The following is a 56,722-nucleotide window of genomic DNA, read 5'->3' on the forward strand; positions in this document are numbered from 1 at the left end:
AGCACGTCGACGAAGTCGCCGAGCTGGTCGCCGAGCTGCAGCAACACGCGGTGCGTGCGCCCGATCAGGCGGCGTCGGCAACCCTTTTCGCTACCCGACTGCTCGCAGCCGTCGACGACCGTGCCGAGGCCGAGGAACACGGGCTCCGCCACCGCGATCGGGAAGCCGGCCTTGCGCAGGTTCGCGAGCGTCGCGTCGTTGAGGTCCTGTGCACGATTGGACAGGTAGAACACGGTGACGCCGCGCGCGGCGGCGAGGCGCGTGAACTCGAGCGCGCCGGGCAACGGCTGCGCCGTTTCCTCGCGGCACCACTGCGACCACGTGAACTCGTCGAAGCGCTTGCCGTCACGCACGAGTCGCGCCTGGTACGGCGAGTTGTCGAGCACGGTCTCGTCGATGTCGAGGATCACCGCAGGCGCGAGTCGGCGCGCCTTGCCCGTGCGTTCCTCCCGTGGCAGCGCATCCCAGTCGCGATCCTTCAGCGCGTGCAGCAGCTGTTCGCCGGCATGACGGTACACCTCGCGATAGAGGAGATCGTGCTCGATCGCGGTCTGCGTCCACGCGACCGCGTTGAGGTTGTCGTTAGCCGCGGGACCCGCGACGACCGGCGCTACCGCGGCCGGCGCGTCGGCGTGCGGACGCGTCGCCGCGCAACCGGCGAGCGCGCCGAGCGAGAGCGCGATCAGGAAAGGACGGACGTTCGGCATCGTGGCTCCGGGATTGGAAAGCGCGAGGGCAGCCCCTAGGATCAGGAGAGTGTATGACACGCGCTCGCACGGACGCCCGTCCGACGCTGCCGCTCGCCAGCCATCGCCCGGGACGCCCATGGATCCTTCGATCAGTTCGCGCATCCAGATCGCCTCGTACGTGCTCGCTGGCCTGGCGCTGGTGCTCATCCTCGAACTGCACCTGCTGCCTGCGTTGCTCGCCGGCCTGCTCGTCTACGCGCTCGTCGAGGCGCTCGCGCCGCCGCTGCAGCGGCATCTTCCCGGCGCGCGCGCGCACGGCCTCGTCGTCGCCCTGCTCAGCGTCGTCGTCGTCGGCCTGCTCACGCTCGCGATCATCGGCACGGTGTCGTTCCTGCGACGCGAACTCGGCGAACCGGGCGCGCTGTTCGAAAGCCTGATGCCGCTGATCGATCGCGCGCGTGCGCAGCTGCCGCAGGTCGTGGTCGACCACCTGCCCGACAGCATCGACGACTTCCGCACTGCGGCGGTCGAGTGGCTGCGCGCGCACGCGTCGCAGCTGCAGCTCGCCGGCAAGACCGCCGCGCGCGTCGTCGTGCACCTGCTCATCGGCATGGTGCTCGGCGCGATGGTCGCACTCGCCGACGCGGCGACGCATCCGGACAAGCGCCGCGGCCCGCTGGTCGAGGCGCTCATGCAGCGTTGCCGCAGCCTCGTCGCCGCGTTCCACGACATCGTGTTCGCGCAGGTGAAGATATCGGCCGTCAACACGCTGTTCACCGCGATCTTCCTGCTCGTCGTGCTGCCGCTGTTCGGCACCAGCCTGCCGTTCGCGAAGAGCCTCGTGGTCGCGACGTTCATCGCCGGCCTGTTGCCCGTGGTCGGCAACCTCATCTCCAACACGCTCATTTTCGTGGTCGGCCTGTCGCTGTCGTTCGGCGTGGCGATCTCGGCGCTCGTCTACCTCATCCTTATCCACAAGCTCGAGTACTTCCTCAACGCGCGCATCGTCGGCACGCAGATCCGCGCGCGCGCCTGGGAGCTGCTCATCGCGATGCTGTTCATGGAAGCCGCGTTCGGCGCAGCCGGCCTCGTCGCCGCACCGATCTACTACGCCTACCTCAAGCGCGAGCTGTCGACGCTGAAGCTGATTTGAACCGCGCTCAGGCCGGGGGCGGGATCGCGTCGGGCCGGCGCAGGCTGAGCGCGGTGCCTGCCGCAGCCGCGACGATCGCCGCGATCGCGAGCCATTGCAGCGGGTCGAGGCGCTCGCCGAGGAAGGCCGCACCCGCTGCCGCCGCGAGCGCAGGTTCGAGGCTCAGCAACGTGCTGAACGTGCGCGACGGCAGGTGGGTCAGCGCGATCATCTCGAGCGTATAGGGCAAGGCGGAACTCAGCACCGCGACGCCGAGCGCGAACGGCAACAGCGACGGCGACAGCAGCGCCGAGCCGGCATGCGCGAATCCGATCGGAACCGCGAGCAGTGCGCCGATCGAGGTGCCGAGCGTCGCCGCGTCGGCGCCGTAGGACGCTCCGGCCCGCTTGCCGAGCACGATGTAGAGCACCCAGCCGACGCCGGCCGCGAGCGCCAGCGCGACGCCGAGTGGGTCGAGCGAGCTCGCCTGTTCGCGCAACGGCAGCAGCATCAGCAGCCCGACCACCACCAGCGCGACCCAGACGAAGTCGACCCAGCGGCGCGACCCGAACAACGCGAGCGCGAGCGGACCGGTGAACTCGAGCGCCACCGCGATGCCGAGCGGGATCGTGCGCAGGGACAGGTAGAACACGAGGTTCATCGCGCCGATCGCGAGGCCGTAGCCCCACAGCGCGCGCCAGTCCCTGCCCGCGTGCGAACGGCGCCACGGGCGCCGCCACGCCAGCAGGATGAGCGCGGCGAGGCCGAGCCGGTAGGCCGTCGCGCCGGCGGCACCGACCGCGGGAAACAGGTGCTTGGCCACCGCCGCGCCGCACTGGTAGGACAGCATGCCGACCAGCAGTGCGCCGATCGCGAGCAGGATGCGCGTGAAGTTCGAACGCGTGGACATGCAGGCAGGCCGGAGCAGGATGTGCGGCGATCTTCGCAGATGTCGGGCCGGCGCATCCCGCACGCGCGTGCGCCTGCTGCCAGCCCGTGTCAGCAGTAACGGGTCAGTCGGCGAGCAGGCTCGCGAGGCGGGCGATGTGCGAGGTCGCGAGTTCCTGCTTGTGCGCGGCGTCCTGCTCGGCGTCGCGGCCGCTCCAGTGCAGGTCGTCCGTCGGCAACTCGGCGAGGAAGCGGCTCGGCTGGTTCGCGATGATCTCGCCGAAGCGCTTGCGGCGTTTCGCGTACGACAGCGACAGCTGTTCCTTCGCGCGCGTGATGCCGACGTAGAGCAGGCGGCGTTCCTCCTCGATGCGGCCTTCCTCGACGCTGCCTTCGTGCGGCAGGGTCGTGTCGTCGACGCCGACGAGGAAGACGAAGCGGAACTCGAGTCCCTTGGCCGAGTGCAAGGTCATCAGGCGCGCCGCATTGCCGGGTTCGTCGCGATCGCCGTGGCTGAGCAGCGCGAGCTGCGCCGCGAGGTCGCCCGCCGCGCCTTCCTTCTGCATCGCGCGGAACCACTCGCCGAGCTCCTTGAGGTTCTCGAGCCGCCGCTCGCGCAACGCGGGTTCCTTCACCTGCGCGGCGATGTGCTCGGCATAACCGATGCGCCGCACGAGTTCGTCGACGAGATCGGCCGCCGGCATGCGCTCGGCCTTCGCCGCGAGTTCGCGCACGAGGGTCGCGAAGGCGACCAGCGACGACGCCGCACGGCCGGTGAGCTGGCCGAGCACGGCGTCGCTCTGCGCCGCGCGCAGCAGCGAGACGTGGCGCGCGCCGGCGAGTTCGCCGAGCTTCTCGAGCGTGGTCGCGCCGATGTCGCGCCGCGGCAGGTTGACCACGCGCAGGAACGCCGCGTCGTCGTCGGGATTGTTGGCGAGGCGCAGGTAGGCGAGCAGGTCCTTCACCTCGGCGCGATCGAGGAACGCGGTGCCGCCGGTCACGTGGTACGGCACGCGCGCGAGGCGCAGCGCCTTCTCCAGCGCGCGCGACTGGTGGTTGCCGCGATAGAGGATCGCGAATTCGTGCCATGGCGCCTTGTGCTTCTCGGCCAGATGCGCGATCGCGCCGGCGACGCACTCGGCTTCGTGCTCGTCGTCGCGGCATTCGAGCACGCGCACCGGCGGCCCTTCGCCCTGTTCGCTCCACAGGCGCTTCTCGAACAGGTGCGCGTTGTGCGCGATCACCTTGTTCGCGCAACGCAGGATGCGCCGGGCGCAGCGGTAGTTCTGCTCGAGCTTGACCACGCGCAGCTTCGGATAGTCGCGCGAGAGTTCGGCGAGGTTCTCCGGGTTGGCGCCGCGCCACGCGTAGATCGACTGGTCGTCGTCGCCGACCGCGGTGAACAGGCCGCGTTCGCCGGCGAGCGCCTTGACCAGCCGGTACTGCGCCGAATTCGTGTCCTGGTATTCGTCGACGAGCAGGTAGCGCAGGCGTTCGCGCCAACCCGCGCGCGCTTCCCCGTCGCCTTCGAGCACGCCGAGCGGCAGGCGGATGAGGTCGTCGAAATCGACCGCGTTGAACGCGGCGAGGCGGCGCTGGTAGGCCGCGTAGATCTCCGCCGCCTCGCGCTCGCGCGCGCCGGACGCGGCCACCGCGGCCTGTTCCGGCGTGAGTCCTTCGTTCTTCGCGCGCGAGACGAGCGACTGCAGCGCGAACAGCGCGTCCGGCTTGATCGCCTTCGGCGCGAGTTCCTTGATCATGCCCTGCGTGTCGTCGGCGTCGAGGATGGAGAAACCGCGTCGCAGTCCGGCGCGCGCGTGCTCGATCTGCAGGAACTTCAACCCCAGCGCGTGGAACGTGCATACCGTGAGACCTTCCGCGGCGGTGCCCGAGACGAGCTTGCCGACGCGCTCGCGCATCTCGCGCGCGGCCTTGTTGGTGAACGTGATCGCGGCGATCTTCGCCGCCGGCACCTGCCGGCGCTTGATCAGGTGCGCGATCTTCTCGGTGATCACGCGCGTTTTTCCCGAACCCGCGCCGGCGAGCACGAGCAGGGGGCCGTCGCAGTACTCGACGGCGGCGCGTTGTTGCGGATTGAGGCTCATCGGCGCGAATTCGTCGGCGCGAACCGGAACGGTCGGGCGATTGTGCCGTGCGCAGGCCGCCGCCGACAGCTTGACAGGAGGCGGGACGCGTTCTGACGAGGCGCCCGGACACGAATCGCGTGGATCGTTGGGATTTTCGCCGCGCCGTCGCGTAACGGGAGGGGCCACCATCGCCCTTCATGGAGCCGCCATGTCCGTTGCCCGCTCGACCTGTCGCCCGATCGCCGCCGCCCTGCTGCTCGCCTTCGGCCATGCCGGCGCGGCCGCGATCATCGACGTGGACGTCGGTGGCGACGTGCACGTTTCCGGGCACTGCACGCTGCGCGAAGCGATCGCCGCCTCGAACACGCACGCGAGCCCGGCCGACACGAAGTGCAGGGCAGGCAGCGACGGCGGCAACACGATCGCGATCCCGCCCGCGCTGGCGCCGATCGAGCTCGGCGGTGCGCCGCTCGATATTGCCGACGCCGGCGGTGAAACGACGATCCGCTCGGCCGTCAGCGGTGTGCGCGTGGACGTACGGCGGGTGTCCGGTTCCGGCTCGGTGTTCAGCGCGAGCCGGCCGGTCGCGTTCGAGGACGTGGCGATCTCGGGCGGCCACGGCGACATGGCAGGCGGCGGCATTTCCGCCGGCGCCACGACCGTTTCGCTGACGCGCAGCCGCGTATCGGACAACTGGTCGAACTACTTCGGTGGCGGCATCCTCGTCACCGACGGCAGCACGCTGACCCTCGTCGACAGCACCGTGTCGGACAACGCCACCGGCGACCTGGGCCTCGGCGGCGGCATCGCCGCGGACGACGCCTCGACGATCGTCCTCACGGGCAGCACGGTGTCGGGCAATACGTCGGGCGACGGCGGCGGCGTGTTCGCGTGGCGAGGGACGGTCAGCCTGAGGAACAGCACCGTGTCCGGCAACACCGCGACCGGCCAGGGCGGGGGCATCGCGACGTACCAGGTCGACGGGCTCGACCTGATCCAGAGCACGATCACCGCCAACACCGCATCGGTGGGTGCCGGCATCCGACTCTACAGCCGCGCCGCGCTCGGCACGTCGGTGACCGCCTTCGGCAGCCTGCTCGCGGGCAACACCGGTTCGCCGGACATCGAGCACGCGAACGGCGCGGACGACGCCATCACCGGCGACCACAACCTGATCGGCACGATCAGCGCGCACATCGCGTATCCGTCCGACACGCTGAGCTGCGACCCGCGTCTGCAGCCCCTCGCCGGCAACGGCGGTCCGACCGCGACGCACGCGCTCGCCGCTGACTCGTGCGCGCGCGACGCCGGCGGGTTCATGGCGTGGAGCAACTACGACCAGCGCGGCGAGGGCCATCCGCGATTCGTCGGCGATGCGATCGACATCGGAGCGTACGAGTACGCCGCCGCCGACACCGACCGCCTCTTCGCCGACGGCTTCGATTGACGCGTCATCCGCACGCCTGCAACGCGCCGAGCACCGCGGCGCAATCGGCCTCGATCTTCAGCGACAGCAGGTCGTCCGCGCGCGTACGGCCGAGGTTGAGCGCGGCGATCGGCTTGCGCGCCCGTTCCGCCGCGCGCGCGAAGCGGTAGCCCGAGTAGACCATCAGCGAGGAGCCGACGACGAGCATCGCGTCGGCGGCTTCGAGCGCCTGCGTCGCGCGCTCGACGCGCTCGCGCGGCACGTTCTCGCCGAAGAACACCACGTCGGGCTTGAGCAGGCCACCGCAGCTGTCGCAGTCGGGCACGACGAAGCGCTCGAAGGCGAGACCCTCGAGATCGGCGTCGCCGTCGGGCGCGTCGAGTGCGTCGAAAGAGAGCCATTCCGGATTGCGCCGTTCGAGTTCCTGCTGGAACTGCGCACGCGGCGTGCGGCGCTCGCAGCCGAGGCAACGCACGCGATCGAGCCGGCCGTGCAGGTCGACCACCGCTGCGTGACCCGCTGCCTGGTGCAGCCCGTCGACGTTCTGCGTGACGAGCAGCGCGATGCGTCCGTCGCGCTCGAGCGCCGCCAGAGCGCGGTGCGCCGCATTCGGGCGCGCGACACCGAAGCGGCGCCAGCCGACGAGGCTGCGCGCCCAGTAGCGCGAGCGCGCGAGCGCGTCGCCGACGAACGCCTGCAAGGTGATCGGCGGCGTGCGCTTCCAACCGCCGTCGCGGTCGCGATAGTCGGGGATGCCCGACGCCGTGCTGATGCCTGCTCCGCCGAGCACGAACAGGCGAGCATGCGCTTCGATGAAACCGGCGAGGCGCGCGGCGGCGTCGGCGAGCGCGGCCGACGCCTCGGGAACGGCGTTCATGCGCGCATTCTCGCGCGTTCCCCGCGCGGATGCAGCCGTCGCGGGTATGCTGTGCGCCCGCTCCGCGTCCCGCGTCCCGACCGATGGCCAAACTGTATTTCTACTACTCGGCGATGAATGCCGGAAAGACCACCACCCTGCTGCAGAGCGCGTACAACTACCACGAGCGCGGCATGCGCACGCTGATCCTCACGCCGCAGCTCGATACGCGCGTGGGCGAAGGCGTGGTCGCCTCGCGCATCGGCCTGCGCGCGAACGCGCGCCGCTTCACGCGCGAGGACGACCTGCTCGCGCTCGCGCAGGCGGACATCGGTGCGCGCGGCAAGCTCGACTGCGTGCTCGTCGACGAGGCGCAGTTCCTGTCGAAGGCGCAGGCCTGGCAGCTCAGCGACATCGTCGACGTGATCGGCATCCCGGTGCTCGCCTACGGCCTGCGCACGGACTTCCGCGGCGAACTGTTCGAAGGCAGCCAGTACCTGCTCGCCTGGGCCGACAATCTCATCGAGATCAAGACGATCTGCCACACCGGGCGCAAGGCGACGATGGTCGTGCGCGTCGACGGGCACGGCCGCGCGGTCACCGACGGCCCGCAGGTCGAGATCGGCGGCAACGATCGCTACGTCTCGGTCAGCCGTGCCGAATTCAAGAAGATCATGGCCGGCGAGAGCACGGTCGAACTGCAACAGCCGGTGCTGCCGCTCGACCATCCGCGCGAGCCGGCCTGAGCCGGGAAGCGCACGCGACGCGAGCGCGCTCGCTCAGCGCGCCGGTGCCGCGGCGCCTCGCTGCAACGCCTTGCGGATCGCCTCGACGACCGCATCCGGCCGGTCGAACTGCACGTCGTGCGAGGAATGCGCGACCGCGACGACCTCGCCGCGCGTCGAAGTCGCCGCGAGCGCCGCCTGGGTTTTCCGGCGCGTCGGTTCGAGCACCTTGCGGTCGTCCGGCGAGGCGTCGTCGAACGGCGCGTCCGGCTGCAGCACGATCAGCGGCATCGCGCCGTGCGATTCCCGCGGCGAAACCGCCTGCTTGTAGAGCGCGTTGCTCGTTTCGTGCATCGATATCAGCGTGCGCCAGAACACCGGCTGCGCCTTGTACGCATGTTGCGCGGCGTTCAGCGCATCGCTGAAGCGCGGATCCGGACCGCGCAGGCAGCGCTGCAGCTCCGGCGGCGGCGATGCGTCGAGCTCGTGCTTTTCGGCACCGCGTTCGCAGATGCGGTAGTAGGCGAGGCCTTGCGCCGTCTGCTCGTCTTCGGACTGCTGCCATGCCGGCGAGAACTCCGCGACGTGCTGCGGCGGCGGATCGACGAGCACGAGCGCCGCGACGTCGGCGGGATGCCGGTCGGCGTAGCGACGCGCGATGTTGGTGCCGTACGAATGGCCGACGAGCACGATCGGCGTGGCGAGGTGCGCCGCATGCACCAGCGCGTGCAGGTCGGCCGCGTACGCGTCGATGTCGCGCGGCAGCGGTCCGCCGTCGCTGAAGCCGTAGGCCGCGCGATCGTAGGCGCACGCATGCGCGAACTTCGCGACGTCGGGTTGCACCTTCGACCACGCCATCGAATCCGCGGTGGCGCCGCTTTCCAGCAGCACGGTCGGGCCGCTGCCGGAACAGCGCAGGTTCAACGCACGCCCGCCGATGTCGACGCGCGTGCCCGGCTTCGCATAGGCGTCGAGCGCCGCGTCGGGCCGGTCCGCCGCGTCGGCACGCGCGAAGGACACGGCGAGGATGCAGCAGCGCCACAGCGTGCGCGACGAGCGAATCACGCGACCCCCGGGGTCCAGGCGGAAACACAGTCTGGCCAACCGGCCGTTGCAATTGTTGCGCGCTCGCGGAACGCGTCGACGCGCACGTTCAACGCTGGCAGCGCGGGCAATGGAAGGTCGAGCGCTGGCCGATCACGCTCGCACGGATCGGCGTGCCACAGACGCGGCACGGCTCTCCCGCGCGACCGTAGACCGCGAGTTCCTGCTCGAAGTAGCCGGGCGTGCCGTCCGGGCTGATGAAGTCGCGCAAGGTGGTGCCGCCGCGGCGAATCGCGTAGGCAAGGATGCGCTTCACCTCCGCGGCGAGCCGCACGTAACGCTCGCGCGAGACGCTGCCGGCCGCGCGCTTGGGATGGATGCCCGCGGCAAACAGCGCTTCGCTCGCGTAGATGTTGCCGACGCCGACGACGATGGCCTGGTCCATGAGGAACAGCTTGACCGCCGCGGCGCGACCGCGCGAGCGCGTCCACAGGTAGTCGCCATCGAAGGTGTCGGACAGCGGCTCGGGGCCGAGGCCCGCGAGCAGTTCGTGCGTTTCGCCGCGCGGCTGCCAGAGCTGCGAACCGAAGCGGCGCGGATCCGTGTAGCGCAGCACGTGGCCTGAATCGAGGTGCCAGTCGACGTGGTCGTGCAGCCCGACCGGCGTCGCCGCGGGCAGTACCCGCAACGATCCGGACATGCCCAGGTGCAGCAACGCGCTGCCCGGCTCGGTGTGCACGAGCAGGTACTTCGCGCGCCGCTCGATCGCCTCGATGCGTTGCCCCGGCAACTGCGTGCGCAACTCGCGCGGGATCGGCCAGCGCAGGCGAGGCTGGCGGATGTCGAGCGCGACGACGCGGCGACCGACGAGGTGCGGTGCAAGGCCGCGGCGCGTCGTTTCGACTTCGGGCAGCTCCGGCACGTGCCTAGTCCTTCTTCGCCGCGATGGCGCTCGTGAACAGCAGCGCGCTGAAGCGGTCGGGCACCAGCGCGATGGTATCGCCGACCGCGACGTAGCGATCGCCGCGGATCGCATCGGTACCGCCGAAGCGCAGTTCCGTGTCGTCGATGCGCAAGGTCGCAAGCGGCGGCACGAGCCCGACCTTCGCCGCTTCGAGATCGGCCGCGGCGTGGCGGAAGCGCACGGGCGCGTGCGCGATCGCGAGCAGGCGCGCGACCATCGCGTCGTCGGCGGGCGCATCCGGGTCGCGCTGGCGCCAGTGCGCGTCGACCTTCTCGTAGTGGCGCGCGGTGCAGCCTGCGCAGGTGACGTCGATGCGCTTCGCCGCCGCGGGATCGAGCGTCGTCAGCGGGTCGAGCGCGAGCGCGCGCTCGTGGCGCAGCTCGGCGAACACGGCCGCGCCGAGTACGGCGGTCGCAGCGATAAGGAACACGAGGGTGCGCGTGCGTCGCCTCATCGACGCAGCCTAGCAGGTCGCGCGCACGCGATCGCGTCGCCTGCGCTCAACGGCGCCGGCGACGCCACCAGATGAGCACGCCCGTCGCCGCGAGCAGCAGCGGCAGCGCGACGAGGAACAGCAGCGCGAGCCCGGTCAGCGCGCCCTGCGAGAGCGCGAGTTCGCGGTCCGGCGCGCTGCGGTCGGGCACCGCGATCTGGGCGTCGTCGCCGAGCAGCCAGTCGAACACGCGCTGGCCGAACTCGCGGTTGCCGCCGTTGCCGAGGTAGCTGTTGGAGAGGAAGTCGCCGTCGCCGACGACGACGATGCGCTGTTCGCGCTTGTCCGGTCGCGGCGACACGCGGCTCAATGCGAACGCGAGGTCGAGCGGCCCGGGAATCTCGCCCGCGTCGGCGTCCTGGCGGACCGTGTCGGCGTTCTCGCCCGCCTTCGGGATGTGGCCGGTTTCGTTCCACGATTTCGCGCTCGAGCGCAGCAGCGGCTGCACCGCCCAGCGCGTGTCGCTGAGCTTCGCCAGTGCGACCGGCTGCGGCAGCAGCGTGGTGAGGGCGAAGTCCTTCGTGAGCGGCGACGGTGGATATGTGTTGATGGCGACGAAACTCGGATCCTGCAGGCCGAATGCCTGGCCGTTGCCGTCGACGACGACGCCGGGCAGCACGCGCACGCCGAGCGTGCCGGCGAGTTCATCGAGGCCCGCGTCTTCGTCCGGTTCGGTGAGCCAGAGCAGCGCGCCGCCGCCGTCGACGTAGGCGACCAATGCGGCGACGAGCGCCGGGGCGAGCTTCACCTGCGGATCGGCGACGACGACGAGGTCGGCGTTGTCGGGCACCTTGCCCGTGCTCGCGAGCGGCAGTGGTACCGCGCGCACGCCGCGGCTGGCGAGGTTGGCGACGAACGAGCCGAGGTCCGCGTTCGCCTTGCCGAGCGGCTGCCGCTCGCCGTCGCCCTCGAGGAACGCGACGATGCGCTCGCGCGTGCGCGACAGGCGCAGCAGCGCGCTCGAGAACTCGCTTTCGCCGAGCACCTTGAGGCGCTCGCTGCGCTCGCGGTAGCGCAGCTCGAGTTCGCCGTCGACGCTGACGCCGGCCGCGCGCATCGCGCCGGGATCGGCGTCGGGATCGACGAAGCGCAGCGTGAGATCGGGCTTGGCACGCCGGTAGCGATCGACGAAGTCGCCGACGACCGCGCGCAGGCCGCCCTGGCGGCTCGCGTAGCTCGTCACCTCGACCGGGCCGTCGAGTGTCTTGAGCAACGCGATCGAGTCGGCGCCGAGGCTCGCGCCGTGGCCGTGGCTCCAGTCGCTCGAGAAGCCGAAGCGCGTGCCGAGGAATGCGAGCAGCGCCGCGAGCAGCAGCACGAACAGCACGTACAGCGCGTTGCCGAAACGCTCGCGCATCAGTCGGCGCTCCCGCGCAGCGTGTCGAGGCGACGCGTCGCGAGCGCGAGCGCGAGCGCGGCGGCGAGCACGAAGTAGACGATGTCGACGCTCGCGACGATGCCGCGGAAGAACGGCTCGAGGTGTGTCGGCAACGCGAGGTAGTTGATGCCGGAGTTGGAAACGCCCTGCAGGCGCGCACCCGCGTCGACGACCGCGAGCAACGCGGACAACGCGAACGCGGCCGCCGCGGCCAGCGCGGGCTGCGAGGCCCAGGCCGAGCACACGAGGCCGATGCCGGTCAGCGCTCCCGCGAACAGCGCGAGGCCGAGCAGCGCCGCGGCGATCTTGCCGAGGTCGAGCGTGGTGCCCGCGGCGAGCGCGAGCGGCATCACCGCGACGAGCGCGACCAGCACGAGCACGTAACCGAACGCGCCGACGAACTTTCCGAGCACGATGCGCAGGTTGCCGACGCCGCTCGCGAGCAGCAGCGGCAAGGTCGCGGCGCGCCGTTCGCCCGCGAACGCGCGCATCGTCACGAGCGGCACCAGCGGCAGCAGCAGGTTCGACAGGCTGCGCAGCAGCGGTATCGCGACGAGATCGGTCACGCCGGGCGCGTCCTTGAGGCCGCCGAGCTTCGGCGCGAGGTCGACGAATGCCTGCAGCGCGAGCAGGAACTGCCACGCCATGAACGCGAGCACGACCGCCGCGAGCGTCCACGCGAACGGCTGCGCGCGCAGGCGCCGCCACTCGTGCGCCGCGATGAGCAGCGTCGCGTTCATGCGACCGCGGCCGGTGCGTCGCTCGCGGCGATCGCGAGGAAGGTCGATTCGAGCGGCAGCGCGTCGGCGCCGAGCGCGGTGAGGCCGAAGCCGTGCGCGACGACCGCGGCGGCGAACGCGTCGATCGCGCTGCCGGGCGCGAGTTCGACGCGCCAGTGGCCGAGGTCGAGCGGCTCGGCCGCGACGACCATCGGCAACGCGCGCCAGTCGTCCGCGCGCAACGCGCGCGCGACACCGACGCGCAGCGAGGTCGTCGCCGACGCGTGCACCTCGCCTGCGTGGCGCAGTTCGCCGCGATGCAGGATCGCGACGCGGTCGCAGCACGCGGACACGTCGGGCAGCACGTGCGTCGACAGCACGACCGCGTGCTCGCGGCCGAGGCCGCGCACGAGTTCGCGCAGCCGGAGCGCCTGCACCGGGTCGAAGCCCGAGGCCGGTTCGTCGAGCACGATGAGTTCGGGTTCATGCACGATCGCCTGCGCGACGCCGACGCGCTGACGGTACCCTTTCGACAGCGTACCGAGCGGGCGGCGGCGCATCTCGCCGAGCTCGCAGCGCTCGATCGCGCGCGCGACCGCGGTGGTGACCGCGCCGCGCGCTACGCCGTGCAGGCGCGCACAGAAGCGCAGGTACTCCTCGGCATCGAGTTCGACGTGCAGCGGCGGCGTCTCGGGCAGATAGCCGATGCGCCGGCGCGCGAGTTCGGGGTGTTCGTAGAGATCCTCGCCGCCCAACCGTACGCTGCCGGATGTCGGCGCGAGCACGCCCGCGATCATCCGCAACGTCGTCGTCTTGCCGGCGCCGTTGACGCCGAGCAGGCCGAGCACTTCGCCACGCGCGAGTTCGAGGTCGAGGTCGCGCACGACTGCGCGGCCGGCGAGCCGACGGCCGGCCTGGACGAGTGCGAGGGTGGGTGCAGGGGACGTCACGACGTTCGATTGTTAAGGTTTCGGCCCGCCGACGGCAAGCCTGAACGCGCGAAACCGCGTCGCAAACCTTGACGCAATCGCATGGCGACCCCACCCCGGTACGCGTATAGTCGACTTCTCCTCCCGGGGTTCTTCGCAATTCCATGTCCGACACACTGATTTCGCTGGCCGCCCGTGGCCTGACCCAGGCCAGCTGGGGCACCTGGATCGTCTATCTGCTGGTCGTGACCCAGCTGACGATCTTCGCGGTCACGCTCTACCTGCATCGCAGCCAGACGCATCGCGGCGTCGACTTCCATCCGGTCGTCGCGCATTTCTTCCGCTTCTGGTCGTGGATCAGCACCGGCATGGTCACGAAGGAATGGGTCGCGATCCATCGCAAGCACCACGCGAAGGTCGAGACCGAGGAAGATCCGCACAGCCCGCAGATCTACGGCATCCGCAAGGTGTTCTGGGAAGGCGTCGAGCTGTACCGCGAGGCGAGCGAGAAGCGCGACGACATGGAGAAGTACGGTCGCGGCACGCCGGACGACTGGATCGAGCGCGTGCTGTACAGCGGCCACCCGTACTGGGGCCCGACTCTGATGGCGATCATCGACCTCGCGCTGTTCGGCGCGGTCGGCGGTGTGATCTGGGCACTGCAGATGGTGTGGATCCCGTTCTGGGCCGCCGGCTTCGTCAACGGCATCGGCCACTGGTGGGGCTACCGCAACTTCGAATCCGCCGACACCTCGACGAACGTGTCGCCGTGGGGCGTGTGGATCGGCGGCGAGGAACTGCACAACAACCACCACGCGTTCCCGAGCTCGGCGAAGTTCGCGCTGCGCAAGTGGGAATTCGACATCGGCTGGGCGGCGATCCGCGGCTTCGAGATGCTCGGTCTCGCCAAGGTGCTGCGCGTCGCGCCGACGCTCGACGTCCGCCCGAACATGAACCTGCCCGACACCGAGACGGTGAAGGCGTTGCTGTCGCACCGCTTCCACGTCATGAGCGACTACTTCCGCGGCGTGATCGCGCCGACCCTGCGCGAGGAAGCCGCGAATGCGGGCGCCGGCATCAAGGCGCTGCCGCGCAAGCTGCGCAAGGCGCTCGGCAACGGCGGCCGCTGGCTCGACGCGGCGTCGCGCGAGCGCATGACCGCATTCACCGAGAAGCATCCGCAGCTGCGCACCGTGTGCGAGTTCCGCGCACGCCTGGCCGAACTCACCGAGCGCAACGGCCGCAACGCGGAAGGCATGCTCGAGGGCGTGAAGGAGTGGTGCCGCGAGGCGGAACAGACCGGCATCCGCACGCTCGCCGATTTCGCCGCACGCCTCAAGGGCTATCGCCTCGCAGGCGAAGCCGCCTGACGGCGATCCGCCGAGCTCTTCGAAGAAGCCCGCCGCGTGCGGGCTTTTTCATGCGCGATCAGTCGAGGAAACGCGCCGCATGGTCGGGCTCGGGCAGCCAGCACGCCTCGCTGCGACCGAACCAGCGGTAGCGGTGGCGCGCAAGCCAGCGATAGGCAGGATCGCGCAGCCTCCGCGGCACGAGCCGCAGCAGGCGCGTCGCGCGCCAGGCGCCACCGAAGCCGTCGAGCACGCGCAGGATCGCATCGCTGTCCGTGCTCGCGCGGCCGCGCTCGAGCAGCAGCAGCGAATTCGGATCGTCCGGATCGAGGCCGTGCTCGCGCAACAGCGCTCGTCCGTGTCCGGACTGCATCGACGCGAAGCGGTAGCGCGCGGCGTGGTCACGCGCGAGCACGAAGCGCACCCAGCGGCTGCACAGCAGGCACACGCCGTCGTAGACGAGGATCGCCTCACCAGCGGACGCGTTCTCCGTCGCGGGCGGCGGATCCCCGGTGGCGGTGGTCTTTTCCATGCGCGCATGCTGCCGCAATGCGCGCGCAAAGAAAAACCCGCCACGGGGGCGGGTTCTTCGTCGATCGCAGCGTGCGGCGCGCAGGCCGTTCGCTTACTTGATCTTGCCTTCCTTGTACTCGACGTGCTTGCGCACGACCGGGTCGTACTTCTTGACCGCCATCTTCTCCGGCGTGTTCTTCTTGTTCTTGTCGGTGGTGTAGAAGTGGCCGGTGCCGGCCGAGGAGATCAGACGGATCTTGTCGCGCTTGGATGCCATGGTGTTCTCCTCCTCAGACCTTTTCGCCGCGCTTGCGCAGTTCGGCGATGACGACTTCGATGCCCTTCTTGTCGATCGTGCGCAGGCCGTGGCTCGACACGCGCAGGCTCACCCAGCGGTTCTCGCTCGGCACCCAGAAGCGGCGCTCGTGCAGGTTCGGCAGCCAGCGGCGCCGCGTCTTGTTGTTGGCGTGGGAAACGTTGTTGCCGGAAAGGGCGCCCTTCCCGGTGACTTGGCAGATTCTGGACATGCGAACCTCGATGTTCGGTGCCGACCTTGGCCAGGACGACGGCGGCCCAGCGGCGACGTTGCGCCATGCGGTGCTGGAAGCCCCTGACCGATCGACGCGGGCGGACCGCATGCCGGGATCCGCGTCCCCGAAGGGCGATGAACGGTGCAGGGAGCCGCGCTTTATAGCGGAATCAGCGGCTTGCGGCAAGTGCGGCCTTCGCCCGCCTGGCCCGGGCGGGTCGGGCGGGCGGGCCCACCCCCAGGTTGCCTCATCGGCGCCGTGCCGAAATCTGCTGCAGCGCAGCGAGCACTGCTAAGCTCGGGCTTCATTTGCCCGGAGCCCGAAGGCCGTGCCCACGACGCGCGAGGCGGAATTCGAACCGACCGACCCCGCCCTGCGCGAGGACGTGCGCCGGCTCGGGCGCCTCGTCGGCGAACTGCTGGTCGAGCAGGCGGGTGAACCGTTCTACCAGCGCGTCGAATCCGCGCGCGCGGAGGCGATCCGCCGCCGCAACGCGGGCGAGGGCGTCGAGCACCTCGCCGAGCGCCTGTCCGGCTTGGACGCCGCCGAAGCCGATGCGCTCGGCCGCGCGTTCTCGACCTACTTCCAGGTCGTCAATGTGGCCGAACGCGTGCAGCGAATCCGGCGCCGGCGCGACTACCAGCTCGCCGGCGCGGCGCCGCAGCCGGACGGCCTGCACGACGTGCTGCTGCGCCTGCGCGCGGCCGGGGTCGGCGCCGCCGAGCTGCTCGACGCGCTGCCGCGCATCGACGTCGAGCCGGTGTTCACCGCGCACCCGACCGAGGCGTCGCGCCGCTCGCTGCTCGAGAAGGAACAGGAGATCGTGCGCGCGCTCGTCGCCGATTTCACCGGCCCGCGCACCGACGCCGAACGCGCGGTCGACTGGGCGCGCCTGCGCATGGCGCTGACGAGCAGCTGGCAGACCGCCGACCTCTCGCCCGTGCGTCCGTCGGTGCAGGACGAACTCGACCACGTCGACTTCTACCTGTCCGACCCGCTCTATCGCGTGATCCCGGTGTTCTACGAAGTGCTCGAACAGGCGATCACCGACGTCTATGGCACCTGCCCCGCGCTGCCGCGCATCGTGCGCTTCGCGTCGTGGGTCGGCGGCGACATGGACGGCAACCCGAACGTCGGCGCGGCGACGATCGCGGCCGCGCTGCGCAAGCAGCGGCAGATCGTGCTCGGCTGCTACCGGCGCGAATGCGCCGACCTCGCGCGCCTGCTCACCCAGACGCTCGACCGCGTCGACGTCGACGAACGCGTGCTCGCGCGGTTCGCCGCGTATCGCGAGCTCGTGCCCGAAGCCGCCGCGAAGATCCGCCCGCGCCACGAGAACATGCCCTACCGCTGCCTGCTGCAGCTCGTCGGCGCGCGCCTGGCGGCGACCGCGCACGATGCGCCGGGCAGCTACGACGACGCGAACGCGTTCGCCGCCGACATCGAGCTGGTCGCGGCGAGCCTGCGCGCGCATGCGGGCGCGCACGCGGGCTGGTTCGCCGTACGCCGCCTGCAGCGGCGCATCGCGACGTTCGGGTTCCATCTCGCGCGGCTCGACGCACGCCAGGATTCGCGCGTACACGCGATCGCGCTCGCCGAAGCGCTCGGCAGGCTGCCCGACGACGCGGTCGCGCGCGCGGCCGCCATCGCGCCGTACGCGCACGGCGCACGCGTGCTCACCGTGCGCGACGAGGACGTGGCGCTCGCGCGCACCGTCGCGGTGTTCGCGACATTCGCCGACGCGCGTCGGCGCCACGGCGACGCCGCGCTCGGCGCCTACGTGATCAGCATGGCCGGCAGCCTCGCCGACGTCCTCGCCGTGCTCGCGCTCGCGCGTGCGGGCGGCCTCGTCGACGCCGGCGGTGCGGTGCCGCTCGACGTCGCGCCGTTGTTCGAGACGATCGACGACCTGCGTGCCGCACCCACGACGTTCGCCGCATTGCTCGCCGACCCGGTCTATCGCGCGCACCTCGCCGCGCGCGGCGATCGCCAGACGATCATGCTCGGCTACTCCGACAGCGCGAAGGACGGCGGCATCCTCGCCGCGCGCTGGGCGTTGCAACGCGCGCAAGTCGAACTGCTCTCGGTCGCGCGCATGCACGGCGTCGCCCTCACGTTCTTCCACGGCCGCGGTGGCTCGATCAGCCGCGGCGGCGGCAAGGTCACGCGTGGCGTGATGGCCGCGCCGCGCGGCGCCGTCGACGGGCGCCTGCGGGTGACCGAACAGGGCGAGGTGATCCACCAGAAGTACGGCATCCGCGCGCTCGCGCTGCGCAGCCTCGAGCAGGGCGTCGGCGCGGTGCTGCTCGCGACCTTGCGGCCGCGCGCGCCCGAGCCGCGCGAGTCGCGCTGGCGCGAAGCGATGCACGCGCTCGCCGACGACGGCGCGTCGGCCTATCGCGAACTCGTCGCAGGCACGCCGGGTTTCGTCGACTACTTCCGGCTCGCCACGCCGATCGACGTGATCGAGCGCATGACGCTCGGCTCGCGCCCGGCACGCCGCGGCGTCGGCGCGGGTGGCGTCGAATCGCTGCGCGCGATCCCGTGGGTGTTCGCGTGGACGCAGTGCCGCGCCGGGCTCACCGGCTGGTACGGCGTCGGCAGCGCGCTCGAACGGGCGGCCGCGCGCGGCGACGAGGCGCTGCTCGGCGAGATGGCGCGCGACTGGGCGTTCTTCCGCACGCTCGTCGAGGACCTCGAGATGCTGCTCGCCAAATGCGACCTCGGCATCGCCGAACGCTTCTCGCAACTGGCAGGGCCGTTGCACGATGCGTTCTTCCCGCGCATCGTCGCCGAGTTCGAACGCACGGTCGCCTGGCTGCTGCGCCTGCGCGGGCGCGAGCGCCTGCTCGCCGACGACGCGCGTCTCGCGCAGTCGATCCGCCTGCGCAATCCGTACACCGATCCGATCAGCCTGATCCAGGTCGATCTGCTGCAACGCTGGCGCGCGGCGGGCGGCGCCGACGACGCGATGTTCGCCACGCTCGTGTCGAGCGTGCACGGCGTCGCGCAGGCGCTGCAGAACACGGGCTGACGGGCCACCACCCGACGCGATGCGTCCGTGCAGGTTCGGCACGCAGCGCGACACGCGCGCAGCGCGCGGCGCCGCCTCAGACTTCTTCGGTCGCGGTGCGCTTCGAGCGCTTGATGAGCCAGGCGACGCCGCGCAGGTCGGCGATGCCGACGAGCGCGCGGTTGAGGTTGTTGTACTTCGAGATGCCGCTGCCGCGCGGGCGGTGGTTGACCGGCACCGACTTCACCTGCCAGCCCGCGCGCTGCATCAGCGCCGGCAGAAAACGGTGCATGTGGTCGAAGTAGGGCAGGTCGAGGAAACTCGCGCGCTCGAACAGCTTGATGCCGCAGCCGGTATCGGGCGTATCGTCGCGCAGCAGGCGCGAGCGGATCGCGTTGGCCCACTTCGACGCCCAGCGCTTGCTGCCCGAGTCGCGGCGGTTCACGCGCCAGCCCGCGTAGAGCTTGATCGCCGCAGGGGACTCGTCGCGCATCGCGAGCAGCTTCGGGATGTCGGCGGGATCGTTCTGGCCGTCGCCGTCGAGCGTGGCGATCCACGCGCCGCGCGCGGCCTTCACGCCGTTGCGGATCGCCGTGCTCTGCCCGCTCTGCGCGAGGTGGCGCACGACGCGCAGCTCCGGATAAGCCGCCTTCGCGGCCGCGAGCACCGCGAGGCTGTCGTCCTTGCTCGCGTCGTCGACGTAGACGATCTCGAAATCGACGCGACCACGCAGCGCGGCGGCGATTTCGGCGAGGAGCGGCGGGATGTTGTCGCGCTCGTTGAAGACGGGCACGACCACGGACAATGCGGGCATGGCGGCGGGCCGGTTCGCGAAAGGCGCGCATTATCGCCGGTTTTGCCGGCCGCGGCGGCGACCGGCGCGAAGCCCTGCGCGCAATTGCCGCAGGGCTTAGCCGCGTGCGGTCCGCGCCGGACGCCGCCTCAGTTGGCGCCCGAAGCGACCCGCGGCAGGCCTTCGAGCGCGTTGCGCCAGGCGTGTTCGAGCGCGTCGAAGCGCGCATCGGAAGCGGCGAGCATGAACAGCGTGCCGTCGGCCATCGGCACTTCGCGCGCGACGAGGCCGGCGCGATGGAAGCCCGACGCCTTCTCGGCGCGGTCGCGCACGATGTAGACGACGCTGACAGGCCCACCGGTGCCGGCGCTGACCATGTGCACGCTGCGCCAGCGGCCGATCGGGCACTCGCTGACGTAGGCGACCTCGGGTGGCACGTCGGCGAGCTTGACGCCGCGGTCGGCGAACGCGTGCTCGACCTCCGCCTGCGGCACGGGCGCGACCATCGCGAGCGCATCGTGCTCGTCCGGCGCGGTCACGTGGGCGGCGACCATCGCGCGCAGGCTCGTCGCCTGGCGGTAGCGCACGACGCCGAACGCGAGCAGCACGCTCGCGGCCGCGGCGAGCGCGATCCAGCCGAGCCGGCGACGCGGCTGGAACGGTTCGACCACGTCGCTGCGTCGTGCGGCGAGGATGCGCTCGGCGAGACCATCGGGCACGGGCACCGCGAGCGCCGCCGACAGGCGTGCCTCGAACGCCTCCGCGTCGGCGGCGAGCGCGGCGCAGGCACTGCAGGTCGCCATGTGCGCGCGCGCGTCGGCGTCGCCCACCTGCGGGTCGCTGCCGAGGAGCCGGCGGAACTCAAGGCAGTCCATGCAGCTCCGCCTCCGGTTCCTTGCCGTCGAGCAACGCGCGCAGCTTCTGGCGCGCGCGGAATACCTGGGTCATCACCGCCGATTCGCTGATGCCGAGCTGCGCCGCGACCTCGGCGCAGGAGAAGCCGCCGAGCACCTGCAGCACGAGCGGCTCGCGGTACTTCGGCTCGAGCCTGGCGATCGCCGCGCGCAGCACCGCGTCTTCGCCGCGGTGTTCGGGGCCGGGCGTGTCGTCGCTGAGTTCGAGGTCGGTGATATCGGTGGTCGGCATCGGCTTGCGTTCGTAGAGGCGCGCGTGTTCGCGCCGCAGGATCGTCGCCAGCCATGCTTTCGCCGCGATATCGTCTCGCAGCGCATCGAGCGAGCGCCATGCGCGCAGGAAGGTCTCCTGGACCAGATCCTGCGCGAGCGCGTCCTGGCCGCAAAGCCAGTACGCGTAGCGGTAGAGCTCGCCCGAATGCGCGCGCACGAGTGCCTCGAACTGCTGCTGGCGGTTACCCGCCACGCCAACAGACCGGGGTTTGCCGTCCTGGCTTGCAACTTCCGTCATGCGCGGGAATCACCCATCGAAGCCGTTTTCGAAGATCAGGTCGGGCGTATTGACGGTGAAACTGACCGGCAGCGTCAACGGGTCGTGAGCCACGTCGTTGCTGTGCACGCATATGTTCGCACTGTACGCGCCCGGTGTCAGGCTGGTCGCGTCGAGGGTGACGCCGATGCTCGCGGCGACCCCGCCCGCGGCGATCGAGCCCGAAGTCGGGGCGAGCGCGATCCACGGCACGTCGACAGGCGCGACGCAGCCGGTCGAGGAGGTGTCGACCGTCCAGTCGAGGGTCGCGCCACCGGTGTTGGCGAGTTCGAACCCGGTGGTCGCGCTGCCGCCGGCCTCCGCCGATCCGCTCACGCTGCCCGGCGTGACTTCGACGTTCGGCGTCGCCGCGGAGCCGACCGTGATCGAGCCGGCCATGCCGATGCCGCCGGAGCCACCATGGATTTCGCAGTAGTAGCCGATCGTCCCCGCGGTCGGGAACGTGACCGTGGCTTGCCACGCATTCGCCGACGCGTCGCCGTTGCCGCTGCCGACGCCGTCGCAGCCGTCGGCGCAGCGGAATTCGGTGATCGCACCGTCGTCCGACTTCACGTTGTGGAAGCCGAGGCCGGCCGGGTCGTTCATGAACGTGACGGTGTCGCCGACCGCGATGGTCAGCGGCGAAGGCTCGAAATGACGTCCGCCGGGCCCGTTCTTGGCGAGCACGACGTGGTCCGCGGCGAACGCGGGGGTGGCGCAGAAAGCGAGGCTGGCGACGGCGAGAGCGGTACGACGCATGGCGGTGACTCCCCAGGGGTGGCGGTCCCCGTGGGTACCGGAACGGAGCGCGCGGGTTGCCTGTCGTCGAAAATCATACCTCTAGGCGGAGTACGGCTCCGCCCGCAGCATTAGCGGATGCGCTCGAGGATGCCGTCGAGTTCGTCGAGGCTGTGGTAGTGGATCACGAGCTTGCCGCGACCGTTGCGCGCGTGGGCGAGGCGCACGCGCGTGGCGAGCTTCTCGGCGAGGTCGCGCTCGAGCGCGGCGATGTTCGGGTCCGGTTTCGCCGCGGCCTTGGCCGGCTTCGCGCCATCGCCGCCGGCGCGGCGCACCGCGTCCTCGAGTTCGCGCACGGACCAGCGCTTCTCGACCGCAATGTGGGCGAGCGCGACCGCGCGCGCCTCCGGCAGGGTCGCCAGCGCGCGCGCGTGGCCCATTTCGAGCTCGCGATCGTCGAGCAGGCGCTTGATCTCGGCGGGCAGCTCGAGCAGGCGCAGCAGGTTCGACACCGCCGCGCGAGAACGGCCGACCGCTTCGGCGGCCAGCTGGTGGGTGAGGCCGAATTCGTCGATGAGGCGCGACAGCGCCTGCGCTTCCTCGAGCGGCGAGAGGTCCTCGCGCTGGATGTTCTCGATCAGCGCCATCGCGACGACGGCCTGGTCGGGCACCACCTTCACGAGCGCGGGAATTTCGCCGAGGCCGGCCTGTTGCGCGGCGCGCCAGCGGCGCTCGCCGGCGATGAGCTCGTAGCGGTCCGGTCCGATCGCGCGCACGACCACGGGCTGGATCAGGCCCTGCGCGCGGATCGACGCGGCGAGTTCCTCGAGAGGCTCGGCGTCGAAGTGGTGGCGCGGCTGGTATTTGCCGGGCTGGATCGCGTGGATCTCGAGCGTGCGCAGCTCGCCTTCGGTGTCGACCACGGCGGCCGGCGCGTCACCGCCGCCGCCGAGCAGCGCGTCGAGGCCACGGCCGAGGCTGGAAGGGCGTTTCTTGGCTGCCATGCGTGCGGTTCCTCGTGCGCTCGTCGCGTCAGTGCGTCGCCGCGCTCGCCGGATGGCGTCGCAGCATCTCGCCGGCGAGACTCAGGTAGGCGACGGCGCCGCGCGATTCGCGGTCGTACAGGTTGATCGGCTTGCCGTGGCTCGGTGCCTCGGCGAGGCGGATGTTGCGCGGGATGATCGAGCGCAGCACCTTGTCGCCGAAGTGCTTGGTCAGCTGCAGCGACACCTCGTTGCCGAGGTTGTTGCGCGCGTCGTACATCGTGCGCAGCAGGCCTTCGACTTCGAGCTGCGGGTTGAGGCGCAGGCGCACCGCCTTGATCGTGTCGAGCAGGCTGGTCAGCCCCTCGAGCGCGAAATACTCGCACTGCACGGGAATGAGCACGCCTTGCGCGGCGGTGAGCGCGTTGATCGTGAGCAGGTGCAGGGTCGGCGGGCAGTCGATGAGCACCGTCTCGTAGCGGTCGCCGAGCTTGGCGACCTGCTCCTTGAGGCGCGATTCGCGCGCGAGCGCGTCCATGAGCTTGAGTTCGGCCGCGGTGAGGTCGCCGTTGCCGGGCAGCAGGTCGAAACCGCCCTCGGTCGTCACGATCGCGCGTTCGATCGGCGCCTCGTCGAGCAGCACTTCGCAGCCGTTCGGCTTGGCCGTGCGCTTGTCGATGCCGGACGCCATCGTCGCGTTGCCCTGCGGATCGAAATCGATCAGCAGCACGCGGTGCTTTTCCTCGGCGAGTGCCGCGGCCAGATTGACCGCGGTCGTGGTCTTGCCGACCCCGCCCTTCTGGTTCGCGATCGCGATGATGCGCGTCATGCCCGTGCCACCCGTTCCTGTGGGTCCGGGCCGTCGGCGCCGGAACCGCTGATTATGACCACGTGGCGCTCCGCCTCCAAACCGGGCACGACGAGCGGCTCGACCGCCTCGACCGTGAAGCCGGGCGGCAGCGCGTCGATTTCGTCCTGCGGATGGCGCCCCTTGAGCGCGAGCCAGCGGCCGCCCGGCGCGAGCAGGTGGCCGCCCCAGGCGAGCATGTCGGCGAGCGTCGCGAACGCGCGCGCGGTGATGCAGTCGAACCGGCCCCGCACCGCCTCGACGCGCGCCTCGGCGACGCTCACGTTGGCCAGACGCAGTTCGCGCACGGCCGCGCGCAGGAAGCGCGTCTTCTTGCCGTTCGAATCGACCAGGGTCACCGCGCGTTCCGGCGCTACGATCGCGAGCGGGATGCCGGGCAGGCCGGCGCCCGTGCCGAGATCGGCGAGCGTCGCGCCGCGCACGTACGGCATGATCGCCAGCGAGTCGAGCAGGTGGCGGGTCACCATCTCGACCGGGTCGCGTACCGCGCTGAGGTTGTAGGTCGCGTTCCAGCGGTGCAGCAGCGCGAGGTAGTCGAGCAGGCGCGCGACGACGACGTCGGGCAGGTCGATTCGCAGGGCTGCGAGACCCGCGCCGAGGCGCTGCCGCAGCGGATCGCGGTCAGACATGGCGGTCGCAACGATACGGGGGGCGCGCAGTATCCGCGCGCCCGCGCGCAAAATCCACCGCGCGGGCGATATTCAGGCCGCGGCGAGGTCGACGCGGGCGACGAGCAAGCCGCGCTCGCGAAGCTCGCTGTTGAGCGACTGCTTGAGCCAGCGCCGGCGCGCCTCGGCCTCGTCGGGCAGCACGGCGTAGTCGAACAGGCGCCGCGTGGTGACCCGCAACAGTCCCTCGACGTCGTCGATGACGACGTCGGCGCGCTGCGGGTCGAGCACCTGGAAGTAGACGAGCGCGTGGTAGTCCTGCGCACCGCGGTGCAGCTGGTCGACCGCGACGGTCGCCCCGGCGAGGTCGATCTTGTGGGCGACGCGCTCGAGCAGCGGCAGGACGACGTGCAATCCCGCGCCGACCGTACGGATGCGGCCGCCACGGCTGCGCAATGTGTAGACCTGGCCCTGGGGGATGCGGCGGACGCACGCGGCGACGAGCAAGGCCATCCCGCACAGCGCGGCGATCAGGATCGGGGAACTCACGTTTTCTTCTCTGCGACGTTCTTGTTATCGGGACAGCAACTACGGAGCACTTGACCACGATACGCCCCGAAGGACTAACGATTGCTTAACAGTTTTTCATGCTGCGCCGCGAAACCGGCGTGACATCTTGCCCAGTGAGGCGCGCGGGCGGCCGCGTAGAATGCGCTCCAGTCCGCAATCGAAGACTTCCCGAACCGATGGCCTACCCGCATACCCGCCTGCGCCGCATGCGCCGCGACGCGTTTTCGCGCGCGCTCATGCGCGAAACCGACCTCACCCCGTCCGACCTCATCCTGCCCGTGTTCGTGCGCGAGGGCCGCGACGTGGTCGAAGCGATCCCGTCGATGCCCGGTGTCGAGCGCGTCTCGATCGATCGCCTGCTGCGCGTCGCCGAACAGGCGCATGCGCTGGGCATTCCCGCGCTCGCGCTGTTCCCGGTGACGCCGCCCGAAGCGAAATCGCTCGATGCAAGCGAGGCGTGGAACCCCGACGGCCTCGCCCAGCGCGCGGTGCGCGCGCTGAAGCAGGCACTGCCCGAGCTCGGCGTGATCACCGACGTCGCGCTAGACCCGTTCACGACGCACGGCCAGGACGGCCTCGTCGACGAGCGCGGCTACGTCGTCAACGACGCGACCGTCGAAGCACTCGTCAAGCAGGCGATCTCGCATGCGGAGGCGGGCGCCGACGTCGTCGCGCCGTCGGACATGATGGACGGGCGCGTCGGTGCGATCCGCGCCGCGCTCGAGGTCGACGGCCACGTCAACACGCGCATCCTCGCCTACGCGGCGAAGTACGCGTCGGCGTTCTACGGCCCGTTCCGCGACGCGGTCGGCTCGGCCGGCAACCTCGGCAAGGGCAACAAGTACACCTACCAGATGGACCCGGCCAACGCCGACGAGGCGCTGCGCGAAGTCGCGCTCGACCTCGACGAAGGCGCCGACATGGTCATGGTCAAGCCGGCGATGCCCTACCTCGACATCGTGCGGCGCGTGAAGGAGCACTTCGGCGTGCCGACGCTCGCCTACCAGGTCAGCGGCGAATACGCGATGCTCAAGGCCGCTTTCGCCAACAGCTGGCTCGACGAGCGCGCCTGCGTGCTCGAAGCGCTCACCGGCATCCGTCGCGCCGGTGCCGACGCGATCCTCACCTACTTCGCGCTCGACGCCGCGCGCTGGCTGCGGGGCTAGCGACGGCAACCGTCCTCGGGCGACCGCATGAACCGCTACGCCGTATTCGGGCAGCCGATCGCGCATTCGCTGTCGCCGCGCATCCACGCTGCGTTCGCCGCGCAGTTCGACATCGCGCTCGACTACCGTGCGATCGAAGCAGGGCGCGACACGTTCGCACCCGCGCTCGCCGCGTTCACGCGCGACGGCGGCTGCGGCGCGAACGTGACCCTGCCGCTGAAGGAAGATGCCGGCGCGCTGTGCGCCGCGCTCTCCGATCGCGCGCGTCGGTGCGGCAGCGTCAATACGCTGGTCCGCGTGGGCGACGCCTGGCACGGCGACAGTACGGACGGGGCCGGCCTGCTGCACGATCTCACCCGCCACGGGATCGAGGCGCGTGACGCGCGCGTGCTGCTGCTCGGCGCCGGCGGTGCCGCACGCGCCGTCGCGTTCGCGCTCGCCGACGCCGGCGCACGAGAACTCTTCGTCGCGAACCGCACGCAGGCGCGCGCGCAGGCGCTCGCCGATGCGCTCGACGCACCGGCGCGCGCGCGCGCCTGGGATACGTTGCAGCGCGAGCCTGCATTCGACCTCGTCGTCAACGCGACCTCCGCCGGCCATTCCGGCGACGCGTTCGTGTTGCCGTGCGCGGCGATCGGCGCGACGACCGCGTGCTACGACCTTTCCTACGGCAACGCAGCGCGAGCGTTCCTCGCCGCCGCGCGGGCGGCGGGCGCGCGCGTCGCGTGCGACGGTCTCGGCATGCTGGTCGAACAGGCGGCCGAATCGTTCGCGCTCTGGCATGGCCGGCACCCGCACACGACGCCGGTCCTGGCAGCGCTGCGTGGCTGAGTGGTCGCTGTGCTGATCGCCGGCTCGCCCGGCGGGTATCGCCGTTCGCAACCCACGGCACAAACATCCGTCGCCTCGCGTTCCTCGCTGTGGCCTACGCCTCGAGGATTCGACGATGCATTCCTTCCCTGCGCACCGCACGACCACGACCCGCGCTCTACGCGACACCCCGAGCTGGCTCGCCGCCGTCGCCGCCCTCCTCGCCTCGGCGTCGCAGCCGGCGCTCGCGTTCAACGTGTACAAGGTCGGCGGCGACGCCGCATGCCCCTACGGCACCATCCAGGACGCGGTCGCCGCCGCCGCCGCGAACCCGGGCGTGGACTACGTCTGGATCGCCAACAACAAGACCTACACCAACCAGCGCGTCGTGGTCGCCAACCAGGACGTCATCATCGAGGGCGGGTTCGCGAGTTGCGAGAGCGTCGACGTCGACTCGACGCCGACCGCGATCGACGGGCCGAACAACGACTCCGCCTTCATCGTCGCCGGCAACAGCAACGTCCAGCTCGGTTATCTCGAGATCAGCGGCGGCAGCGGCGACTTCGGCTACGGCGGCGGTGTCGTCTTCGAAGGCAATGGCAGCCTCGTGATCGACCACGCCTGGCTGCACGGCAATGTCGCCGACTACGGTGGCGGGCTCGCGATAGTGCCGACCGGGAGCGCGGTGGTGCAGGTGCACAATTCCACGCTGTCGCTCAATCACGCGACGAACCGCGGTGGCGCGATCTACGTCGGACCGAACACGACGTTCTTCTCCGACAGCCACACCTACATCACCCACAACGACACGGGCACCGGCGCGGCCGGCAGCGGCGGGGGCATCTACGTCGCCGGCGGTGCGACCGCCAGCGTCAGCTCGAACCTCAACAACAACGTGTCCGACTACGGTGGCGGCATCGCGGCATCGCTCAACGACGCACCGACGCGCATCAACCTCTACACGACCGACGCGGGTGCGGCGGCGACCCTCTACGCGAACGTCGCGACACAGAACGGCGGCGGCCTCTACCTCGACGCGAGTTCCCAGCCGGTGACGCTCTGCGCGCAGGATTTCGCGATCGATGCGAACTCCGCGCAGAACGGCGCCGCGTTCATGGCGACCGGGCCGCTGGCGGACGTGCACCTCAACGATGCGACGTTCGGCGACTGCGCCCCGGGTAACGCGCCGGTGCCTGCGGTGGCCTGCACGACGGGCCCGTTCTGCAACGAGATCGCCGACAACGTGTCCCAGCAGAGCGACGCGACGCCGACCGGCGGGTCCACGCTCGTGCTCGGCGCGTTCGGCAGCCAGAGCGCCGGCAACCTGCGCGCAGCGCGCTTCGCCGCGCGCCGCAACCATGCCGGCGCGCTCCTCTACGTCAACGACGAGAACGCGCCGGCGAGCGGGGACCACATCGCATCGATGTCCGATTGCCTGATCGCCGACAACGTCAACGCCTACTACGACATCTGGGCGCACGGCGGCGCGACCGGCACGCTGCTCACGCTGCAGAACTGCACGCTCGCCCACGACGGCGGCACGCTCGCCGCCGCGATCCGCGCCGAAGTGGACCTCGTCACGATCGCGGGCTCGATCGTCGACGAATCCGTGCCCGTCCTCGACGCGACCGGCCTCGGTTCGCTCGTCGCGCAATACGACCTGCTCGGCGACGGCGCCGGTTTTTCTTCCGGCACCGGCATCACCGTGGGCCGGCCGACGTTCGTCGATGCGGCGAATGCGGACTACCACCTGCAGCGCACGTCGCCCGGGGTCGACTACGCGCCGGCGGGCAGCGGCATCGACCTCGACGGCCATCCGCGCGTGGTCGACCTCGCCGATGTCGCCAACGTGCACGGCCCCATGGATCTCGGTGCGTACGAGATCCCGGGCGCCGCGTGCGGGCGTGACGACACGGTGTACTGCAATGGCTTCGATCCACCCTGAGCGGATGCGGGTGCGCGCGCCGGGGCGTCGCCGCATCGCGCGACGCCGGCGCGCATCGGTGGAACGAGCGACAATCCGCGCATGGACCCGCGCCGGCACGTCCCATGACGCCCGATCCCGAGCCGACCGTGGTCGCTTGCCGGGAAGGCTGCGGCGCGTGCTACATCGCGCCGTCGATCAGTTCGCCGATCCCGGGCATGCCGCACGGCAAGCCGGCTGGAATTCCGTGCGTGCAACTGACCGACGACCTGCGCTGCCGGCTGTTCGGGCGACCCGAACGACCCGTGGTCTGCGCGCGCCTGCGGCCCGATCGGTCGATGCGCGGCGACGATCGTGGCGAGGCGCTCGCGATCCTGTCGCGGCTGGAACGCGACACCGCCTGAGCACGACTCGCCCTCTGGCGGCGCACGGCGCGGACGCGCACACTCCCGCCCGGAGGCCGCATGAATCCGAATCCGTCGGTTCCTGCGCAGAGCGCGCAGGAAATATTCGCCGAAGTCTACGCGCGCCTGAAGGCGATGGCCGCGCACCATCTCGCCGCCGTCGGGCCGGCCGCGCGCGTCGATCCGACCGTCCTCGTTCACGAGCTGTTCCTGCGCATGGACGCGCAGGATGGGCTCGTGTTCGAGCATCCGGCGCAGTTCTTCAGCTACGCCGCCCAAGCGATGCGACACCTGCTGCTCGACCTCGCGCGCAGCCACCGCAGCCAGCGTGCCGGTGGCCTCTGGCAGCACGTGACCTTGACCGCGAACAACGAGACGCTCGTGCTGGAGAGCGCCGACCAGGTGATCGCGCTGGACCGCGCGCTCGAAAGCCTGGCCGAGGTCGACGCGCGAGCCGCGCGCGTCATCGAGTTGCGCTATTTCGCGGGCTTGACTTCGGAGCGCGCGGCCGAAGCCCTCGGCATCAGCAAGCGCACGGCTGACCGGGACTGGACGTTCGCCCTCGCGTTCCTCAAGTCCGAACTCGACGGATGACACGAAGCGTGCCGGACCGGCGTTACCCGGTCTGATCGACGACGGACGCACCGATGGCCGAGCCGGCACCGACGCTGCGGGAACTGTTCGAGGCCGCGCTCGCGATCGAGTCGCCGGCCGAGCGTTCGCGCTTCCTCGACGCGCACTGCGACGCGGGTACGCGCGCGCGCGTCGAACGCATGGTCGAATTCGCGCGCGACGAGGCGGTGCCGGCGCCGTCGGTCGCTGCGGTCGCGGCGGTACTCGCCGAGAACGCGCCGGGCTGGGCGCTGCCGCCCGGAACCGGCGTCGGACCGTTCACGCTCGGCGCGGCGATCGGCGAGGGCGGCTCGTCGATCGTGTTCCGCGCGACGCGCCTCGTCGACGGCGTGCGCCAGGAGGTCGCGTTGAAGCTCCTGCGGCGCGGCCTGCATTCGGCCGACTCGCAGCGACAGTACCGGCGCGAACTGCAGGCGCTGTCGCAACTGCGTCATCCGGGCATCGCGCGGCTGATCGACGGCGGCGTGACCGAATCAGGCGCGGCGTATCTCGCGCTCGAACTCGTCGAGGGCCTGCCGATCATCGAGTTCGCGCGCGCGCACCGCCTCGATCTGCGGCCACGGCTCGCGTTGTTCCTCGAGGTCTGCCGTGTCGTCGAGGCGGCGCATCGCGCACTGATCGTGCACCGCGACCTGAAGCCGTCGAACGTGCTCGTCGACGTCGAAGGCCGACCGCGCCTGCTCGACTTCGGCGTCGCCAAGCTGCTCATGTCCGACGACGAGACGCACACGCGGCACGCCGCGTTCACGCCCGCGTACGCGTCGCCGGAGCAGCGCAGCGGGGAGCCGATCACGACCGCGACCGACGTCTACGCGCTCGGCGTCGTGCTCGGCGAGTTGATGACCGGCGAGCGTCTCGGCGACGGCGACCCGCGCACGCCTTCGGGCAGCGTCGTCGAGGGGGCCGACGCCGGCGTGCTGCCCGCATCCGCTCCTGCGACGCGGCGCATGCTCAAGGGCGACCTCGACAACATCGTGCTGAAGGCACTGCAGCACGATCCGGCCGACCGATACGCCTCGGCGGGCCGCCTCGCCGACGACGTCGAGCGGCTGCTCGAGGGCCGACCGGTCTGCGCGCATCCGCCGTCGCGCTGGTATCGCGCGCGCAAGTTCGTCGTGCGCCACAAGGGCGGTGTGGCGACGACCGTCGCATTCCTGCTGGCGGTCCTCGCCGCGCTCGGCATCGCCGTGTGGCAAGCCGACGTCGCGCGCCGGCAGGCGCGCGCGGCACGCGAGCAGGCCGAGCGCGCCGACACGATCCGCGCGTTCCTCGTCGGCGTGTTCGACCAGGCGGAGCCGGACGCGAACCGCGGCCAGCCGATCGCCGCGCAGCAGCTGCTCGCGCTCGGCGAGCAGCAGTTGTCCGCCGGTGCGGAACTGCAGCCTGCCACGCGCCTCGACCTCACCGCGCTGATCGCGCGCCTGTACTGGGACCTCGGCGACTACGAGCGCGCCGAAGCGTTGCTGAAGAAGGCCGTCACCGCGGCGGCGGACCCCGCGATTCCCGGCGAAGTCCGCGCCCGCACGCTCACCACGGTCGCGAAGACGGAATCGGAAAAGCGCGCGTTCGCCGACGCGCTCACGCACGCGAGGGCGGCGATCGCGATCGCGCGCGAGGTGGGCGCGGCCGCGTACGACAGCGAATCGGAAGCACGGCGGGTCGTCGGCGAAGCGCTGCACGGCCAGGACGATTCCAAGGATGCCGAGCCCGTGCTGCGCGAAGCGCTGGCGACCGACCTCGCCGTCTACGGCGATCGCCATCCGTCGGTCGTCGACGACTGGACCAACCTCGGTTCGGCGCTGATCGAACTGTCCCGCTTCGAGGAGGCACGCACGGCGCTTCGCAATGCGCTCGATCTCGCCCATGCGCTGCACGGGCCCGTGCACAGCCGCGTCGCGGCGATTCTCCAGCTCATGTCAGCGGTCTCGGGCTACACCGGCGATTACGCGGCGTCGGAACGCGAGCAACGCGAGTCGCTGGAGATCTACGAGAAGGTGTATGGCCCCGACCATCGCGAGACGCTCACCGCGCGCGGCAACCTGCTGTGGACGATCGAGCACCAGGGCCGCTACGAGGAAGCGCTGCCCGACCGCCTGCGGATGCTGGCCGCGCTCGAACGCATGTCGCGCACGCAGCCGGACCCGTTCGCGTACACCTATGCCGCGATCGGCAACGACTACTTCAAGCTCGGCCGGCTCACCGAGGCGGAGCAGGCGCTGCGGCAGGCGCTCGCGAGCTGGGCCCGCTTCGAAGGCTCGAACGACGAGTGGGACAGCGCCGATCCGCTCGGCATCCTCGCCGACGTGCTGCGCTGGGAAGGTCGCTACGCGGAGGCGGAGTCGACGATGCGCAAGGCGGTCGAGATCGAGCGCAAACACGAACCGGCGGACTCGGGCTGGCTCAACCGCGATGTCGCGGCGCTCGGCGACATCATCCGGCAGCAGCATCGCCACGACGAAGCGTTGCGGCTCGTCGAGTCCGCCGCGGCAGCGCGGCATGACGCCAAACCCGATCCGATCCAGTGCCACATCCTGTCCCGGCTCGCGATGGCGCGGCTCGATGCCGGCGACGCGGAGGCGGCCTATCGGATCGCGAGCGAAAGCGTCGCGACGGCGCGCGCCGTGTTTCCGCCGCACCACTTCAATCTCGGATCGCCGTTGTTCGCGCTCGCGAGCGCCGCGCTGGCGACGAACCGAGCGGCCGATGCGGAGCCGCTGCTGCGCGAGGCGCTCGCGGTACGCAGTCCACCGATTCCGCGTGACGACCTGCGCGTGCTCGAAATCGAGGCCGCGCTCGTGCGCGCACGCGACGCGCTCGGCCGCAACGAGGAGGCTGGCCGCCTGCGCGCCGAGATCGAACCGCCGCTGAAGGCAAATCCGTCGCCGTACGCGGCGGAACTGCTCGCGTCGATGGCCAGGGCGCGCGGCGCCGGCCACTAGCCGCGTGGCACACGCGCGCGCGCGCGCGTTCCTCGACGGTGCCTGCGTCAATTCCGGGTACCGCCATGAACCGTCGTGTTCCGCTCGCGCCCACCGCGCTCATCCTCGCGCTCGCCGGCAAGGCGTTCGCCGCATGCTCGATCAATCCCATCGTGCTGCCGCTGCATTACCGCGTCGGCGCCGACCCCCAGGCTTGCCAGTACGGTGACATCCAGTCCGCGATCGACGCGGTCGGCGAATGCCCGACGATCATCGACATCACGCGCGAGCACCTGTACACGCACCAGCATCTGGGCATCGCCGACAAGGCGAACCTCACCCTGCAGGGCTGGGGCGACGGCGTCACCTGCGCCGATGTCCCGGGGCCTTTCACGTTCCCGCCGTACGCACCGCCCGAGGCTACCGCGCCGTTGGTCACGATCACCGGCAGCAGCGACGGTGGCGGCAGCGTGCTCTACGTGACCGGCACGACCCACCTGAGCGTGCGCAACCTCACCCTCTCCGGCGGTCTGACCTGCACCGGCTGCAGCGGCGGCGGCATCTACTTCTCGGGCCAGGGTTCGCTGGCGCTGACCCGCAGCACGGTCAGCTTCAACGAGTCCGGCTACGGCGCCGGCATCGAGGTCGACGGCAGCAGCGGGCCGGCGACGCTGACGCTCGGCAGCGACACGCTCGTGCTCAGCAATACCGCGGACACGTCGGGCGGCGGCCTTCGCATCGAAGGCGACGCGCGCCTCTACGCGCTGGAGCGGAACACGCTGGTCGCGTACAACCACGCGCCGAACGGCTACGGCGGCGGCCTCGAGGTGCTCGGCCCCGCGCGCGCGGACATCGGTTCGTCCGGCTACAACGGTCTCGGCGTGATCTACGGCAACGATGCCGCCTACGGCGGTGGCGTCGACATCCTCAACTTCGGCGACTCCGCGGAGGCGATCGTGCGCGTGTTCACGACCGACCCCGCGCAGCCGGTGCAGATCGCGCAGAACTTCGCATCGCACACCGGTGGCGCGTTCTATCTGCGACCGTACGAAGCGCTCGGCAGCGCGGGCGGCGGTGCGATCCTGTGCGCCTACGATTTTCGCATCGAAGGCAACGCCGCACAGGAAGGCGCGGCGATCTACGCCGATGCCGACTACGACGGCTTGGGCAATCCGCTCGGCGGCGCGGTCGCTCTCAATGCCAATCCCGCGCCCTACAACGATCCGGCCGGCCGGCCGTGCGTGAAGACCGAGCCGCCGACCGCGCTCGGCGCGGTCGCCTGCGCGGCCGACTCCCCCTGCAATACGCTGGCTGCGAACAAGGCGGAGGACGCGGGCGGAAACCCGACCGGTGGCTCCATCGTTCTCATGCAGAACGCGGCCCAGCTGGTCGGCGATCGCGTGAACATCCGGCACAACACCGGCGCGCACCTGCTGCGTCAGATCGGCGACATCGACATCGGCCCGCCGCGGGCCACGCTGACCAACTGCCTGCTCGCCGGCAACACCGTGAGCGGCGAGGTGATCGCCCAGACCGACGGCGAAGACTCGGTCGTTACGCTCGCATCCTGCACCATCGCCGGCAACAGCATCGGCGCACCGTACGCGTTCCTCGCCCCCGGCGCGCTCGGCTTGTACGACAGCATCATCGACCAGCCCGGGCGCGCGACTGCCGATCCGGCGATCAGCAGTCCCGGCAGCGCCCAGAACGTGCTCAGCAACGACCGCAGCACGTTGCCCGACCGGCCCGACATCCGCGAGGGTGAGCCGAGCTTCGTCGACGCCGTGCACGGCGACTACCACCTGACGCACGCGTCGCTCGGGGTCGACTTCGCGCCACCGAATACCTATACGCCGCATGCCGATCTCGACCGCAAGCCGCGGGTCGTCGATCTGGTGAACGTACCCGACCAGTACGGCCCGATGGATCTCGGCGCCTACGAAATCCAGCCGGCGTGTTCGAGCGCGGACACGGTCTTCTGCGACGGCTTCGATCTCGACTGACGCGCGGACACGAACACGTTCCTCCGGAGACCCGCCATGGCCGCCAACCCGTATCGCCGCTTGATCTCCGCTTTCGTCGCGACCGCGTTGTCCATGGGCGCGCCGCTCGGGGCTGCCGCAACGCCCGCGCCGCGCGGCGGCACGGTCGTCGCGGTCACCACCTGCGACGACGCCGGCAACGGCAGCCTGCGCGACGCAGTGCAGGACGCGCCGGACGGGGCCGTGATCGACCTCGGCGCGCTGCCGTGTTCAGACCGCACGATCCATCTCACGAGCGGCGAGATCGCGTTCACGAATGCGGGCACGCTCTCGATTCGCGGCGTGCCGATCGTGTTCGCCTCGACGCCGGGCGCGTCACCCGCAGCCGTCACGATCGACGCCGGCGGGACGAGCCGCGTCTTCTCGCAGAGTGGAACCGGCTTGCTCGCGATCGTCGGCGTCGCGCTGCGCAACGGGCGTTCCGACGAGCCCGGCGGTTGCCTCGCGTCCGAAGGCGACGTCCGGCTCGAGGACTCCGTCGTCGGCGATTGCGTGGTCGCCGCAACCACGTTCGGCAGCGGCGTCGGCGGTGGCCTCTACGTCGCGCATGCGCTGACGCTGGTGAACAGCATCGTCGTCGGCAATGCCGCGCGCGGGGACTCGGCCGTCTCCGGTGGTGGCTTCGCCGTCGGTGGTGCCCTCGACGTCGCCTACAGCACGATCGCCGGCAACTCGGCGATCGCGACGGGCGTGTTCGGCGACGGCGGCGGCCTGTCCGCGAACGGCGACGTGCTGATCGAGCACTCGACGATTTCCGGCAATACGGCGACCGACATCGGTGGCGCCTACCTCCTCGGCGCCGACGGCGTCGCGACCTTGCGCATCGTCGACAGCACGATCTCCGGCAACAGCGGCGCGCAGGTCGGCGGCATGATGGCACTGCAGTCGCCGGTCGCGATCGCATCCTCGACGATCGCGTTCAACTCGGCCAGCGGAGCCGGCGGCGTCGGCGGACTCGCGGTCGCGAACTCGCCGACGCTCGAAAGTACGATCGTCTCCGGCAACCTCGCGGCCAACGTGGCCGCGGACGTCTCCACGAGTTGCTTCGGCGGCGGCGATTGCGGCTTGCACGTGGACGGCCATGCGAACCTCTTCGGTGCCGCGAACCTGCCGGTTCCGGTGGACACGCTGTCCGTCGACCCCCGGCTGCTCGCGCTCGCGGACAACGGCGGCCCGACGCGGACGCATGCGCTGCAGCCGGGGAGCCCGGCAATCGATGCCGGCAACGCGACGGGCGCAGGTTCCGGAACGCTCGACTCGGACCAGCTCGGCGCGGACTATGCGCGCATCGTCGGGACCGCCGCCGACATCGGCGCCTACGAGAGCGGTGCGGGGCCGCAACGGATCTTCGAAGACGGTTTCGACTGCATCGTCACGCCGGCATTTCCGGTGGCGAAGGTCGAATGCTGAGGCCGGGTCAGGCCTGGGCGGCCGCGAGGTAGCGGTCCTTAAGGCGCATGTAGTGCTGCGCCGAGTAGTACAGGCGCTCGATCTCCTGCGCGGACAACTTGCGCACGCAGCGCGCGGGATTGCCGACCCAGAGCTCGCCTTCGCCGACGACCTTGCCCGGCGCGACGAGCGCACCGGCGCCGATCATGCTGTGGCGATGCACGACCGCGCCGTCGAGCACGGTTGCATGCATGCCGATGAGGCAGGCGTCGTGGATCGTGCACGCATGCACGACCGCGGCGTGGCCGATCGTGACGTCGCTGCCGATGACCAGCGGGAAGCCCTCGTCGGTGTATTCGCCCGCGTGCGTGACGTGCAGGATCGACCCGTCCTGCACGTTCGTGCGCGCGCCGATGCGGATGTAGTGCACGTCGCCGCGCGCGACCACGCCCGGCCACAGCGACGCGTCGTCGCCGAGTTCGACGTCGCCGATCAGGTGCGCACCCGGATCGACGTAGACGTTCGCGCCGAGGCGCGGAAGGATGCCCTGGTACGGCCGGATGTTCATGGCGGAGCCTCGTTGAGACGCGCAAGCCTAGCATCGGCGCGCCGCGCGCGGACGCTTGATTTCGGTCGCGCGACGCGCCACGTTGTCGGACCGCCCCGCACGATTTCCGCTCCGATGACCAACCCCAATCCCCTGCTCGCCGCATCCGGCCTGCCGTCGTTCTCGGCGATCCGGCCAGAACACGTCGAGCCCGCGATCGACGCGATCCTCGCCGACTACCGCGCGCGCATCGACGCGCTGCTCGCCTCCGACGCGCCACGCGACTTCGCCGGCGTGCTGCTGCTCGGCGAGGAACTCGAGGATCGCCTCAACCGCGCCTGGGCGCCGGTGTCGCACCTGCACGGCGTCGCCGACTCGGAAGAGCTGCGCAAGGCCTACGCGGCCGCGCAGGAGAGGATCGTCGAACATGCGAGCGAACTCGGCCAGAACCGCGCGCTGTACGCGGCGGTCGATGCGGTCGCGCGACGCGGCGACAGCGCGAACCTGCCGCGCGCCGCGCGCACGCTGATCGAACACGAGCTGCGCGACTTCCGCCTGTCCGGCGTCGCGCTGGAAGAGCCGGCGCGCTCGCGCTTCCGCGAGATCGCGAGCGAACTCGCCAAGCTCGCGACCGAGTTCGAGGAAGCGGTGCTCGACGCGACCGACGCGTGGAGCGAGACGATCGCCGACGATCGCGCGCTCGCCGGCATTCCCGAATCGGGGCGAGCGGTGTTGCGCGCGTACGCCGAGGAGACGTCGCAGGACGGCTGGCTCGTCACGCTGAAGCAGCCGAGCGTGCAGGCCGTGCTCACCTACGCCGACGATCGCGCGCTGCGCGAACGCGTCTATCGCGCGTACCAGACGCGCGCGTCGGACCAGGGTCCGAACGCGGGCGAGTACGACAATTCCGCGCGCATCGACCGCATCCTCGCGCTGCGCCACGAGGCGGCGCAGCTGCTCGGCTTCCGCGACGCCGCGGAGGAATCGCTCGCGACCAAGATGGCACCGGCGCCGGACGCGGTGTTCGCGTTCCTGCACGACCTCGCCGCGCGCGCGAAACCGGTCGCGCAGCGCGAGCTGGCCGAATTGCGCGCGTTCGCCGCCGCCGAATTCGGCCTCGCCACGCTCGAACCATGGGACGTCGGCTACGCCGCGGAGAAGTTGCGCGAGCGCAAGTACGCGCTCAACGAAGAGGAACTCAAGCCGTACTTCGCGCTCGATCCGGTCATCGACGGCCTGTTCGCGATCACCGCGCGCGTGTTCGGCGTGTCGCTGCGCCGTCGCGACGGTGTCGATACCTGGCATCCGGACGTGCGCTACTACGATCTCGTCGACGCCGACGGGCGCGTGTTCGCGGGCGCGTACGTCGACCTCTACGCGCGCAGCGGCAAGCGCGGCGGCGCCTGGATGGACGTCTGCGTGAATCGCTTCGTACGCGGCGACGCCGTGCAGCTGCCGGTCGCGTTCCTCACCTGCAACTTCGCACCGCCGACGGCGACGACGCCGTCGCTGCTCACGCACGACGACGTGCTCACGCTGTTCCACGAGTTCGGCCACGGCCTCCACCACCTGCTCACCGAGGTCGGCCTGCCGGGCGTCGGCGGCATCAATGGCGTCGAGTGGGACGCGGTCGAGCTGCCGAGCCAGTTCATGGAGAACTTCGGCTGGCAGCGCGAGGCGCTCGACCTGTTCGCGCGCCACTGGCGCACCGGCGAGCGCCTGCCCGACGCGCTGTTCGAGCGCATGCAGGCGGCACGCCATTTCCATGCGGGACTGTTCCTCGTGCGCCAGCTCGAGTTCGGCCTGTTCGATTTCCGCATCCATCGCGAGTTCGATCCCGCGCGCGGCGCGCGCGCGCTCGAGATCCTCGACGAGGTGCGCGACGACGTCGCGGTGATCCGCCCGCCCGCGTGGCAGCGCTTCCCGCACGCGTTCACGCACATCTTCGCGGGCGGCTACGCGGCCGGTTACTACAGCTACCTGTGGGCCGAAGTGCTGTCCGCGGACGCGTTCTCGCGCTTCGAGGACGCGGGTGTATTCGACCGCGCGACCGGCGAGGCGTACCGCCGCTCGATCCTCGCCGTCGGCGGCTCGCGTCCCGCGCTCGAGTCGTTCATCGAGTTCCGCGGCCGCGAGCCGCGACCGGACGCGCTGCTGCGCAGCTACGGCCTCGCCGCGTGAAGGCGACGGGCGCGTCGGAGGCTTGCGCTAAGATGGCCGGATGAAGATCGCGAGCTGGAACGTCAATTCGCTCAACGTGCGCCTGCCGCACGTCGAGCGCTGGTGCGCGGAGGCGATGCCGGACATCCTCGCGTTGCAGGAAACCAAGCTCGAGGACGCGAAGTTCCCGGTCGCGGCACTCGAGGCGGCCGGTTACCACAGCGTGTACTCGGGACAGAAGACCTACAACGGCGTCGCGATCCTCGCGCGCACGCCGATCAGCGAGGTCGAGCACGGCATCGCCGGCTTCGACGATCCGCAGCGGCGCATCCTCGCCGCGACGGTCGGCGACCTGCGCATCGTCAACCTGTACGTCGTCAACGGCCAGGCGGTCGGCAGCGAGAAGTACGCCTACAAGCTCGACTGGCTCGCCAAGGTCGGCGCATTCCTCGCCGAGGAGATCCGCCGCCATCCGCGCCTCGTCGTGATGGGTGACTTCAACATCGCGCCCGACGATCGCGACGTGCACGACCCGGCCGCGTGGCACGAGCAGATCCTCTGTTCCACGCCAGAGCGCGACGCGCTCAGGCGCGTGCTCGACATCGGCCTCGTCGACAGTTTCCGCCTGTTCAATCAGGATGGCGGACACTACAGCTGGTGGGACTACCGGCAAGGCGCGTTCCGGCGCAACCTCGGCCTGCGCATCGACCTCGTGCTCGCATCGGAGGCGCTGCGCGCGCATTGCCGCGCTGCCTCGATCGAGCGCGAGCCGCGCACGTGGGAGCGCGCGTCCGACCACACTCCCGTCGTCCTGGAACTCGAAGATGGCCGCTGACTGGATGGTGTCGCCGAGCGACAGCGAACTGGAGGAGCTCGACAAGTTCCTGCGCGCGCACGCGGGCGACGAGGACATGCTGCTCGACGGCGTGCACGGCTTCCTCACCGCGCTCGCGATCGGCCCGGTGCCGGCGAAACCCGAGGAATGGTTGCCCGAGATCCTGCACGAGCCGTTCGTCGACGCGAACGAAGGCGAACGCGTGCTGACCTTGCTCGCGCGCCTCAACGACGCGATCACCCCCGAGCTCGAAACCGGCAGCTACGAACCGATCCTCGGCGAACTCGACGTCGAGGAAGGGCCGCCCGCGTTCACGGCGCGCGGCTGGTGCGAGGGCTTCTCGCGTGGCATCGACCTGCGCGCGCCGTCGTGGGAAGGTCGCCTCGGGCAGGATTCGGAGCTCATGGAGCTGCTCTCGCCGATCATCGCGCTGGCGATCGACGACGGCGTGTTCGAGAGCGACGCCGAGTTCGCGCCGCTCGGCGACGAGGACTACGACGAGTGCCTCGCGCAGATCCCGAACGCGGTCGGCGCGGTCGCCGAGTACTGGCGCTCGAATCCGCTGGGTGCCGACGAGACGCCGCGCGAGGGCGGCGGATTGCCGCCGCGCCGACGCGGCGGCCGCTGGGTGCACTGAACCCGCGCGGCGCGGTGCACGACCGCGCCGCGCGCATCGCTCACGGCGCGTCGAAGCCGTCGTCGAAGATCGCATCGACCGGTGTCGCCGTGCAGTCGCGGTACCACGGCGTGATGCCGGTGATCGCATCCCACGCAGGCGCGTCGACGTGGTCGAATGCATTCGGGCACAGCGAGGCGCCGTATTCGCCGAGGCTCGCCGGCGGCATGGGCAACGCGCCGCTCAACGCGTTCGCGTCGACGTAGAAGCCGGTCAGCGCGGTGAGCCCGTCGAGCGGTGGCAGCGATCCCGAGAGCTGGTTGCCCGACGCGGAGAACCAAGTCAGCGCGGGCAGCGCGCCGAACGGCGGGATCGCACCTTCGAAGCGGTCGGCGAGAAACACGACGCTCTGCAGGTTCGACAGGCCGGCGAGCGAGGGCAGGTTGCCGCCGATCGAGGTGTTGCGCACGTCGATCGACTGCAACCGCGCGAGGCCGGTGAGCGCGGGGAACGTACCTGCGAGCTGCGGCTGGTCGCTGATCTGCAGGCTCGTGAGCGCGGTGAGCTGGTTCAGCGTCGCCGGCAGCGCGCCGACCATGTTGGTGAATGCGAAGGTGAGGCCGGTCACGTGCGAGCCGCTCTCGTCGCACATCACGCCGGACCAGCTGCATTCGGTGCCGGGCGCGCCGAGCCAGCCGGTCTGGTCCCACCAGCCTGAACCGTTGGTGCCGTCGTAGATGTCGACGAGCACGGCGCGCTCGGACGCGGGAATGCCGTCCGACACGAAATGGTAGAAGTACGCCTCGCCCTGCTGGTAGTGATCCCAGTCGGGTGAGTAGCCGAAGACGCCCGCGAGCACGCTGTCGCCGTCGAGCGCGACGGCCGAGCCGAACGCCGGCGGCACGACGCCCTCGTTCGCGGTGAATGTGTGCGACCCGGCGAAGCTTCCGCCCGCGCGCGTGAACAGGTACGCCGCGCCCTGGCCGTCGTTGCCTTCGATCGTCACGTTGCTCGCGCCGACGAGCGCACGGTCGCCCTGCAAGGCGACCGCGATGCCGAAGTTGTCGCTTGGGGGCAGGCCGATGCCGTCGGTGCCGCTCGCGCCGGCGCCGTCCGCGCGTTCGGCGCCGTCGGTGGCGGCAAGGCGTTGCGTCTGGGTCCAGCCGCTGCCGGTGTCGTCGTACACGTAGACGACACCTTGCCCGCCCGTGCGCCACATCGTGCCGATCAGCGCGGTGCCGCCGTCGAGCGCGAGCGACGTGCCGAGCTGGTCGCTCTCGACGCCTTCGGCGACGACGATCTTCTGCGCCTGCGTCCAACTGCCGGCCGTGCGCGTGTAGCGATACACCGCGCCCTGCGCGTAGTTGGCGCCGACCGTCGCGCCCGGAGCACTCGCGATGAGCGTGTCGCCCGACAGCGCGATCGCCTGGCCGAACGCATCGCCGCCGTCGCCGTCGTCGGCGACGAGCTGCTGTGCCTGCGTCCACGTGCCCCCGGCCGCGGTGTAGACGTACAGCGAGCCGCGCATCGCCTGGTCGGCGTAGTGCGCGCCGTACGCGCCGACGACGATCGTGTCGCCGGCGATCGCGACCGCGTTGCCGAACCAGTCGACCGGCCTGCCGTCGGCGGCGACGAGCTTCTGCGTCTCGCTCCAGTGGCCGTCGCTGCCGCGCGTGAAGACGTACGCCGCGCCCTGCGAGTTGTTGCCGCCGATGTTCGCGTTGATCGCGCCGATCACCGCGACGTCGCCGTCGAGCGCGACCGACCAGCCGAACTCGTTGTAGGCGCCGCCGTCGCTCGCGACGAGCGTCTGCACGAGGTTCCAGCTGCCGTCGGCCGCGCGTTCGTAGGCGAGCACCTTGCCTTGCGTCTCGTTGGCGCCGATCGGTGCTTCGGATGCGCAGACGAGCGCGACATCGCCGTCGAGCGCGACCGCGCGACCGAACTTGTCGAAGCCGAGCCCTTGCGGGTCAAGCACGCGCTGGGCGGTCCAGCTCGTTACGTGCGGCACGGCCGCGTGCGCGCGGCCGGCGGCGGCGAGCGCGAGCAGCAGCGCGACCGCGGCGGCGCCGAGCAGGACACCGCTCGCCAGGCGATGGAAGGATTCGGTACGGGTGGCCATCGGACAGCGTCTCCAGGATGCGAAGGGGCCGCACCGATGCGTCGGTGCGGTCGACCACGCACGTTGCCGAGGCGGGCGCCGAACGGCACTCCCGCTCCGTTAGCGCTGCGTTTCCGATCCGTGAATCGCCGTCGAAGCAAAGACTTGCGATGCGACTGCCCGCACGGCGCGGCACTCGCGGGCGTCAGCGCGCAGCGTCGGGCGCGCGAATCGGCGCGGCGCTGCCGCTCGCCGCGGGCGGGACCGGCCGCTCGCCCGCGAGCGCCTGCGCGCGCGCCAGCGCCTCGCGCCACGGCTGTTCGCGCCCGAGCGCGCGGTACAGCCGCGCCTGCGCGACGCTGCACGCGAAGTCCACCTCGGCCCAGCGCGCGACGCGGCCGAGCACGGCACTCGCGTGGTCGAGTTCGCCTGCGTCGAGCAGGCGCTCACCCCAGCCGATCGCGACCGCACCGATGTCGAGCGGGATGCCGGTCGCTTCCGCCGAGGCGAGCGCGCGCGCATACGCGGCATCCGCGCGCGACGGATCGCGTTCGCCCTCGGCGTCGGCGAGCGCCACCCAGGTCGCGACCGAGGCGATCGTGCGTGGCGCGGCCCAGGTCGCGAACGCCGCCTGTTGCGCGGCGACGTCGGCGGGCGCGGCGCCACGCAGCGCGCGCAGGTACGTGTGCCAGGCGATCGCGCGCTGGCGCGCGTCGTCGGGATTGGCGAGCGCGTCGACCGCCGCGCGCGCATGCTCGACCGCGGCCTGCGGGCGACCGCTCGCGAGTTCGATCTCCGCCTGCGCCGTGCGGGCGCGGCCGAGCACGGGCTTCTCCTGCGCCGGATCGGCTTCCGCGACGACGCGCGCGAGCAACGCGCCCGCCTCGCCGAGCCGGCCGTTCGCGGCGAGTGCGCGCGCGTGCTGCACCTGCAGGCCGTGGCGCACTTCCGCATTCGCGGTCTGCGGCAGCAGCTGCCAGCCGCGTTCGCTCGCCGCGAGCGCGTCGAGCGGCTGGCGCAAGGCGAGATGCGCCTCGATCTGGTCGTTCACCGCCATGATGACTTCGATGCGCCCGCCGAGGCGCTTGAAGTGCTGCTCCGAGCGGCGCATCACGTCGAGTCCTTCGGCGTAGCGCCCGCGCGTGATCTCCACGAGGCCTTCGTTCGCCTCGATGCGCGCGAGCGAGAGCGCGTCGCCGGTGATCTCGAACGCGATGCGCGCCTGCGCGAATTCGGTCATCGCCGCATCGAAGCGACCGACGCTCGCGTACGCGACGCCGCAGGCGGAGCGTGCGCGACCGAGCGCGGCGGGCTCGTTGCGCCCTTCGAGCAATGCGGCCGCGGCCGCGCAGGCGCGCAGCGCCGCATCGAGGTCGCCGAGGTGCACCGCGGCCGAACTCGCGACGACGAGGATGCGCGCGCGCAGTACCGGATCTCCCTCCGCACCGACGTCGCTCAGCAGACGCTCGAGGCGCGCGCGCGCGGCTCCGATGCGCCCGTCGCGCAAGTCGATCTGGGCGAGGCGATAGCGCAGTTCGGGCGCGTCGCGCACGTCGGCCGACGCGGTCTCGATCGCGCGCCGCGCGCCGGCGAGGTCGTCGACGAGCATCGCCGCCTCCGCGCGCTGGCGTACCTCGTCGAGCGAGGCGGGCGCGCGCGCATCGACTTGCGCGACCTGCCGGCCGAGCCGCTGCAGCAGCAACGCGACGCTCGCGCGCGTCGCCGCGACCGGATCCGCGCCGGGCGCCTCGACTTCGATCACGTCCGCCTCCGCGTGCAGCACGAGGCGCGTGCGCCAGCCGTCGCCGTCGCGTCGCGCACGCGCATCGAGCCAGCGCTGCACGCCGGTCGCGTCGCGCAGGCGCCGCGCCGCGGCTTCGGCGTCGCCGTCGCGATCGCCGACGACGGCGACGATGTTGTCGCTCGGCATCACGGCGAGCCCCGCATGGCGCAGGTGCTGCGCGACGAGATCCATGAGGCCGAGGCGCAACCACGACCACGACGCATCGGCGTCGATGCCGACCGGCAGGACCGCGACGATGTCGGCGCCGGGCGCGGCGCGCGGCGCCGGCGGCGCGTGATCGTGCAGCCACCATGCGAGCGCGAACAGCGCGGCGACGACGAGGCCGCCGACGAGCACGGCGATGCGCGAACGATGTCGCGGCGCAGGCGCGGGCATCGATGCCGGTGTCGCTTCGGGCACGGGTGTCGCGACCACGGGTTCCGTGGCCACCGCCGCATCCCCCGGCGTGGACGCGTCGGCGCGATCCTCGGCCACGACGTCGGCGATCCAGCGATAGCCGAACCGCGGCACGGTGCGGATCGCACGCTGCTCTTCGCCGGTGTCGCCGATCGCGCGCCGCGCCTTCAGCACGGCTTGGCCGAGCAGTGCGTCGGTGACGTCGGCGCGGCCCCAAACGGCCGCGATGAGTTCATCGCGGCCGACCGCGCGATCACGATGCTCGATGAGGTAGGCGAGGCAGTCGAAGATCTTCGGCGACAGCACGACGAGCACGCCGTCGCGCTGCAGTTCGCGCGCGGCAGGATCAACGCTGCAGTCGCCGAAGCGGTAGATCACGCGGGCCATGCGTCATGCTACCCGCTCGCGCGGTTTCAGCGCGCGGCGGCTGCGGCCGCCGTTGGCGCCGGCGGCGACGCCATGGCTTGCGCGTGCGCGAGCTTCTCGTCGAAGTACGCGGCGATCATCGCGTAGACGTGCTTCTTCAGGGCCGGCGTCGACAGCCCGTGCTTCGCGCCCGGATAGGTCATGAGGCGGAACGGTACGCCACGCTGCTGCAGCGCGGCCATGAGCTTGGTGGAGTTCGAGAACAGCACGTTGTCGTCGGCCATGCCGTGCACGAGCAGCAGCTTGTCGGCCGGCAGGCCGTCGAGCCAGTGCAGCACGTCGGAGGCGACGTAGCCCTGCGCGTTCGTCTGCGGCGCGTCGAGGTAGCGCTCGGTGTAGTGCGTGTCGTAGAGCGACCAGTCGGTCACCGGTGCGACCGCGACACCCGCCGCGAACGCGGCCGGTGCCTTGGCCAGCAGCATGAGCGTCTGGTAGCCGCCGTAGCTCCAGCCGAAGATGCCGATGCGCTGCGCGTCGACCCAAGGCTGCGCCTTGAGCCAGGCGACGCCGGCGAGCTGGTCGGCGACTTCGGCCTTGCCGAGCTGGCGGAAGATCGCATCGGAGAAGCGCCGGCCGCGGCGCGGCGTGCCGCGGTTGTCGAGCGCGAACACGACGTAGCCGTGCTGCGCCATGTACTGCTCGAAATGCGCACCCCATGCGCGGTTCACGTACTGCCGGCCGGGACCGCCGTAGTAGGTCATGAACACCGGGTAGCGCTTGCCTTCCTCGTAGCCGAGCGGCTTGTACACGCGGTAATAGAGGTCCTGGCCGTCCTCGCCCGCGAGGTGCCCGAACGCGGGCTCGACGAGGCTGTCGCGATACGGCCAGTACGGATGGCCGGCCTTGAGTTCGTTCTGCTCGATCCACGCGATGCGGCTGCCGTCGGGCTTGCGCAGCGACACCTGCGGTGGCGTGCGTGGATCGGAATAAGTATCGACCCACGCGGTGGCGTTGTCGCCGAACACCGCGTCGTGCCAGCCGTCGCCTTCGCTGATGCGTCGCGCGCGATCGGCTTCGCTGCCGTCGAGGCGCGCCGCGTACACCTGCGCCTGCAGCGGGTCGTCGCGGTTCGCCGCGAAGTAGGCGGCGCCGCCCTTCTCGTCGATCGCGAGCAGCTTGTCGACGTCCCACGTGCCGCGCGTGAGCGCGCGACGCAGGCGGCCGTCGAGCCCGAACACGTACAGATGCTTGTGGCCGTCGCGTTCGGACGCCCACACGAACGCGTCCTCGTTCTTCAGCCAGCGCAGATCGTCGTGCAGGTTGACCCAGGTCGGACTGGTTTCGCTGAGCACGGTGGTCTGGCGTTGCGTCGCGAGGTCGGCGACGACGAGGTCGAGCACGCGCTGGTTGCGGCTCTCGCGCTGGAAGCTCAACCGCTTGCCGTCCGGCAACCAGTCGACGCGCGCGAGGTAGATGTCGGTGTCGTGGCCGAGGTCGACCCAGTGCGTGCGGCCGCCGCGCGGCGCGACGACGCCGAGGCGCACGGACACGTTCGGCCGGCCCGCCGCGGGATAGCGCTGGCGGACGGTCGCGCTGTGGTCGGCATACACCTCGGTGCGTTCGACCTCGTCGACCTTCGCTTCGTCGTAGCGCTCGAACGCGATCGCGCTGTCGTCGGGCGCCCACCAGTAGCCGGTCGGGCGATCCATCTCTTCCTGCGCGACGAACTCCGCCTCGCCGTTGTGCACGGTGCCGTTGCCGTCGTGGGTGAGCTGGTAGTTGAGGTTACGCTCGAGGTCGATCACGTAGAGGTTCTGCCGGCTCACGAACGAAACGAAGCCGCCGCGCGGCGACACCTTCGCGTCGTTCACCTCGAATCCCTGCGGAGTGAGCGCACGCAGGTTCGCGCCGGGTTTGCCGTCGAGGTCGTACAGCCACAGGCGCTCGTCGACGCTGAACAGCAGCTTGCGGCTGTCGGGCGACCAGCGATACGAGACGATGCCCTTGAGCTGCGCGATGCGTTCGCGTTCGCGCCGCGCCTTCTCCGCGTCGGACAGTTCCCTGTGTTCGCCGAGCGCGGCGGAGTCGACGAGGCGCTGCATCGTTCCCGCCGCGACGTCGTACTGCCACAGGTCGAGCTGGTTCTGGTCGTCCTCGCGGCCACGCAGGAAGCCGACGCGCGTACCGTCCGGGGCGATCTTCAGCGCGCGCGGACTCGGCCCGTTGAGGTCGGGGTCGGCGTAGATGCGTTCGATGCTCAGGCGTTCGGCGTGCACGAGGGGACTCAACGCCAGCAGGGCCGGCAGCAACAGGCGGTACATGGGGAGACTCCGCTGGATCGGAGCATTAAACCGCAGCGCACGCGCAGCGCCAAGACGCAAACGTCATGGGCGCAGACGTCACCGTGGCGACTCGACGCCGTGAGCCCCGGCGAAGTCGTCGAGCAGGCGTCCGAGTTCGGCGAGGTCGTCGGCCATCGGCGCCGGCGGCGATGCGTGTGCGGCGTTTTCGATCTGCGCCGCGCGGGTGGCGACGGCATCGGCACCGACGAGGCCGCTCGCGCCCTTGATGCGATGCGCTTCGCGCGCGATCGCGCCCGCGTCCCGTGCGGCGACGGCCGCGGCGAGCGCGGCGAGATCCTGGCGCGTGCTGCCGACATAGTCGCGCAGCAGGTCCGCGTCGACCGCGAGCGGCGCCACGGTCGGCGCCGACGTGGCCGCGCGATCGAATGGCAGGTAGCGCTGCAACGCCGCGGCGAGCAGCTGCAGCGGCGCGGGCTTGGCGATGAAGTCGTCGATCCCCGCGGCACGGCTGCGCTCGACTTCCTCGGTGCTCACGTTCGCGCTCATCGCGACGATCGGCCGGCGCGGGCGCAGGCCCGCGCGTTCGTCCGCGCGCACCGCTTCGGCGAGCGAGTATCCGTCCCGCCGCGGCATGTGCAGGTCGGTGAGCAGCAGCGCGTAGCGCGCGGCGCGCCAGCGCTCGAGGGCGGATTCACCGTCGCCGGCGACGTCGCAGGCGTAGCCGAGCTGGCGCAGCTGGCGCGAGATCACCGCGCGGTTGGTCGGATGGTCGTCGACGAGCAGGATCAGGCGCCCGGTGCGCTCGGCTTCGTCGATGCTCGGCGCGACGCGCGCAGGCACGCTCGCGGCCGGCGAAGCGCGCGCGGCCGCGGTCGCGTCGGCGAGCGGCAGCTGCACGACCAGGCTCATTGTCGTGCCGACGCCGAGGCGGCTTTCGACCGTGATCTCTCCGCCCATGAGCTCGGCCAGGCGACGACAGATCGTCAGGCCGAGGCCGCTGCCGTCCGCGCGTTGCGCGCCGCCGTCGCGCGCCTGCACGAACGGCTGGAACAGGCGCGCCTGGTCCTCGGCGCCGATGCCGATGCCGCTGTCGCGCACGCGCAGCGCGACGAGTTCGCGATGGCCGGCCGCGGCGAGGCGGTCGAGCGCGACGACGACGCTGCCGCGCTCGGTGAACTTCAGCGCGTTCGAGAGGAAGTTGCTGAGGATCTGCCGCAGGCGCAGCGGATCGGCGAGATGCGCCGGCGCGAGGCGCGCGTCGATCGTGCAGTCGAGGCGCAGCCCCTTCGCCGAGGCGGTCGCGAGGAAGTTGCCGGTCGAGGCGCGCACGAGTTCGCGCAGGTCGACCGGCACCGGCATCAGTTCGAGCCGGCCCGCTTCGATCTTCGAGAAGTCGAGGATGTCGCCGATGATCTGCAGCAGGCTCTGCGCCGAGCCCTGCACGATCTCGACCTGCTGGCGCTGGTCGGCATCGAGGTCGGTGCGGGCGAGCAGTTCGAGCATGCTCGCCACGCCGACCATCGGCGTGCGGATCTCGTGGCTCATCGAGGCGAGGAACGAGGATTTCGCGCGGCTTGCCGCCTGCGCGCGCGCTTCGCTCTCGCGCAGGCTACCCTCGTAGCGGAGCAGATCCTGCCGCATCGTCGACAGTGCTTCGTGCACTTCGCCGAGTTCGCCGTCGGGCACGTGTCCGCCCGGCTCGTAGTCGCGTTCGCGCGCGTGCCGGGCGAGATGCTTCAGGCTCTCGACGCCCTTGTAGATGTTGCGCAGCATGCTGCGCCCGACCACGAGCACGATCGCGAGCGTGATCAGGCTGAGGATCACCCGCCAGCGGCCGACGCGACGCGCGGTGTCGAGGTGCGCGTCGATCATGCGCTCGGTGTCGAACATCTTGAGGTCGGCGAGGAACTTCAGGCGCGACGCGACCGGGTCCATCGCCGGATACAACTCGGTGTCGGCGAAGCGGCCGAGCGCGCCGATGTCCGCCGCGTGGAAGATCGCCAGCAGCTTCTCCGCGGCGCGGTCGGCGCTGACGCGCGCGCGCGCGATCTCGTCGACGACCGCACGCTGCTCGGGCGGCAGCTCGGACGCGACGAGCTCCTTCCAGTCGCGATCGATCGCGCGACGCGCACCTTCGACGACCTCGACGCCCTGGTCCCAGCCCATGAGGTTGTTGCGCACGCGGAACACCGCGCTGACGATGTCGAGGCCGTACGCGTCGGATATCGATTTCGCCAGTCGCAATCCCGCGAGCGACTGCCGCTGCACGCTCTGGAACGTCGCGACGTCGGAGCGCTGGTTGATCTCGTCGAGCACCAGCACGGTCAGCCCGGTCAGCAGCAACAGGCCGAACAGTGCCTGCAACTGCACGCGGATGCGGACGCGGCGGTACAGCGGGATCATCGCGGCGGCGCATCCTCCGGCTGGTGCCAGTCGCGGATCGCCCCGGGCAACGCATGGCCCGGTACCGCGGCGCTGACGAGGAAACCCTGCACCTGCTGGCAACCGAGTTCGGCGAGCATCTGCCATTCCTCGACCGTCTCGACGCCTTCGGCGACGACGGTGAGGTGCAGCTTGCGCGCGAGGTCGAGGCTCGCTTCGACCACCGCGCGCTTGCGCGGTTGGGTCGGTGCGCCACTGACGAAGCCGCGATCGATCTTCAGTTCGGTGAACGGAATCTGCGACAGCTGCGCGAGCGACGAGTAACCCGTGCCGAAGTCGTCGATCGCCAGGCCGAAGCCCTTGAGGCGCAGCCGCGCGAGCACGTTGAGCACGTGCGCGGCTTCGCTCATGACCGAGCTTTCGGTGACTTCGATGACGAGATCGCGCGGGCGCGCGCCGTGGTCGGCGACGATCTGCTGGTAGCGGTCGGCGGTGGCGACGTCGGCGAGGTTGAGCATCGATACGTTGACCGACAGGCCGAGTTCGAGGCCTTCGTCGGCCCAGCGCCTGCGCCAGCAGCACGTCTGCTCGAGCATGCGCTCGGTGAGCTGGCCGATCATGCCTTCGCGCTCGAGCAACGGGATGAAGCGCGCGGGGCCGATCATGCGTCCGTCGTGCGGCCAGCGCGCGAGCGCCTCCACGCCGATCACGTGGCCGGTGCTGATCGCGACCTTCGGCTGGAACCACGCTTCGAATTCACCCGCAGCGAGCGCGCGGCGCAACGCGTCGGGACCGATCTCGACGTCGGGCTCCGCCGCCGGGCTTTCCTCCTCGTTGTGGAAGCGGCCGAGCACTTCGGCGAGCTTGAACGTGGTCAGCGGCTTCTCGACGACGCCGAGCACGCGCAGGCCGTACGCGCGCGCCATGCCCTGCACGGTGTTGAGCAGTGCCGGGTCGAGCGCGCTCGTCAGCACGATCGCACCGGCGCGCTTGTGCGATGCGACGTGGCCGATGAATTCGATGCCGTCCATCTCGGGCAGATCGAGGTCGACGAGCACGACGTCGGCCGGCCTCGTTTGCAGCGCTGCGAGCGCGGCGCGGCCGTCCGCAGCTGCCTCGACGTGGCGCAGCCCGAGTTCCTCGAGCAGGCGCAATGCGACGCGGCGCTGGAAGCCGTGATCCTCGACGACCAGCACCGACAATTCCGACAAGCGCATCGTCAGCCCTCCCCCGGGGCGCCAGACTAGCGCAAACACCACGAAGTACAGAAGGCGCGGGGTCGATCGCGCGCCGTTCGCCCAGCTAGCGCCGCGTCTCCTGGCCGAACAGCACGCGCCGCGCTTCGTCGCTGAGCGGCTGGTCGGTCGGCGGATTCACTTCGACGCCGCGTGCGTAGGCGCGTTGCGTCGCCGGGCGCGCGGCGATCGCGGCGTGCCAGCGGCGGATCTCGGGATAGGCGGCGAGATCGATCGGCGCCTTGCCGTACGGGCTGATCCACGGATAGCAGGCGATGTCGGCGATCGTGTAGTCGTCGCCGGCGATGAACGCGCGTCCGGCGAGCTGGCGTTCGAGCACGCCGAGCAGGCGATGCGCCTCCTTCGTGTAGCGTTCGATCGCGTACGGGATCGGCTCGGGTGCGTAGACGCGGAAGTGGCCGTACTGGCCGGTCATCGGGCCGAGGCCTGCCATCTGCCAGAACAGCCACTGCAGCACGGTTTCGCGACCGCGCAGGTCGGTCGGCATCATGCGACCGGTCTTGTCGGCGAGGTAGAGCAGGATCGCGCCCGACTCGAACAGGCTCAGCGGCGCGCCGCCGTCAGCCGGCGCGTGGTCGACGATCGCCGGCATGCGGTTGTTCGGCGCGATCGCGAGGAATTCCGGGCGGAACTGCTCGCCGGCGCCGATGTTCACCGGCTTGATCGTGTAGTCGAGCCCGGTTTCCTCGAGGAACAGGGTGATCTTGTGGCCATTCGGCGTCGGCCAGTAGTGCAGGTCGATCATGGATCGCGTCTCCGTGTGCGGTCGCCCCGTGGTTGGGTCGCGCGGGTGCGTTCTCAATGCGGTCCGCTCGTAACATTGCGTCCCGTAGCGGACGGTTCGGGCACCGGGCGGTCCCGCGCATCGTCGTCGTGCGAGGTCGACCGCACGCGATGCGTGGTCATTTGCCGATGCAGAACGACGAGAAGATCTCGCCGAGCAGATCGTCGGCGCTGACTTCACCGGTGATCTCGCCGAGCGCGTCGTGCGCGCGACGCAGGTCCTCCGCGGCGAGTTCGCCGGCATTGTGCTCGGCGAGCGCGGCGAGCGCCGCGTCGAAATGCGTGCGTGTGCGTTCGAGTGCGGCGACGTGGCGCGCGCGCGCGCTGAACGCGCCGGCATCGCCTTCTTCCGCGCCGGCGTGGCGGCGCAGCTCGGCGACGAGCGCGTCGAGGCCTTCGCGCGAAAGCGCCGACAGCCACAGGTGCACGACGCCGTCGTGTTCCTCGCGGCGCGCGCGCGCGCCCGCGAGATCGATCTTGTTGTGCACGACGATGCGCGCGGCGCGCGGCGGCACGGCGCGCAGCAGGTCTGCGTCGAGCCGCGCGTGTTCGTCGTCGCTGACGAGCACCGCGAGGTCGGCGCGCTCGAGTTCGCCGCGTGCACGACGGATGCCTTCGCGCTCGACGACGTCCGCGGCTTCGCGCAGGCCCGCGGTGTCGACCAGGGTGAGGGCGACGCCGTCGAGGTCGATCGTCTCGCGCAGGACGTCGCGCGTGGTGCCGGCGACGTCCGTGACGATCGCGCGTTCGCTCGCCGCGAGCGCATTGAGCAGGCTCGACTTGCCGACGTTCGGCCGGCCGACGATGACGACGTGCAGGCCGTCGGCTAGGCGCACGCCGCGGCGTGCGGCGCGCAGGAGCGCGAGCAGGTCGGCGTGCGTCGCGTCGACTTCGGTCGCGAGTTCGGGCGCGGCGAGGAAGTCGATCTCCTCCTCGGGAAAATCGATCGCCGCCTCGATCCAGACGCGCAGGCGCACGACGCGCTCGGCGAGCGCGTGCACGCGCGCGGAGAACTCGCCGTCGAGGCTGCGCTGTGCCGCGCGCGCGGCGGCTTCCGATCCGCTCGCGATGAGGTCGGCGACGGCTTCGGCCTGGGCGAGGTCGATGCGACCGTTGAGGAACGCGCGTTCGGAGAATTCGCCCGCGCGCGCATGGCGCGCGCCGAGTTCGACCAGGCGCGCGAGCAGCACGCGCAGCACGACCGGACTGCCGTGCGCCTGCAGCTCGAGCACGTCTTCCCCGGTGTACGAACGCGGAGCGGGAAACCACAGCAGCAAGCCGCGATCGATGACGCCGCCGTCGGCGGCGCGGAACGCCGCGTAGTGCGCGTGGCGGGCGCGCGGCGGGCGACCGAGCATCGCCTTCGCGATCGCCGCGGCGCGATCGCCGGACACGCGCAGCACGCCGACACCGCCCGCGCCGGGCGCGCTCGCCACGGCAGCGATCGTGTCGGCGCGCGCGTTCATGGCATCAGGCCGCGGCCGCCTTCTCGCCCGCGTCGATGCGGCGCGTGATGATCCACTGCTGCAGCAGGCCGAGGCCGCCGTTGACCGTGTAGTACAGCACGAGGCCGGCCGGGAAGAACGCGAACAGCACCGAGAAGACGACCGGCATGATCTTCATCATCTTCGCCTGGGTCGGATCCATGCCCGCGCTCGGCGTGAGCATCGTCGTCGCGATCATGACGAGACCGTTGAGCACGGGCAGCACGTAGTACGGATCGGGCGCGGTGAGGTTCTGGATCCAGCCGATGAACGGCGCCTGGCGCAGCTCGACGCTCTCGAGCAGCACCCAGTACAGCGCGAAGAACACCGGGATCTGCACCAGCATCGGCAGGCAGCCCGCGAGCGGGTTCACCTTTTCCTTCTGGTACAACTCCATCATCGCCATGTTCATCTTCTGGCGATCGTCGCCGTAGCGCTCCTTCAGCGCCTGCATCCGCGGCTGCAGCTTGCGCATCTTCGCGCCGGAGCGGTACTGCGTCTCGCTGAGCTTGAAGAACAACGCCTTGATGATCAGCACGAGCAGGATGATCGCGAAGCCCCAGTTGCCGGTGAGCTTGTGCAGCTGCGCGAGCAGCCAGTGCAGCGGCTCGGCGATCACCGTGAACATGCCGTAGTCGACGGTGAGGCTGAGACCGGGCGCGATCTGGTCGAGCGTGCTCTGCAGCTTAGGACCGACGTACAGGCGCGCGGCGTCGGTGTACGTCGCGCCCGGCGCGACGTTGATCGCGGGCGACTGCGTGCGGACGAGGTAGCGGTTCACCGCGCTGCCGTCGGCCGCGTGCGCGACGTAGGTCTTGGTCGAGTACTGGTCGCTCTCGCCCTGCGCCGGGATCCACGCCGCGAAGAAGTAGTGCTGCAGCATCGCCGCCCAGCCGTCGGCGATCGTCTTGTCGAGCGGGTCCTTCGCGAACTGGTCGAACTTGAGCTTCTGGAACTTGTCCGCCGGGCTGTACCACGCGGCGCCGACGAAGCTGTAGCGCTCGATGTTGCTGTAACCCTTGATGCCGCTCGTGTCGATGACAGGCGGCACGCGCTGCAACTGCCGATAGGCGTTGCCGGTCCACGCCGCGCTGCTCTTGTTGTTGATTTCCTGGCGTTGCTCGACGACGTAGCTGCCGCGCTTGAACACGAACACCTTGCGCACGGCGACGCCGGACGCGTCGCTCCAGCTCAGCGGGACTTCGACCGCATCGCTGCCGTCGGCGAGCGAGTAGGCGGTCTTCTCGGCGGTGTATTGCGCCTGGTGGTCGGGCGCGGCGCCGCTCGCACTGACGAGACCGCTCTGTGCTTCGAAGAAGTCCGCGTCACTGCTGTCGAGCAGGCGTTTGGGATGGGCGTAGTCCTTCGGCTGCAGCGGATAGGCGAGCAGGTCGGCGACGACGACGTTGCCGCCGCGCGTGTCGATCTCGACGCGCAAGACGTCGGTGGTGACGACGACGCGCTGGCCGGGCGTGCCTGCCGCGGATTCCTTGCCGCTCGGCGACTGTGCAGGCGTGGCGCCGCTGCTCGCACTCGGCACGTCGGCGCCGTTCGAGGCGGACGCCGCCGCCGGCGTCGCGGCGCCCGGCGTGGTCGCGGTCGCTACCGGCGTGGCGACGGCAGGCACCTTGCCGTAGTCGTCCTGCCACTGCATCCAGAGCAGGTAGCCGATGAACAGCAGGGCGATCAGCAGGAAATTACGCGGACTCGTCATAGGGAACCGGTTCGGCGGGGGCGGGCGTCGCCTGGCGGCCGGCGGTCGCGTCTGGCGCTGCCGTCACGCTGCCCGGGACAAGGGGGTCGAAGTTGGTCGCGCAGGAAGCGCTGGGCTGGAAGTCAGTCGCGCATTGTGCCGGTGGCATCCGCGGCGTTCAACGCCGCGATGCGTTGCCAGAGGCGCACGAACTCCGCATGCAGGCTCGGATTGTCCTCATGGTCGGCGCTGCCGCGCGCGATCACGAGGATGTCGACCGCCGGCAACGTGCCACGATGGCGACGGAAGCTGTCGCGCGCGATGCGCTTGATCCGGTTGCGGTGGACCGCGCTCTTGGAGACGCGACGGGAAACCGCGAGGCCGAGGCGCGCGCCGCCCGTGTCGCGCACGGCGACCTCCGCGGTGAGATGGCGGGTACCGATGCGCCGGCTCGCGTTGCGCAGCCGGGCGAAATCGCGGGGAGTCAGCAGGCGCGCCGCGCGCGGGAAGGTTGCGGGCGCCATCCGGGGTTCGCTGCCGGCGTCAGACCGCCAGGCGCTTGCGGCCCTTGGCGCGACGCGCGTTGATGACTTTGCGGCCGCCGCGGGTCTTCATGCGCGCACGGAAGCCGTGGTCGCGGACGCGCTTGAGGTTGCTCGGCTGGTAGGTGCGCTTGGTGGCCATAACGGTACGCCAACTTGCTGAATGGAAAAGGGCGCGGATGTTAGGCGCCGGCTGCGGTCCGTGTCAAGGCGCGCCGGTGGCGCCCGTTCCCGGCGCGGGCCGCCCGGCACCGGCGTGCTGCTAGACTTTCGCATCTTGCCCCCTATTCGCGCGAGCCCGCCGTCCCGGCCGGCTCGCTGCCCGCATCCGGAAACGCACCCTGCAATGAGCGAACTTTGGCGCCGCTGTCTCTCCCGCCTCGAGGCGGAGTTCAGCGCAGAGGATCTTCACACCTATCTAGCCCCCCTGCAGGTCAGCGAGGAGGAATCCGGCTTCACGCTGTGGGCGCCGAATGCGTACACGATGGAGACGGTGCGCGAGCGCTTCCTCGCTCCGATCGTCGAGGTGCTCGAACACCTCTGCGACGGCCCGGTCGCGGTCGAGGTGCAGGTCGGAGCGCGCTCGCCGGACCGCGGCGTCGGCAAGCCCGCCACGCGCACGCGCACCGCGCCGGAACGCGTGGCCGGTTCGGATTCCAGTCTCGATCCGAACTACACGTTCGAGAATTTCGTCGAAGGCAAATCGAACCAGCTCGGCAAGGCGGCCGCGACGCAGGTCGCGATGAATCCGGGACGCGCCTACAACCCGCTGCTGCTGTACGGCGGCACCGGCCTCGGCAAGACGCACCTGATGCACGCCGCGGGCAACCTCATGCGCGCGAACAAGCCGGACGTGAAGATCCTGTATCTGCGTTCGGAACAGTTCGTGAGCGGCATGGTGCGCGCGTTGCAGCAGAAGGGCATGGACGATTTCAAGCGGCGTTTCCGCTCGGTCGACGCGCTGCTCATCGACGACATCCAGTTCTTCGCCGGCAAGAACACGACGCAGGAAGAGTTCTTCCACACCTTCAACGCGCTGTTCGAAGGCAAGCAGCAGATCATCCTGACCTGCGATCGTTATCCCAAGGAGGTCGACAACCTCGAGCCGCGCCTGAAGTCGCGCCTCGGCTGGGGATTGTCGGTCGCGATCGAGCCGCCGGACTTCGAGACGCGCGCGGCGATCGTGCTCGCGAAGGCGCAGGCGAAAGGGGTGGAGCTGCCGGAAGACGTCGCGACGCTGATGGCCAAGCGCATGCGCTCGAACGTGCGCGATCTCGAGGGCGCGTTGAACACGCTCGTCGCCCGCGCGAACTTCGAAGGGCGCCGCATCAGCAGCGAGTTCGCGCAGGAAACACTGCGCGATCTGCTCACCGTGCACGCGCAGGCGATCACCATCCCTAACATCCAGAAGACCGTGGCAGACTACTACC

49 protein-coding genes (2 of these 49 cut by a window edge) are annotated in these 56,722 nt (G+C 70.7%); 17 read left to right on the forward strand and 32 right to left on the reverse strand.

From position 1 onward, the window contains the following. Positions 1 to 707: the 5' portion of a 5'-nucleotidase, lipoprotein e(P4) family gene (locus tag FHW12_RS07455; protein WP_182530383.1), read on the reverse strand. Its footprint begins 181 nt before the window's first position; the window shows 707 of its 888 coding nt (coding positions 1-707); it begins with the start codon at positions 705 to 707; its stop codon lies off the left edge, out of view. Positions 708 to 825: 118 nt separating this feature from the next. Here FHW12_RS07455 and FHW12_RS07460 point away from each other — a divergent pair, with 118 nt between their 5' ends. Then, entirely contained in the window at positions 826 to 1,842 is a 1,017-nt protein-coding gene (locus tag FHW12_RS07460) for an AI-2E family transporter (RefSeq protein ID WP_182530384.1), read from the forward strand. 7 nt (positions 1,843 to 1,849) lie between these two features. Here the strand turns inward: FHW12_RS07460 and FHW12_RS07465 are convergent, their stop codons facing one another. Then, positions 1,850 to 2,731 (reverse strand): EamA family transporter, encoded by an 882-nt coding sequence (locus tag FHW12_RS07465; RefSeq protein WP_182530385.1) that lies wholly within the window; start codon positions 2,729 to 2,731, stop codon positions 1,850 to 1,852. Positions 2,732 to 2,834: 103 nt separating this feature from the next. Then, positions 2,835 to 4,814: a UvrD-helicase domain-containing protein gene (locus FHW12_RS07470; protein WP_182530386.1), complete on the reverse strand. Its 1,980-nt coding sequence runs from the start codon at positions 4,812 to 4,814 to the stop codon at positions 2,835 to 2,837. A gap of 190 nt (positions 4,815 to 5,004) precedes the next feature. Between FHW12_RS07470 and FHW12_RS07475 the strand changes: the two genes are divergently transcribed. Then, on the forward strand, positions 5,005 to 6,243 hold the full coding sequence (locus FHW12_RS07475) for a choice-of-anchor Q domain-containing protein (protein ID WP_182530387.1): 1,239 nt from the start codon (positions 5,005 to 5,007) through the stop codon (positions 6,241 to 6,243). 4 nt (positions 6,244 to 6,247) lie between these two features. Here FHW12_RS07475 and FHW12_RS07480 read toward each other — a convergent pair whose 3' ends face one another. Further along, positions 6,248 to 7,099, reverse strand: a complete 852-nt coding sequence (locus FHW12_RS07480) for an NAD-dependent protein deacetylase (RefSeq protein WP_182530388.1) — start codon at positions 7,097 to 7,099, stop codon at positions 6,248 to 6,250. A gap of 83 nt (positions 7,100 to 7,182) precedes the next feature. Here FHW12_RS07480 and FHW12_RS07485 point away from each other — a divergent pair, with 83 nt between their 5' ends. Then, complete coding sequence (locus FHW12_RS07485) at positions 7,183 to 7,824, forward strand: thymidine kinase (protein WP_182530389.1); 642 nt, start codon at positions 7,183 to 7,185, stop codon at positions 7,822 to 7,824. 33 nt (positions 7,825 to 7,857) lie between these two features. Here FHW12_RS07485 and FHW12_RS07490 read toward each other — a convergent pair whose 3' ends face one another. The 6 genes from FHW12_RS07490 to FHW12_RS07515 form a co-directional block, all read right to left on the reverse strand. Next, positions 7,858 to 8,868, reverse strand: coding sequence for an alpha/beta fold hydrolase (locus tag FHW12_RS07490; RefSeq protein ID WP_182530390.1), 1,011 nt, complete (start codon positions 8,866 to 8,868; stop codon positions 7,858 to 7,860). A gap of 88 nt (positions 8,869 to 8,956) precedes the next feature. After that, positions 8,957 to 9,769, reverse strand: a complete 813-nt coding sequence (gene mutM, locus FHW12_RS07495) for a bifunctional DNA-formamidopyrimidine glycosylase/DNA-(apurinic or apyrimidinic site) lyase (protein ID WP_182530391.1) — start codon at positions 9,767 to 9,769, stop codon at positions 8,957 to 8,959. 4 nt (positions 9,770 to 9,773) lie between these two features. Then, complete coding sequence (locus FHW12_RS07500; RefSeq protein WP_182530392.1) at positions 9,774 to 10,265, reverse strand: hypothetical protein; 492 nt, start codon at positions 10,263 to 10,265, stop codon at positions 9,774 to 9,776. Positions 10,266 to 10,311: 46 nt separating this feature from the next. After that, positions 10,312 to 11,661 (reverse strand): GldG family protein, encoded by a 1,350-nt coding sequence (locus FHW12_RS07505; RefSeq protein WP_182530393.1) that lies wholly within the window; start codon positions 11,659 to 11,661, stop codon positions 10,312 to 10,314. Beyond that, a complete protein-coding gene (locus FHW12_RS07510) occupies positions 11,661 to 12,422 on the reverse strand; it encodes an ABC transporter permease (RefSeq protein WP_182530394.1) in 762 nt (253 codons plus the stop codon). The genes FHW12_RS07505 and FHW12_RS07510 overlap by 1 nt, the downstream gene beginning before the upstream one ends. Further along, positions 12,419 to 13,351, reverse strand: coding sequence for an ABC transporter ATP-binding protein (locus FHW12_RS07515; protein ID WP_182530395.1), 933 nt, complete (start codon positions 13,349 to 13,351; stop codon positions 12,419 to 12,421). The genes FHW12_RS07510 and FHW12_RS07515 overlap by 4 nt, the downstream gene beginning before the upstream one ends. 143 nt (positions 13,352 to 13,494) lie before the next feature. Between FHW12_RS07515 and FHW12_RS07520 the strand changes: the two genes are divergently transcribed. Beyond that, a complete protein-coding gene (locus tag FHW12_RS07520) occupies positions 13,495 to 14,700 on the forward strand; it encodes a DesA family fatty acid desaturase (protein ID WP_182530396.1) in 1,206 nt (401 codons plus the stop codon). A gap of 58 nt (positions 14,701 to 14,758) precedes the next feature. On the opposite strand, the gene FHW12_RS07525 is transcribed toward FHW12_RS07520, so the two are convergent. The 3 genes from FHW12_RS07525 to rpmB form a co-directional block, all read right to left on the reverse strand. Continuing rightward, positions 14,759 to 15,211, reverse strand: a complete 453-nt coding sequence (locus FHW12_RS07525) for a thiol-disulfide oxidoreductase DCC family protein (protein WP_182530397.1) — start codon at positions 15,209 to 15,211, stop codon at positions 14,759 to 14,761. Positions 15,212 to 15,304: 93 nt separating this feature from the next. Next, positions 15,305 to 15,469, reverse strand: coding sequence for a 50S ribosomal protein L33 (gene rpmG / locus FHW12_RS07530; RefSeq protein WP_131995653.1), 165 nt, complete (start codon positions 15,467 to 15,469; stop codon positions 15,305 to 15,307). Positions 15,470 to 15,482: 13 nt separating this feature from the next. Next, positions 15,483 to 15,719: a 50S ribosomal protein L28 gene (gene rpmB / locus FHW12_RS07535; protein WP_131995648.1), complete on the reverse strand. Its 237-nt coding sequence runs from the start codon at positions 15,717 to 15,719 to the stop codon at positions 15,483 to 15,485. Between the two features lie 331 nt (positions 15,720 to 16,050). Here rpmB and ppc point away from each other — a divergent pair, with 331 nt between their 5' ends. Then, a complete protein-coding gene (ppc, locus tag FHW12_RS07540; RefSeq protein WP_182530398.1) occupies positions 16,051 to 18,756 on the forward strand; it encodes a phosphoenolpyruvate carboxylase in 2,706 nt (901 codons plus the stop codon). A gap of 76 nt (positions 18,757 to 18,832) precedes the next feature. Here the strand turns inward: ppc and FHW12_RS07545 are convergent, their stop codons facing one another. The 8 genes from FHW12_RS07545 to FHW12_RS07580 form a co-directional block, all read right to left on the reverse strand. Continuing rightward, positions 18,833 to 19,549: a glycosyltransferase family 2 protein gene (locus FHW12_RS07545; protein ID WP_182530399.1), complete on the reverse strand. Its 717-nt coding sequence runs from the start codon at positions 19,547 to 19,549 to the stop codon at positions 18,833 to 18,835. A gap of 128 nt (positions 19,550 to 19,677) precedes the next feature. After that, entirely contained in the window at positions 19,678 to 20,403 is a 726-nt protein-coding gene (locus tag FHW12_RS07550; protein ID WP_182530400.1) for a DUF3379 family protein, read from the reverse strand. Further along, a complete protein-coding gene (locus tag FHW12_RS07555) occupies positions 20,390 to 20,908 on the reverse strand; it encodes a sigma-70 family RNA polymerase sigma factor (protein WP_310735179.1) in 519 nt (172 codons plus the stop codon). The genes FHW12_RS07550 and FHW12_RS07555 overlap by 14 nt, the downstream gene beginning before the upstream one ends. A gap of 54 nt (positions 20,909 to 20,962) precedes the next feature. After that, positions 20,963 to 21,730, reverse strand: a complete 768-nt coding sequence (locus FHW12_RS07560; protein WP_182530402.1) for a cupredoxin domain-containing protein — start codon at positions 21,728 to 21,730, stop codon at positions 20,963 to 20,965. Positions 21,731 to 21,840: 110 nt separating this feature from the next. Continuing rightward, positions 21,841 to 22,713 (reverse strand): ParB/RepB/Spo0J family partition protein, encoded by an 873-nt coding sequence (locus tag FHW12_RS07565; RefSeq protein ID WP_182530403.1) that lies wholly within the window; start codon positions 22,711 to 22,713, stop codon positions 21,841 to 21,843. A 28-nt stretch (positions 22,714 to 22,741) separates the two neighbouring features. Next, positions 22,742 to 23,521, reverse strand: a complete 780-nt coding sequence (locus FHW12_RS07570; protein ID WP_182530404.1) for a ParA family protein — start codon at positions 23,519 to 23,521, stop codon at positions 22,742 to 22,744. Continuing rightward, positions 23,518 to 24,189 carry a 16S rRNA (guanine(527)-N(7))-methyltransferase RsmG gene (gene rsmG / locus FHW12_RS07575; RefSeq protein WP_182530405.1) on the reverse strand — a complete coding sequence of 224 codons (672 nt, stop codon included), beginning with the start codon at positions 24,187 to 24,189 and terminating at the stop codon, positions 23,518 to 23,520. The genes FHW12_RS07570 and rsmG overlap by 4 nt, the downstream gene beginning before the upstream one ends. A 72-nt stretch (positions 24,190 to 24,261) precedes the next feature. Beyond that, positions 24,262 to 24,717, reverse strand: a complete 456-nt coding sequence (locus FHW12_RS07580; RefSeq protein ID WP_310735180.1) for a hypothetical protein — start codon at positions 24,715 to 24,717, stop codon at positions 24,262 to 24,264. A gap of 197 nt (positions 24,718 to 24,914) precedes the next feature. Between FHW12_RS07580 and hemB the strand changes: the two genes are divergently transcribed. The 8 genes from hemB to FHW12_RS07620 all read left to right on the forward strand — a co-directional run bounded on the left by hemB (position 24,915) and on the right by FHW12_RS07620 (position 36,045). After that, entirely contained in the window at positions 24,915 to 25,904 is a 990-nt protein-coding gene (hemB, locus tag FHW12_RS07585; RefSeq protein ID WP_182530406.1) for a porphobilinogen synthase, read from the forward strand. Between the two features lie 27 nt (positions 25,905 to 25,931). Further along, entirely contained in the window at positions 25,932 to 26,735 is an 804-nt protein-coding gene (aroE, locus tag FHW12_RS07590) for a shikimate dehydrogenase (RefSeq protein ID WP_182530407.1), read from the forward strand. 115 nt (positions 26,736 to 26,850) lie between these two features. After that, the gene (locus FHW12_RS07595) at positions 26,851 to 28,659 is read left to right on the forward strand and encodes a hypothetical protein (RefSeq protein ID WP_182530408.1); all 1,809 of its coding nucleotides are present in this window, start codon (positions 26,851 to 26,853) and stop codon (positions 28,657 to 28,659) included. A gap of 104 nt (positions 28,660 to 28,763) precedes the next feature. Then, positions 28,764 to 29,042, forward strand: a complete 279-nt coding sequence (locus tag FHW12_RS07600) for a YkgJ family cysteine cluster protein (RefSeq protein WP_182530409.1) — start codon at positions 28,764 to 28,766, stop codon at positions 29,040 to 29,042. Positions 29,043 to 29,102: 60 nt separating this feature from the next. Beyond that, positions 29,103 to 29,636 carry an ECF-type sigma factor gene (locus tag FHW12_RS07605; protein WP_182530410.1) on the forward strand — a complete coding sequence of 178 codons (534 nt, stop codon included), beginning with the start codon at positions 29,103 to 29,105 and terminating at the stop codon, positions 29,634 to 29,636. A gap of 53 nt (positions 29,637 to 29,689) precedes the next feature. Continuing rightward, positions 29,690 to 32,614 (forward strand): serine/threonine-protein kinase, encoded by a 2,925-nt coding sequence (locus FHW12_RS07610; protein WP_182530411.1) that lies wholly within the window; start codon positions 29,690 to 29,692, stop codon positions 32,612 to 32,614. A gap of 65 nt (positions 32,615 to 32,679) precedes the next feature. Continuing rightward, positions 32,680 to 34,596 carry a hypothetical protein gene (locus FHW12_RS07615; protein ID WP_182530412.1) on the forward strand — a complete coding sequence of 639 codons (1,917 nt, stop codon included), beginning with the start codon at positions 32,680 to 32,682 and terminating at the stop codon, positions 34,594 to 34,596. Between the two features lie 36 nt (positions 34,597 to 34,632). Then, the gene (locus FHW12_RS07620) at positions 34,633 to 36,045 is read left to right on the forward strand and encodes a choice-of-anchor Q domain-containing protein (RefSeq protein WP_182530413.1); all 1,413 of its coding nucleotides are present in this window, start codon (positions 34,633 to 34,635) and stop codon (positions 36,043 to 36,045) included. 7 nt (positions 36,046 to 36,052) lie between these two features. Here the strand turns inward: FHW12_RS07620 and FHW12_RS07625 are convergent, their stop codons facing one another. Continuing rightward, positions 36,053 to 36,592 carry a gamma carbonic anhydrase family protein gene (locus FHW12_RS07625; RefSeq protein ID WP_182530414.1) on the reverse strand — a complete coding sequence of 180 codons (540 nt, stop codon included), beginning with the start codon at positions 36,590 to 36,592 and terminating at the stop codon, positions 36,053 to 36,055. 114 nt (positions 36,593 to 36,706) lie between these two features. Between FHW12_RS07625 and FHW12_RS07630 the strand changes: the two genes are divergently transcribed. Genes FHW12_RS07630 through FHW12_RS07640 form a run of 3 tightly spaced genes read left to right on the forward strand, consistent with a single transcriptional unit; the run spans position 36,707 to position 40,203 of the window. Then, positions 36,707 to 38,752, forward strand: coding sequence for a M3 family metallopeptidase (locus tag FHW12_RS07630; RefSeq protein WP_182530415.1), 2,046 nt, complete (start codon positions 36,707 to 36,709; stop codon positions 38,750 to 38,752). A 40-nt stretch (positions 38,753 to 38,792) separates the two neighbouring features. Beyond that, positions 38,793 to 39,566: an exodeoxyribonuclease III gene (gene xth, locus FHW12_RS07635; protein ID WP_182530416.1), complete on the forward strand. Its 774-nt coding sequence runs from the start codon at positions 38,793 to 38,795 to the stop codon at positions 39,564 to 39,566. Further along, positions 39,556 to 40,203 carry a YecA family protein gene (locus FHW12_RS07640; protein WP_182530417.1) on the forward strand — a complete coding sequence of 216 codons (648 nt, stop codon included), beginning with the start codon at positions 39,556 to 39,558 and terminating at the stop codon, positions 40,201 to 40,203. Before xth ends, FHW12_RS07640 begins: the two co-directional genes overlap by 11 nt. Positions 40,204 to 40,243: 40 nt before the next feature. On the opposite strand, the gene FHW12_RS07645 is transcribed toward FHW12_RS07640, so the two are convergent. The 10 genes from FHW12_RS07645 to rpmH form a co-directional block, all read right to left on the reverse strand. After that, the gene (locus FHW12_RS07645) at positions 40,244 to 42,304 is read right to left on the reverse strand and encodes an FG-GAP repeat protein (protein WP_182530418.1); all 2,061 of its coding nucleotides are present in this window, start codon (positions 42,302 to 42,304) and stop codon (positions 40,244 to 40,246) included. Positions 42,305 to 42,488: 184 nt separating this feature from the next. After that, positions 42,489 to 44,870, reverse strand: coding sequence for a winged helix-turn-helix domain-containing protein (locus FHW12_RS07650; RefSeq protein ID WP_182530419.1), 2,382 nt, complete (start codon positions 44,868 to 44,870; stop codon positions 42,489 to 42,491). Between the two features lie 26 nt (positions 44,871 to 44,896). Beyond that, positions 44,897 to 47,170 (reverse strand): S9 family peptidase, encoded by a 2,274-nt coding sequence (locus FHW12_RS07655; RefSeq protein WP_182530420.1) that lies wholly within the window; start codon positions 47,168 to 47,170, stop codon positions 44,897 to 44,899. Between the two features lie 78 nt (positions 47,171 to 47,248). Further along, entirely contained in the window at positions 47,249 to 49,555 is a 2,307-nt protein-coding gene (locus tag FHW12_RS07660) for a sensor histidine kinase (protein WP_182530421.1), read from the reverse strand. Next, on the reverse strand, positions 49,552 to 50,751 hold the full coding sequence (locus FHW12_RS07665; protein WP_182530422.1) for an EAL domain-containing response regulator: 1,200 nt from the start codon (positions 50,749 to 50,751) through the stop codon (positions 49,552 to 49,554). Before FHW12_RS07665 ends, FHW12_RS07660 begins: the two co-directional genes overlap by 4 nt. An 85-nt stretch (positions 50,752 to 50,836) precedes the next feature. Then, entirely contained in the window at positions 50,837 to 51,535 is a 699-nt protein-coding gene (locus tag FHW12_RS07670; RefSeq protein WP_182530423.1) for a glutathione S-transferase C-terminal domain-containing protein, read from the reverse strand. Between the two features lie 157 nt (positions 51,536 to 51,692). Then, positions 51,693 to 53,039: a tRNA uridine-5-carboxymethylaminomethyl(34) synthesis GTPase MnmE gene (gene mnmE / locus FHW12_RS07675; protein ID WP_182530424.1), complete on the reverse strand. Its 1,347-nt coding sequence runs from the start codon at positions 53,037 to 53,039 to the stop codon at positions 51,693 to 51,695. Positions 53,040 to 53,043: 4 nt separating this feature from the next. Next, entirely contained in the window at positions 53,044 to 54,771 is a 1,728-nt protein-coding gene (gene yidC, locus FHW12_RS07680) for a membrane protein insertase YidC (RefSeq protein WP_182530425.1), read from the reverse strand. 122 nt (positions 54,772 to 54,893) lie between these two features. Then, on the reverse strand, positions 54,894 to 55,274 hold the full coding sequence (gene rnpA, locus FHW12_RS07685; RefSeq protein WP_182530426.1) for a ribonuclease P protein component: 381 nt from the start codon (positions 55,272 to 55,274) through the stop codon (positions 54,894 to 54,896). 19 nt (positions 55,275 to 55,293) lie between these two features. Then, complete coding sequence (gene rpmH, locus FHW12_RS07690) at positions 55,294 to 55,434, reverse strand: 50S ribosomal protein L34 (protein ID WP_131993844.1); 141 nt, start codon at positions 55,432 to 55,434, stop codon at positions 55,294 to 55,296. A gap of 204 nt (positions 55,435 to 55,638) precedes the next feature. Here rpmH and dnaA point away from each other — a divergent pair, with 204 nt between their 5' ends. Next, a protein-coding gene (gene dnaA / locus FHW12_RS07695; protein WP_182530427.1) for a chromosomal replication initiator protein DnaA crosses the window boundary here: on the forward strand, positions 55,639 to 56,722 show its 5' portion. Its footprint extends 242 nt past the window's final position; only the first 1,084 of its 1,326 coding nucleotides appear in the window; the start codon lies at positions 55,639 to 55,641; its stop codon lies off the right edge, out of view.

The sequence above is a fragment of the Dokdonella fugitiva genome (assembly GCF_014138265.1).
In the GTDB taxonomy this organism is placed as follows: Bacteria; Pseudomonadota; Gammaproteobacteria; order Xanthomonadales; family Rhodanobacteraceae; genus Dokdonella_A; species Dokdonella_A fugitiva_A.

Bases quoted from the DNA above. Each gene is read 5' to 3' on its own strand.
- FHW12_RS07460 (WP_182530384.1), top strand. From the start codon at position 826: ATGGATCCTTCGATCAGTTCGCGCATCCAGATCGCCTCGTACGTGCTC.
- FHW12_RS07465 (WP_182530385.1), bottom strand. From the start codon at position 2,731: ATGTCCACGCGTTCGAACTTCACGCGCATCCTGCTCGCGATCGGCGCA.
- FHW12_RS07470 (WP_182530386.1), bottom strand. From the start codon at position 4,814: ATGAGCCTCAATCCGCAACAACGCGCCGCCGTCGAGTACTGCGACGGC.
- FHW12_RS07475 (WP_182530387.1), top strand. From the start codon at position 5,005: ATGTCCGTTGCCCGCTCGACCTGTCGCCCGATCGCCGCCGCCCTGCTG.
- FHW12_RS07480 (WP_182530388.1), bottom strand. From the start codon at position 7,099: ATGAACGCCGTTCCCGAGGCGTCGGCCGCGCTCGCCGACGCCGCCGCG.
- FHW12_RS07485 (WP_182530389.1), top strand. From the start codon at position 7,183: ATGGCCAAACTGTATTTCTACTACTCGGCGATGAATGCCGGAAAGACC.
- FHW12_RS07500 (WP_182530392.1), bottom strand. From the start codon at position 10,265: ATGAGGCGACGCACGCGCACCCTCGTGTTCCTTATCGCTGCGACCGCC.
- FHW12_RS07505 (WP_182530393.1), bottom strand. From the start codon at position 11,661: ATGCGCGAGCGTTTCGGCAACGCGCTGTACGTGCTGTTCGTGCTGCTG.
- FHW12_RS07510 (WP_182530394.1), bottom strand. From the start codon at position 12,422: ATGAACGCGACGCTGCTCATCGCGGCGCACGAGTGGCGGCGCCTGCGC.
- FHW12_RS07520 (WP_182530396.1), top strand. From the start codon at position 13,495: ATGTCCGACACACTGATTTCGCTGGCCGCCCGTGGCCTGACCCAGGCC.
- FHW12_RS07525 (WP_182530397.1), bottom strand. From the start codon at position 15,211: ATGGAAAAGACCACCGCCACCGGGGATCCGCCGCCCGCGACGGAGAAC.
- rpmG (WP_131995653.1), bottom strand. From the start codon at position 15,469: ATGGCATCCAAGCGCGACAAGATCCGTCTGATCTCCTCGGCCGGCACC.
- rpmB (WP_131995648.1), bottom strand. From the start codon at position 15,719: ATGTCCAGAATCTGCCAAGTCACCGGGAAGGGCGCCCTTTCCGGCAAC.
- FHW12_RS07545 (WP_182530399.1), bottom strand. From the start codon at position 19,549: ATGCCCGCATTGTCCGTGGTCGTGCCCGTCTTCAACGAGCGCGACAAC.
- FHW12_RS07550 (WP_182530400.1), bottom strand. From the start codon at position 20,403: ATGGACTGCCTTGAGTTCCGCCGGCTCCTCGGCAGCGACCCGCAGGTG.
- FHW12_RS07560 (WP_182530402.1), bottom strand. From the start codon at position 21,730: ATGCGTCGTACCGCTCTCGCCGTCGCCAGCCTCGCTTTCTGCGCCACC.
- FHW12_RS07565 (WP_182530403.1), bottom strand. From the start codon at position 22,713: ATGGCAGCCAAGAAACGCCCTTCCAGCCTCGGCCGTGGCCTCGACGCG.
- FHW12_RS07570 (WP_182530404.1), bottom strand. From the start codon at position 23,521: ATGACGCGCATCATCGCGATCGCGAACCAGAAGGGCGGGGTCGGCAAG.
- rsmG (WP_182530405.1), bottom strand. From the start codon at position 24,189: ATGTCTGACCGCGATCCGCTGCGGCAGCGCCTCGGCGCGGGTCTCGCA.
- hemB (WP_182530406.1), top strand. From the start codon at position 24,915: ATGGCCTACCCGCATACCCGCCTGCGCCGCATGCGCCGCGACGCGTTT.
- aroE (WP_182530407.1), top strand. From the start codon at position 25,932: ATGAACCGCTACGCCGTATTCGGGCAGCCGATCGCGCATTCGCTGTCG.
- FHW12_RS07595 (WP_182530408.1), top strand. From the start codon at position 26,851: ATGCATTCCTTCCCTGCGCACCGCACGACCACGACCCGCGCTCTACGC.
- FHW12_RS07600 (WP_182530409.1), top strand. From the start codon at position 28,764: ATGACGCCCGATCCCGAGCCGACCGTGGTCGCTTGCCGGGAAGGCTGC.
- FHW12_RS07605 (WP_182530410.1), top strand. From the start codon at position 29,103: ATGAATCCGAATCCGTCGGTTCCTGCGCAGAGCGCGCAGGAAATATTC.
- FHW12_RS07610 (WP_182530411.1), top strand. From the start codon at position 29,690: ATGGCCGAGCCGGCACCGACGCTGCGGGAACTGTTCGAGGCCGCGCTC.
- FHW12_RS07615 (WP_182530412.1), top strand. From the start codon at position 32,680: ATGAACCGTCGTGTTCCGCTCGCGCCCACCGCGCTCATCCTCGCGCTC.
- FHW12_RS07620 (WP_182530413.1), top strand. From the start codon at position 34,633: ATGGCCGCCAACCCGTATCGCCGCTTGATCTCCGCTTTCGTCGCGACC.
- FHW12_RS07625 (WP_182530414.1), bottom strand. From the start codon at position 36,592: ATGAACATCCGGCCGTACCAGGGCATCCTTCCGCGCCTCGGCGCGAAC.
- FHW12_RS07630 (WP_182530415.1), top strand. From the start codon at position 36,707: ATGACCAACCCCAATCCCCTGCTCGCCGCATCCGGCCTGCCGTCGTTC.
- xth (WP_182530416.1), top strand. From the start codon at position 38,793: ATGAAGATCGCGAGCTGGAACGTCAATTCGCTCAACGTGCGCCTGCCG.
- FHW12_RS07640 (WP_182530417.1), top strand. From the start codon at position 39,556: ATGGCCGCTGACTGGATGGTGTCGCCGAGCGACAGCGAACTGGAGGAG.
- FHW12_RS07645 (WP_182530418.1), bottom strand. From the start codon at position 42,304: ATGGCCACCCGTACCGAATCCTTCCATCGCCTGGCGAGCGGTGTCCTG.
- FHW12_RS07650 (WP_182530419.1), bottom strand. From the start codon at position 44,870: ATGGCCCGCGTGATCTACCGCTTCGGCGACTGCAGCGTTGATCCTGCC.
- FHW12_RS07655 (WP_182530420.1), bottom strand. From the start codon at position 47,170: ATGTACCGCCTGTTGCTGCCGGCCCTGCTGGCGTTGAGTCCCCTCGTG.
- FHW12_RS07660 (WP_182530421.1), bottom strand. From the start codon at position 49,555: ATGATCCCGCTGTACCGCCGCGTCCGCATCCGCGTGCAGTTGCAGGCA.
- FHW12_RS07665 (WP_182530422.1), bottom strand. From the start codon at position 50,751: ATGCGCTTGTCGGAATTGTCGGTGCTGGTCGTCGAGGATCACGGCTTC.
- FHW12_RS07670 (WP_182530423.1), bottom strand. From the start codon at position 51,535: ATGATCGACCTGCACTACTGGCCGACGCCGAATGGCCACAAGATCACC.
- mnmE (WP_182530424.1), bottom strand. From the start codon at position 53,039: ATGAACGCGCGCGCCGACACGATCGCTGCCGTGGCGAGCGCGCCCGGC.
- yidC (WP_182530425.1), bottom strand. From the start codon at position 54,771: ATGACGAGTCCGCGTAATTTCCTGCTGATCGCCCTGCTGTTCATCGGC.
- rnpA (WP_182530426.1), bottom strand. From the start codon at position 55,274: ATGGCGCCCGCAACCTTCCCGCGCGCGGCGCGCCTGCTGACTCCCCGC.
- rpmH (WP_131993844.1), bottom strand. From the start codon at position 55,434: ATGGCCACCAAGCGCACCTACCAGCCGAGCAACCTCAAGCGCGTCCGC.